Here is a 55,388-nt window from a genome sequence, read left to right as displayed (position 1 = left end):
TGCCGACGAGGCCCGCAAGATAGTCGTTCTCCCGGACCGGGCGGTGCTGCATGCTCGCATCAATGGCCGTTTCGAAAAGATGCTGCAACAGGGTGCGGAAGACGAGGTGAAGGCGCTGCTTGCGCTCGACCTACCGGCCGAGGCGCCCGTCATGAAGGCCATCGGTGTGTCGCAGATCGCGGCGATGCTGAAGGGCGAGATGACCCGCGATGAGGTGCTGGAGAAGGGGGCTGCGGCGACACGGCAATATGCCAAGCGGCAAATGACCTGGTTCCGCAATCAGATGGACGAAAGCTGGGAGCGATTGACGCTTTAGCATGAGGCGATATCGTCTGGCTCGTTGCCAATCAACTGTCTTTCAGGATCGCATCATGCCTGCCATTTCTACGTTCCATGGCCTCTCGGCCTTTCCGCCGACGCCTGCCGATCCCGATGGCCGGGTGGACGTTGAGGGGCTCTGCCGCTTGCTGGCCCCCCTGTGCGAGTCAGGTGTGGCCTCCATCGGCCTTCTCGGCAGCACCGGGATATACGCCTATCTCACGCGCGAGGAGCGGCTGCGGGCCGTCAAGGCGGCGGTCGAATGCGTCAACGGCCGTGTTCCACTCCTCGTCGGCGCCGGCGCCCTGAGGACGGATCATGCCGTGGATCTCGCCAGGGACGCCGAAGCTGCCGGCGCGGATGCGCTTCTGCTTGCGCCTGTTTCCTACACGCCGCTGACCCAGGAAGAGGCCTACCAGCACTTCCTCGCTGTGGCCAAGGCAACCAGACTGCCGCTCTGCATCTACAACAATCCCGGCACGACGCACTTCATCTTCAGCCGCGAGCTTCTGCAGCGCCTCTCCGATGTCGAGACGATCAAGGCGGTGAAAATGCCGCTGCCGGCAGACGGCGATTTGCTTGGCGAGCTTGCGACTTTGCGGGAAAAGACCGATCTCGCGATCGGCTACAGCGGCGATTGGGGTGCGGCGGAGGCACTGCTTGCAGGCGCAGACGCTTGGTACAGCGTTATCGGCGGGCTTCTTCCCCGCGTAGCGCTCGCTCTGACCAAGGCCGCGATCGCCGGCAATGACGGCGAGGCGCGCCGGCTCGATGGTCTTCTGCAGCCGCTCTGGCACGTGTTCAAGGCGTATGGAAGCATTCGCGTGGTCTATATGCTGGCCGAGCATCTCCTTGGCGTTCGGGCGGAGCTTCCCCGACCGCTCCTGCCGCTCGGGCGGGCGGATCGCCAGCGTGTGCTCGATGCTGCCCGGCCGTTGATCGCGCTGGAGCATCAATCCTTGTTGTAAAGGCTGCTCAGCGGCTTTTTCAGGATGCTTTCACGCAGAGACGGGCCGGGTTCCCGGCGGGTGATCTGGGGCTGGTCGGTCGGCGGCGCCGGCCGAGGAAAGACCGGCTCCTCGCGACGCAGTTCGCGGCGCAGCGCGTCCAGCCGCGGATCGATCGGGGCCGGTTCGGCCGGGTCCAGCCGCGGCGCCTGCGGCAGCAATTCGCGCCGGTAGGATTGGAGTGGCGCCGAAGCCGGTGCCGACGGGGTAACGGGTTTGGCATCGGAAGCATCGTCGGTTTCCTGAGCCTCGTCGAAATCTGGCATGGATGCCGCAACGCTCTGCTGAAAATTCGAAATGTCAGGCCCGACGGTCACCGCCCGCATGCGGGTGACGATCTTGCGCAAATCGACCGTATCGGGATCTTCCTCGCTATGCTTGCTGTTGGCGCTGGCGGCCTTCGGCAGGAGGTTCTCTTCAACACGGGAGAAGCGCATCCGCATCGGCACGCTGATCGCCTCGCCGAAGGCGATCGCCTCACCGTTGCCGATCGAGGAGATGAAGCTCGTCGTCGAGATCGATGAATTCGGGATGGCTGAACGAATGATTTCCTGGTCACGGTCATTGGCAAGGCGCATGGCAAAGAGCGTCGAGCACTGTGACAGGATCGTCTGGTCGAGCTCGCCTGGCCGCTGAGTGATGATGCCCAGCGAGACACCGTATTTACGGCCCTCCTTGGCGATGCGGGCGATCGCCTGGCGCGTAGGGATGAAGCCGAGGTTCGGATCGGACGGGATGTAGCGGTGGGCTTCCTCGCAGACGACGAGCATGTGGATGGCGCCGTCACTCCACAACGCCACTTCGAAAGCCATGCGGCAAAGCACGGAGGCGACCGAATTAACGACTTCGGAGGGAATGCCGGCAAGCTGGAAAGTGCAGATTGGTCTGTTATCTCCGGGGATGCGGAAGATCTGCGCGATGGTATCGGTGATCGTGTCGCTGATCGTGTTGTTGGAGAACATGAAGTGATAGCGCGGATCGTTGATCGCGGCGATGAGGCGCATCTTCAGCGACCGCAGGGAGGGCTTTTCCGCCCGGCCTTCGAGGCGGCCGATGCGCTCGTCGATCAGCGCCAGCAGATCGGCCATGCGGTAGGGAACCGGCGTATCGGCGGTGATCGAGCTCTTTTCCGTCGTGCGGCGCACCAGCGAGTTGTCGCTGCCGCGGAAGGCGCGTTTGGCCTCCGGCATGATGTCGCGCAGCATGTCGAGCTCTTCGGGCACGGGCGGGCGGCCGCGAAACACGACTTCGGCAAATTCCTCCAGCCGCATCAGCCAGAAGGGCAGGTCGAGCGTATCCGTATCGATGGTGACGGCGTGCTTGGGAAAGGCGGCGGCGAATTCATTGTGCGGATCGAGGATCAGCACGCGCAGCTTCGGATCGGCCGCGATCGCCTTGTGCAAAAGTAGCGATACGGCGGTCGACTTGCCGACGCCGGTCGAGCCGACGACGGCGAAATGCTTGGAGAGCATTGACGGGATGTGGATCGCCGCATCGATGCTTTCATCCTGCGTTAGCTTGCCGATGATGGCGGTCGTACCCGTTCCGGCATCGTAGATGCGCATAAGGTCGGCGGCGCGGATGCGATGGGCGATGGCGCCGAGATAGGGATAACGTGAGATGCCGGTCGAAAATTCCTCGCGCCCGTCCTCATCGACGCGGACTTCGCCGAGAAGCTCGGTCTCGATTCTGAACTTATTGTCCTCGCCTTCGCCCCAGGCATGGCTGCCGGTGTTCATTTGATAGACCAGGGCGACGACACGGTTGCGGCCGACGCTGATCGAAATCAGCCGGCCGACGGACCAGAGTTCTGTAAGATCGGTGCCGCCCTCAACGGCGACAGCGGCAATCGTGGCCCTGGAGCCGCTGCATGCAACGACGCGGCCGAGAAAGCGATTTCCCGGCGTATGGCCGTCGCGTCGATCGTGCTCGCTTGCCTTGCCAGACATGCGCAAGTCGTTGTTGAGCAAAGGCTACTCCCTGCGGTAGCGTTAAAGGATAAAGTCGATCCTTTAACAAATCCTTCATCCTATCGATTTTGGGAGGCGGGGGCCCAGGGCAGTTTTTGTTGCGGCATGCGTTGACGCTGCGAAATTTTCTGTCTATCACTGCCGGCCATGAAAATCGCAACGGCTCTTATCGTGGTGGGAAGGCGCATGGGCAGGATGGTGTAACCATCCGGCGACAGCCACCCATGCGCTAGATGACAGGCTCCTCCGGGGCCTTTTTTTGTGCCCGAAATCGGGCTCCCGGCCACAAACGCAAATCCAGCATCAAACGGAACAGACACAGATGAGCACGGACAATCAGGCGGCAGGCAATCGGATGACGGGAGCGGAGATCGTTCTCAAGGCGCTGAAGGATAACGGCGTCGAACATATCTTCGGCTATCCCGGCGGCGCGGTTCTGCCGATCTATGACGAGATCTTCCAGCAGGACGAGATCAAGCACATTCTCGTTCGCCACGAGCAGGGGGCCGGCCATGCGGCCGAAGGCTACGCCCGCTCCACAGGCAAGGTCGGCGTCATGCTGGTGACCTCTGGTCCTGGCGCCACCAATGCGGTCACGCCGCTGCAGGATGCGCTGATGGATTCAATCCCGCTCGTCTGCCTGACCGGCCAGGTTCCGACCCCATTGATCGGCTCCGACGCCTTCCAGGAATGCGACACGGTCGGCATCACCCGGCCCTGCACCAAGCACAACTGGCTGGTCAAGGACGTCAACCAGCTCGCCGCCATCATTCATGAGGCCTTCCGCATCGCCCAGTCCGGCCGTCCAGGCCCCGTCGTCGTCGATATTCCGAAGGACGTGCAGTTTGCGACCGGCACATACACGCCGCCCGCCGATTACGCGATCCAGAAGAGCTACCAGCCGAAGATCCAGGGCGACCTCAACCAGATCCATGCGGCGATTGAGATGATGGCGAATGCGCGCCGTCCGATCATCTATTCCGGCGGTGGCGTCGTCAATTCCGGCCCCGAGGCCTCCAAGCTGCTGCGCGAGCTGGTCGAGCTCACCGATTTCCCTATCACTTCGACGCTGATGGGCCTCGGCGCCTATCCGGCTTCGGGCAAGAACTGGCTGAAGATGCTCGGCATGCACGGCTCCTACGAAGCAAACATGGCGATGCATGATTGCGACGTCATGGTCTGCATCGGCGCCCGCTTCGACGACCGCATCACCGGCCGTCTTAACGCCTTCTCGCCGAATTCGAAGAAGATCCATATCGATATCGATCCGTCCTCGATCAACAAGAACGTCCGCGTTGACATCGGCATCCGCGGAGATGTCGGCCATGTCCTCGAAGACATGGTCCGCCTGTGGCGGGCGCTGCCGAAGAGGCCGGAGAAGGGCCGCCTCGAGGATTGGTGGAGCGATATCGCCCGCTGGCGGGCGCGCAATTCCTTTGCTTTTACCAAGAGCAACGATGTGATCATGCCGCAATATGCGCTGGAGCGGCTCTATGCGCATACCAAGGACCGCGACACCTACATCACGACCGAAGTCGGCCAGCACCAGATGTGGGCGGCGCAGTTCTTCGGCTTCGAACAGCCGAACCGCTGGATGACCTCAGGAGGCCTCGGCACGATGGGCTACGGCCTGCCGGCGGCCCTCGGCGTGCAGATCGCCCATCCCGAAAGCCTCGTCATCGATATCGCCGGCGATGCCTCGATCCAGATGTGCATTCAGGAAATGTCGACGGCGATCCAGTACGACGCGCCGATCAAGATCTTCATCATGAACAACCAGTATATGGGCATGGTGCGACAGTGGCAGCAACTGCTGCACGGCAACCGCCTGTCGCACTCCTATACGGAAGCGATGCCCGATTTCGTCAAGCTTGCGGAAGCCTATGGCGCGGTCGGACTGCGCTGCGAAAAGCCGGACGAGCTCGACGACGCCATTATCGAGATGATCGAGGTCAAGAAGCCGGTCATCTTCGATTGCCGCGTCGCCAATCTCGCCAACTGCTTCCCGATGATCCCCTCGGGCAAGGCGCATAACGAGATGCTGCTGCCCGACGAAGCCACCGACGAAGCCGTCGCCAACGCGATCGACGCCAAGGGCCGTCAGCTCGTATAACGATAAGGTAGGAACCCAGGACCATGAACGCACATCTTCAGCCCACGGGCTCTGCCTATTTCATCTCTCCGGAAACGACCGCAGTCGAGAGCCATACACTTTCGGTTCTCGTCGACAACGAGCCCGGCGTCCTTGCCCGCGTCATCGGCCTGTTCTCCGGCCGTGGCTACAATATCGAGAGCTTGACGGTCTCCGAGACCGAGCACCAGGCGCATCTGTCCCGCATCACCATCGTGACGCGCGGCACGCCTCATGTGCTGGAGCAGATCAAGGCGCAGCTCGAACGCATCGTCCCTGTTCACCGCGTTGTCGATCTGACGGTGCGGGCCCGCGAACTCGGCCAGGACCGGCCGATCGAGCGAGAAGTTGCGTTGGTCAAGGTGATCGGCGAGGGCGAAACACGCGCCGAGACGCTACGGCTTGCCGATGCCTTCCACGCCAAGGTGGTGGACGCGACGATCGATCACTTCATTCTGGAGATAACGGGCAAATCCTCCAAGATCGACCAGTTCATCGCGATCATGAAGCCGCTCGGCCTGATTGAAGTCTGCCGTACGGGCATTGCGGCGATGAACCGTGGTGCGCAGGGGATGTGACCCTGCTAGCTCTGTTAGGTTTGTGCTGATAGCTGCCCCTCACCCTAACCCTCTCCCCGTAAACGCGGCGAGGGGACGCTCCAAACGAGAGCATGATGGGGACCGGAGAGGTTGCGACGTGTCCTTTCTCCCAGCTGACGGGGAGAAAGGTGGCGGCAGTCGGACGACGGGCTTTTCGGTCGGACAGCTACCGGAAATCACAGCATCTCCAGCGGCTTTTTCCCGGCCGGCGGCGGGAAGGCAGCGTCGAGCGCTTCCCAATCGTCGTCGGTGATATCAAGCGAGACACAGTCGCGGTTTTCGCGAACACGTTCGGCATTCGAGGTCTTGGGGATGGCGATGACGCCGTCGCGTTTCAGCAGGAAGGCGAGCGCCAGTTGGGCGGGTGTCGCCTGGTAGGCCTTGGCGATGTGGATCAGTTCCGGATGATGGAGGATATGGCCCTGCTCGATCGGCGAATAGGCCATGACGGGAATGCCGCGGCTTCGGCACCAGGGCAGGAGGTCGAATTCAATGCCGCGGCGAGAGAGATTGTAGAGCACCTGGTTGGCGGCGACATTGACGCCATCCGGCACGCCAAGTAGTTCCTCCATGTCATCAGTGTCGAAGTTGGAGACGCCCCAGGCGCCGATCTTGCCTGACGCCTTTAACATTTCGAAGGCGGCGACAGTCTCGGCGAGCGGATAGTTGCCGCGCCAATGCAGGAGATAGAGATCGATGCGGTCCGTGCCGAGGCGTTCGAGGCTGTGTTCGCAAGCCTCGATCGTGCCTTTCAGGCTGGCATTCCAAGGATAGACCTTGCTGACGATGAAGACCTCGTCGCGCCGTCCCCTGACCGCCTGGCCGACGATTTCCTCGGCGCCACCGTCGCCATACATTTCGGCGGTATCGATCAGCGTCATGCCGAGATCGATACCGACTCTGAGGCTTTCGATCTCGGCCTTGGCATGGCCGGCATCCTCGCCCATGGCCCAGGTTCCCTGGCCGAGCACCGGCACTTCCGCGCCGTTCGGGATTGTGATCGATGAGATAGGGTCGTCCTGCATGGTCTTGATCCTGGTCAGGAGATTGGGCTGCGCCGCTATCTTTCAAGTAATCCTGTCACCATGACAATGATGTATTGGTGTCGGCGATTTAGGACAGTTATGCTGACCTAAATAAAAGCTGGCTGCTGGAAAAGCCGGCTTCGGGAGGTTTCATGCCGCTGGATACGTTTCTCGCTCTCGTTCTCTTCGCCTTTACGACGTCGATCACGCCGGGGCCGAACAATATGATGCTTTTCGCTTCGGGCGTGAATTTCGGCTTCCGCAGGACTGTCCCGCATATGTTCGGCATCGGCGCCGGCTTCTTCTCGCTACTCATTGCCGTTGGTCTCGGGCTCGGTGCGCTGCTGCACACGATACCGATGCTCTATACCGTGCTGAAATTCGCCGGCGGCGCCTATCTCCTCTGGATCGCCTGGAAAATCGCTTCGTCGCGTTCGCTCAGCGAAGGCAAGAGCGGTGCGGCGCCAATGTCCTTTGTCTCGGCGGCGGCTTTCCAGTGGATCAATCCGAAAGCCTGGGTGATGGCGGTCACCGCAATGGCGACCTATACGAATCCGGAGCTTTATCTCGTCAGCGTGTTGATCGTCGGCCTGGCTTTCGCGGTGGTGAACGTGCCGAGCGTCTCAAGCTGGGCAGGCTTCGGCTCGGCGCTCAGGGAATGGCTTTCCGATCCGGTGCGGCTGAAGTGGTTCAATATCAGCATGGCCGTGCTTCTGGTGGCGAGCCTCTGGCCGATGCCAAAATAGAGCGATCGACGGTTTGGTCAGCATCAGCCAGAAAATGCCGAGGACGGCGGAGAAGGCCGGAAAGCCGAAGGCGAACCAGATGCGGTAGAGGCTGTTATAGCTGGGCGGCAGAGCGCCTCCCGAGCGTGCCGCGGCGCGGGCGAGGTCGCGCAGTTGGAGCTGGATCCAGACGACCGGCAGCCAGAACAGGCCGGTGACGACATAGAGCAGCAGTGACAGCGCAATCCAGCCCTCCGAAAGATTCCAGCCGATCGACCGCGCCAGCAGATAGCCGGTGACCGGCTGGAGAATGGCGGCGGTCGCCGTGAAGACGGTGTCGGCGATGACGACTGTTGCGGCGACATGGGCGATCAGGATGGGATCACGCGTGCGGTGCGCCATCACCATGAAAAAGGCGATGCCGGCGCCGGTGCCGAAGAGAACGGTCGCGCCGATGACATGGGCAAGCAGGAGCCATTCTTGGAGCATCAGCGTTCATCCAGGGTGGCAAGGGCCGTGAGCGTCAGCAGGATCGACGGCAGTACCTTGACAAGCGGGCCGAGCGGATCGAGCCAGAGCGCCGGTTCGAGAAGTGTGCCGCCGGTGAGATAGGCCAACGAGACGGCCAGCATGCCGAGGAGGGCGCGTTTGGCGAGCGGGCGGATTAGGACGGCGGCGCCGAGCGCGATATCGATGAGACAGGTGACAAGCGTCAGCATCGCCGCTGCCGCCTCGGGCATGAAGGGCAGGAAATGCGCGGATGCCTTCTCCAGCACCAGCGGCGGGATCAGGCCGGAGAGCAGCCAAAAGGCCGACAGGCCCGAAATGACGAGCGGCTTCAGCAGATAGAGCCGGGCGAACCAGAGATCCTGCACGCCGGAAGGATTGGCTGAAAGCGTTGCCGCGGCTGATGTCGCGGCAAGGCCGCTCTCCGCCTTCGCGCTTTTAATGCCTTCCGACATGACGGTCATTGCCGTCGAGCGCAGCGGCGACCGCCAGCCGAGCAGGCCCGCGACATCGGCGAGCCATGTCACGGGCTGCGCCAGCCGCGGAGCAAGCGAAAAGACGCGGGCGGGCGGCAGGCCCAGCCATTGCCGGTGAAGGCGCACGAGATCGGCGAGCGTCAGCACCTCGTCGGCGGCAAGAACGATATCCCCGCGCAGATCGCCTGAAACCGCCCGCGACACGGCTTCCGCCACGTCGTCCACCGACAGGGTTTCGACCCCGCTTTCGGCGTGGATGAGCGGCAGCGCCAAGGGGAAGGCGGCAAGCGCCCGGATGAGCGACGAGCCGCCATGGGCATTGCGGCCGAGAACGAGGGCAGGGCGTAGGATGAGGTGGGGCAGGCCGCTTGCCGCCAGCGCCTCATCGGCCCGCCGCTTGGTGGCGAGGAAAGGCAGATCGCCGGCCGCGCCCGCCGTCCTTGCCGATATCTGCACCATCAAAGGCTGAGAGCGTTTCGCAGCGGAATAGAGCGCCAGCATCGCATCTCCCTGTGTGGCTGCCAAATCATCCGACAAGGCCGTCCTGCAGCGCGCCGGCGCAATTGACGACGGCATGCTGGTCCTTCAGGAGATCCTCCCAGTCCTCGGCCTTCGTCATGCGGGACAGATCGGCCCGCCGCCAGTTTATCGCAGGCTGCTTCAAACGCGCACGCTCAGGATTGCGGCCGAGCCCGGTCACGGCATGCCCATCGGCCGCGAGCCGGGCCGCGACGACGGAGCCTATGAAGCCGGTTGCGCCGAGAATCAGGATGTTCATGGCTGGAGATTAGCGGAAAAGTTTAAGGGGGATAGGAGGGGTTGGCGGGTGCGTGGGGTGTGATAGAAAAGGGGATGTTTGCGCTGCTTTCCACGGGCGATACTTTGAGAAGGGCGGGGCCTTGCAATGATTCCCCTTCTCCCCAGCGGGGAGAAGATCCTATCTGTCGTTTGGGAGAACATCGCATTGCACGACCATGATCACGACGACCATCACAACTACGACCATCACCACGACAACCGCTACTCCGACATGCAGGCGCGCGTCAAAGCGCTGGAGACGCTGCTGACGGAGAAGGGGTTGATCGATCCGGGGGCAATCGATGCGATCGTCGAGACTTATGAGAGGAAGGTGGGGCCGCGCAACGGTGCGCGTGTCGTCGCGAAAGCATGGAGCAACCCCGAATTCGCGGACTGGCTGAAACGCGATGCGACGGCGGCGATTGCGAGCCTTGGGTTTACCGGCCGGCAGGGCGAGCATATGCGCGCCGTCTTCAATACGCCCGACACCCATAACCTGATCGTCTGCACGCTCTGCTCCTGTTATCCCTGGTCGGTGCTCGGCCTGCCGCCGGTCTGGTACAAGGCTCCGGCCTATCGCTCGCGCGCCGTCATCGATCCGCGCGGCGTACTGGCCGAATTTGGGCTGGTGCTGCCTGCGGAGAAAAAGGTCCGCGTCTGGGATTCGACGGCGGAGTTGCGTTATCTCGTAATCCCCGAGCGGCCGGCGGGCACGGAAGGGTTGGATGAGACCTCATTGGCCGATCTCGTCAGCCGCGATGCGATGATCGGGACGGCGATCGCGGGCAGCTCGAAAATTTCAGCTGCCGGCAGTCCGGAGGCTCTGCCATGAACGGACCCCACGATCTCGGCGGGCAGATGGGTTTCGGGCCTATCGCCCCTGAAAAGGATGAGCCCTCTTTCCATGCCGACTGGGAGAAGCGGGCTCTCGGCATCACGCTTTCCTGCGGCGCTTTCGGCGCCTGGACGATCGATGAGAGCCGGCATGCCCGCGAAAACATTCCGCCGGCCGATTATCTTGCCGCCAGCTATTACGAGATTTGGATCCGCGGCGTCGAAACGCTGCTCGAACGGCACGGTTTTGCGACGCGCGAGGAGTTGCTGTCTGGGCGCAAGCTGCAGGAGGGCGCGACGCCGAAACGGGTGCTGAAGGCCGAGATGGTACAGGCGGTTCTCGCGAAAGGCGGGCCATGCGATCGTCCTTTCGAGGCCGCGCCGATATTTGCGATCGGCGAGACGGTGCGGACGAGGAATTTCAATCCGGCCACCCATACGCGCTTGCCGCGTTATGCCAGGGCCAAGACCGGCATCGTCGAAGCGGTGCAGGGTTCCTTCGTCTTTCCCGATGACAATGCGCATGGCAAGGGCGAGAACCCGCAATGGCTCTATACCGTCATCTTTGATGGCACGGAGCTCTGGGGTGAGGGTGCTGACCCGTCGCTGACGGTCTCGATCGATGCATGGGAGAGCTATCTTGAGCGTGTGTGAAATACCCTCTAAGCTCTCGCAACCGCCGGGTTTACCGAAGTCGCCGGAGGGTGATCCTGTTTTCCCTGAACCTTGGGCGGCTGAAGCCTTCGCCATAACCGTGCATCTGCTTGAGAAGGGGCTGTTTTCCTGGGCCGAGTGGGCCGAAACCCTCTCGCGGGAATTGCATCAGCCAGGCCGAGCCGAGGACGGCAGCGATTATTTCGACAGCTGGGTGGCGGCGCTCTCGGACCTGCTGGTCAGTCGCGGCGTCGCGGATGCATCCCTACTCCTCGACCTGCAGAAGAGCTGGCAGCGGGCGGCCGAAGCGACGCCGCATGGCAAGCCGATAGAGCTTGCCAACGATCCGCTGCGCTAAACGTCATGACGGGAACTGCCGATAGCACTCCTCGGCCACCGCGCGCAGCGCTTCGCGCGAGATTTCGCCGGTGACGGCATAACCGAGTTCGCCGTCGATCCAGTAGAAGGTTTCGAGATTGCCCGATGAGGCGAAGCGGAAGCTCGTCGTGCGGTTTTCCCTGTTGCGGCCGACCATGACGGTCAGGCGCTCGCCGGCCTGGTTCTCGTACATGAACATCGCGCCCGGCCGGCCGTCGACCGGCAGCAGGCGGCCGCCGACCAGCTTGAAGCCGAGGGGCTGCAGGTTCGGGATCTTGAGGTTCTCGATCGCCAGGCGCTTGCCGAGCCAGGTGGCGAGATGGGCTTCCTCGTCGGCGAAGACCTCGACGGGATGACGGACCTCGGCGGCATAGACGGTAAAGGCGGTCTCGGCCTGTTTCGGGAAGGTTTCTGAGCCGGTAAGCTGCAGCTCCGGCTTTTCTAGAAGAGCCGGGTCATAATACCCGCTGACGGCGCCGAGCGCAAAAACGAGGAGGGCCGCGGCGGCGAGTGCCCAGCGCTTCCGCGTGGGTGCGACCGCGCGTGAGGGCGCAACGAGCAGAGGATCAGTGTCCCTGGCCTTCTCGTACCCGGCAAAGAGGGAACGGATGCCTGCGTTCTGCGCCTGCCATTCGGCGATCATCGCCGCTTCGTCCGGGTTGTCCGCGAGGTAGGTCTCGATGCGGGCCCGCGAGCTTTGCGGCAACTGGCCGTCGGCATAGGCGTGGAGATCGGCTTCGGTGACGATCGGGTTGGTCTCGTTCATTTCGGTCTCCGAAGCGTAATGACGTTATCGGCCTTCAGATGCTCGGCGACGCGCCGGCGGGCGCGCGACAGGCGCGACATGACGGTGCCGATCGGGATATCGAGAGCGGCGGCGACCTCGCTGTAGCTATAGCCCTCGATGACGACGAGCATCAGCACGGCGCGGTGCTCCTCCGAAAGGCTGTTCAGCGCATCGTTGAGCCGGGCGCGCTCCAGCGGATCGGCCGGCGGTTCGGGCGCTGCCATATCCTCCGCAGCATTGAGCTCGACCAGGCCGTCGCGCGCCTTGCCGCGCCGGCCGTTGCGATAGAGATTGGTCATGATGGTCAGGACCCAGCCGCGCAGGTTGAGGCCGCGCCATTGGCCGCGGCGCGCCAGGACCTTCTCGACACAGTCCTGGAGCAGGTCCTCGCCATCGGCATCCGAGCGCGTCAGGCTGCGCGAATAGCGCCTGAGCGAGGGCAGGAGGGCCAGGATCTGGCCCTCGAACGTTTCCGGTGCGGGTATCTTCACGCCGGTTCCCTTGGCGTCAAGGTTTTGCGAGGTCCCAGTTGCCGCCGACACCGTCGCCGGTGATGTCGCCGGCCTTCTTGTCCTTGACCCAGTAATAAAGCGGCATGCCGTCCTTGGCCCATTGCTTCTTACCATCCTTGCGTTCAATGATCGAATATGCACCATCGGCCTTGGCATCGGAAGCGGCCATCAGCGGCGGCCAGTTCTTGGCGCAATCGCCGTTGCAGTTGGAAACGCCCTTGGCGTCTTTCTTGAAGGTGTAGAGGGTCATGCCATTTTCGCCGGCAAGCACCTTGCCCTTGGCGGTTTCGACTTCCTTGACGGGAGGGGCTGCGAAAGCAGCTGTCGCGGCAAGCGCGGCTGCCGCCGCGACGGACAGGAATTTCACGGATGTCATGATGTCTCTCCTCAGGTTGGGCACGCAATGCTGCGATACCTGATATGAGACACGGGGCGAGGCGGTTTTATTCCCGGCTGAGCGAAAGTTTTTCGCGCGCTCAGGATGAGGCTGGAGAGAGGCCGCGGAGAGCACAATACAAGCGAGGGATGCGATCTGCTCGGCGAAGGTGGACATCTTCGTTGTCTGCCGGTCATTTACATCATGCAGCTTTGCGGATATCCTGTGTCCTTAATTTGGTTCGCAGAACCAGCCATTATGAGTTGCTGAATGATCCTGAAAAGCCAGGTCGAGTGGGCGCTGCATTGCTGCGCCATTCTCGCGGGCCTGCCCGAGGGCAGGTATCTCTCCACCAAGGCGCTCGCCGAGCTTCACGGTCTGCCGAAGGAATATCTCTCCAAGGCGCTGCAGAGCCTTTCGCAGGCCTCCCTGGTCGATACCACGCTCGGCCCGAGCGGGGGCTACAGGCTTGCGAGATCCCCATCCGAGATCAACTTCCTTGATATTGTCGAGGCTGTGGAGGGAAAGGCGCGTAGCTTCACCTGCACGAATATCCGCGAGAACAATCCGTGCCGGCCGGCAGGCTATTGCGACAGTAAGCCTTGCCCGGTTGCGCGCGTCATGTGGGAAGCCGACGAGGCTTGGCGAAATACGTTGAGAGCCGTCCGGCTCTCCGATCTTGTCGGCACCTTATCCGAGGAGGTGCCGGCGGACATCTGGCAAGACACGTTCCAATGGGTGCTCCAGCGCGCCGGCTGATCATGCCCTGAAGATGGTTCTGATGGTGTTCAGGATGGCATGCGCGTTGCGGACCTGTTCCGCAGGCAGGCCAGCGCTGTCGCGGAAGCGTTCGGCGCGGCCGGCGAGGGCTTCGGCGATTTCTTCGGCCAAACCGGGTCGTCGGGTGAACAGCGGCGCGAAGGCTTCCTGGTCGATTTCATAGACCGTCGCCGGGGTCAAGGCCTCCAAGGTGCAGACTTCCTGCATGCCGGCGAGCAATCCTGTCTCGCCGAAAAAATCGCCCGGTGCGAAGCGCCCGCGCTCTTCGCCTTCGCGCCGCGCCACGATGATGCCGGCGCGCACCATAATCAGCGAGGGCAGCATTTCGCGCTCCCGCACGATCACATCGCCCTTGCGGAACTGCCGGACAGTCGTGGTTTCGGCGAGTTTCTGCTTTTCATCTGACGTCAGTGTCGCAAAGACCGGAATGGCTTCGATCAGCGCAAGCGGCGTGACGCTCGGCGGCCTGGCGTTTTCTTCGGTCGGCAGATCGGCGGTCAGCACTTGGGCCGCGGGCGGAACCGCGAGAAGCAGGCCGGCGGATTTGCAATGACGATAGACGAGATCGAGCACCTCGTTTCGCGCCGTCACACGCAGGCTGGGGCTCGTCACCCGAAACAGCAGCTCGACCTCGAGTGCGGTGGCATCCAGCCCTTTCAGCGCGACGACCGGCGCAGGCTCCCGCACAATCGAATTGCAGCTCGTGAGCGCGGCGATCATGATCTGGCGGATCGATGCCGGCATCCGGGTCGGGGCGATGCGGATGGTGAGGATCAGCAGATGGGTCTCGTCCGGACGGCTAATATTGGTCAGGCCGAGTTTCGCCAGGAAGCTGTTGGGCAGAACGACGATATTGTTGGCGCCGGTCAGAATGTGCGTCGCGCGCCAGTTGCTTTCGACGACGCGTCCTTCCGTGCCGTCGCTCAAGAGAATCCAGTCGCCGATGACATAGGGCCGGCCGAGCGTCAGCGCGATGCCGGAAAAGACGTCGGCAAGCGTGTTCTGAAGCGCCAGACCGAGAATGATGGCGACCACGCCCGATGTCGCGACGAGGGTGCCGATCGGCACGCCGAAGACGTAGGCGAGGATCGAAAGCGCGATGCCGATATAGACGATGCCGACGACGAGATCCTGGAGCAGGCGGGCCTCACGCGGGCTGCCCTCCAGCACCAGATAGAGCCTGATGAAGCCGATGACTGCCCATGCCAGATGGACCCACCAGAGCGATTTCGCCAGGATGACGAGTAGGGCTCGCGGGTCCTCGGATTGATACCCCCTGAAACGATGCGGTTCGATGCCGCTGCCGACGAGGATCAGCGTCATCACCGCAAAGAAGAGGATCTGCACCACCAGCCGCGTCGTCGGCCGCTGACTGGAGAGGAAATACCAGACAATGATGCCGGCAAAGCCGACCACGATCAGGGACATCAGCGGCCTACCGAAGAGCGCGTCGTAGATCATCTCTGTCTGTCTCCGGAAGGGGCGGCGGCACATGATTCAGCGTGTCGGCCACCCGCGAAAGCGGCCGGCTCTCCGCGGGTGGCCGTCAGCGAATACTCACTTTTTCAGCGGGAAAGTCAGTTCTTTCTGATCGGTGTCGACGACGAAGACGGCGAGCAGGCGGGCGGGCTCGGTCTCGCTGCCATTGGCGCTGACGCCATGGCGGTCGCCCGGCATTTCGGAAAAGCTCTCTCCGGCCTGATAGACCTTGACCGGGCCGTCATTGACCTGGCTGCGGATCGATCCTTCGAGCACGGTGGCGTAGATGAAGGCCGAGTCCGGATGGGTATGGCCTCCGGAGAAGCCGCCCGGGCCGTATTCGACCAGCACGCCCTTGATGCTCTTGCCCGGCACGTTCGGCAGTTCGTGCTCATAGACGAGCGTCACCTTCGCGGATTTGCTGCTGTCGTGGGCGGCGCCACCGGTCGCTGTGAGAAAGGCGAGTGCGGCGGCGAGCATTGATGTCCTGATCATGGGAATCTCCTGTGTTGCTGGGATGGAGAGGACGCGCCCAAGCGACCGCGTCCTGAGGCAAGTCAATCACTTCGACTGGCTGATTTTGCGAACCACTCTTCGAAGGTGATCGTACCGAGCCGCGGATTGTCGTCGGAGACGAGCGACTGATCGTTCAGCCTGGCGCCGAAATATCTTGCCTCTGCATCGGCTTCGACAGTCCTCGGGTCCTTCATCGCCTTTAGATAGCTGGCGACGAGATCGCTGAGGCGAGCGCGTTCGGGACCCGATATCTCGATTGTCTTGTTGGCGGGGGCGGAGAGCGCCACGTCGGCCATGGCGTCGGCAACGTCATCGGAGGCGATCGGCTGCACATAGGCCGGCGACAGGCGGACCGTCTGGCCGACGGTGCCGGACTGGGCGATGCCGTTCAGGAATTCCATGAACTGCGTCGAATGCACGATGGTATAGGGAATACCCGAGGCCCTGATCAGCTTTTCCTGAGCGAGCTTGCCGCGGAAATAGCCGCTTTCCTGCAGGCGCTCAGTGCCGACGACCGACAGCGCGACATGATGCTTGACGCCAGCGGCCTTTTCGGCGCCGAGAAGATTGCGTCCCGAGGTCTCGAAGAATTCGAGCACGGCCTTGTCCTCGAAGGAGGGTGAATTGGCAAGATCGAGCACGACCTCTGCGCCCGCAAGCGCTTCCGCCAGTCCTTCTCCGGTGATCGTGTTGACGCCTGAGTTCGGCGAGGCGGCAATCACCTCATGGCCGCGCTTGCGCAGGCGCTCGACGGTTTTCGAACCGATGAGACCGGTTCCGCCAATGACAACGATTTTCATAACGGATCTCCTTTCGCTGCCGGGGTGCGGCAGCGTCAAAATGAATCTTCTCAATGAATTGCGAGGGTTAGTTCAGGCCAGCCTTATCGAGGCCGTAGGCCTTGTCGGCCGTGCCGGGCACAGTCTTGAAGCCGACATTGACGCGGTTCCAGGCATTGATTGCCATGACCACGAAGGTCAGGTCGGAGATTTCCTTTTCGGAAAGCTGGCCGCGAACCCGCTCATAGATCTCGTCGGGAACGCCGCCCTCCGGCAGTTTCGTCAGGGCTTCGGTCCAAGCCAGCGCGGCGCGCTCGCGGGGAATGAACAGGTTCGATTCCCGCCAAATAGCGACGTGATAGATCCTGAGCTCACTCTCGCCGAGGATTTTGGCCTGCTTCACATGCATGTCGAGGCAGAAGCCGCATCCGTTGATCTGCGAAGCGCGGATCTCGACCAGGGCCTGCAGCTTCTCGTCGATCACGCTGCTGCGGAGCGCCATGCTGAATTCCATGAACTTCTTGAAGAGCTCGGGTGACTGCTGGGCGTAGTTCAATCGCTGGGTCATGTCTTTCTCCTCTAATTAAGGACATTTAATATCCTTATGGATAGAAGATATCCTTAATTGCTGGACTGTAAAGTCATTCTCGCTTAGTCTGGCGGCATAAAGCCTATGCGCAAAAGTATGAGGAGGAGGGGATGGATATCGTTTCGGCATTACGGACCTTTCAGCGCGTCGTGGAGACGGGCTCGTTTTCAGCCGCGGCGCATGATCTCAATGTGACCCAGCCCGCAGTCTCCCGGCAGGTTGCGGCACTCGAGGGCCATTTCAACACGCGCCTGCTGCATCGCACGACGAGCGGCCTGTCGCTGACGGCGGAGGGGGAGAGGATGCTGCCGATGGCGCTCCGGATTCTCGAGGCGGTGGAAGAGCTCGGCGATGCCGCCGGATCGGATGGAGCGATCGCTTCTGGCAAGGTCAGGCTCAGCGTTCCGGCACCGCTCGGCCTCTATCTCAGCGAGCGGCTGGGCGATCTTCTCGCCGCTCATCCCAAACTCTCGGTCGAACTGCTTTTCAGGGAGCAGAGCTCCGATATGATCGAGGAGCGCCTCGATCTCGAAGTGCGCCTTGGCCCGGTCGCCGACAGCAGCCTCGTCTGCCGGCGGATCGGCTGGACGACGGCCTTCCTCGTCGCGTCTCCCGCCTATCTCTCGCGCAGGGCGGCTCCACGCGCCCCGAAGGACATCAAGGATCATGAATGCCTGTGCTACGCGAGGGCAGGCGAGGCCAACACATGGTCCTTTTCGAACGGCTCGGAAGATATATCGGTCAGGATCTCGCCGCGCCTGACCGCATGCAACGCCGTCGCCATTCACAGAGCCGCCCTTGCCGGCGCGGGACTGGCGGTGCTCTCCCACATCATCGCCATGTCCGATATCGCCGCCGGCCGGTTGATCCAGGTGATGAAGGATTTCCAGCCGAGCCGGCTGCCGGTCACCGTCGTCTATCCCTCGCGACGTAACATGCCGCTGCGCGTCAAGACCGTTCTGGATTTTGTGATGGATGCGATGGGGCAGGACCCGTCCATGTGTGCAGGCGCCGCGGACCGGGCCTGGAACGGATGAGCGCCGGGATCTGCCGTCGTCGGCCATGCCGCGTCAGTTTCCGCCTTGCCTAAGTCAGGCGAATCCTGCCAAGTCGTCTGATCATGCAATTTGCGCCGCAACAAGACGAAGCCCTGAAGGCTGTTTCGAAATGGCTGAACGAAGGGCGCTCGCCGCTCTTTCGCCTGTTCGGCTACGCCGGAACGGGCAAGACGACGCTTGCCCGGCATTTTGCCGAGAATGTCGACGGCGACGTCCTGTTTGCCGCTTTTACCGGCAAAGCCGCGCAGGTGCTGCGTTCGCGCGGCGCCTCCAACGCCAAGACCATCCATTCGCTGATCTATCGCCCGCGCGGCGAGGAGGCGGTCGAAGACGAGGAAACCGGCAAGACCTCGATTGCGCCAATGTTTGCGATCAACCGGCAAAGCCCGGTGGCGAAAGCGGCGCTGATCATCGTCGACGAATGCTCGATGGTGGACGAGGCGCTCGGCAAGGACCTGATGAGCTTCGGCACGCCGATTCTGGTGCTCGGCGATCCCGGCCAGCTGCCGCCGGTTTCGGGCGGCGGCTATTTCACCAACCAGGAGCCGGATTATCTCCTCACGGATATCCACCGGCAGGCGCGCGACAATCCGATCATCAAGCTCGCCATGCAGGTGCGCGAAGGCAACGAGATCATGTATGGCGACTACGGCACGGCCAAGGTGATTTCGAAGAACGAGGTGACGCAGCAACTCGTGCTCGACGCCGACCAGGTGCTTGTCGGAACCAACAGGACGCGGCGGCGCTACAATCAGCGCCTGCGTGAATTGAAGGGTTTTTCCGCCGATTATCCGCAGACCGGCGACAAGCTGGTCTGTCTTCGGAACGATCCTGCCAAGGGCCTGCTCAACGGGTCGCTGTGGCAGGTGATGACCTCGTCCAAGGAAACGACGAAGCCCGGCATCAACCTGCTCGTCCGTCCCGAAGACGACGACATGGACCGCGGGGCGGCTAAGATCAAGCTGCTCAAGCAGGCCTTCGAGGATGTCGAAGGCGAGATCCCCTGGAACACCCGCAAGCGTTACGACGAGTTCGACTATGGTTATGCCCTGACCGTCCACAAGGCGCAGGGCTCGCAATGGAACGAAGTCGTGCTCTTCGACGAGAGCTGGGCCTTTCGCGACACGCGGGAACGCTGGCTGTATACGGCGATCACACGTGCGGCGGAGACGCTGACGATCGTTCGCTGATCCCGATCGGGGCCGGCCCCTCATCTGCGTTCATCGCTGCGAACCGGACAGTTATGGTTGAAAGTGGAAGGAGACAGTGGCGCTCGTCAGGGGAATTAAGCCTGCACGATGCCCAGCAGCACGGCCTTGGCGATCGCCTGGAAGCGGTTGTTGGCGCGGAATTTCAGGATGATTCCGGCCTCGAGATCCCTGGTCTCATCATGCTTCAGATCGAGTGCCCGGGCGATGCGCTGCGTGGAATATCCCTCTGCCATCAGTTCCAGGCAACGCAGTTCCTGCGCGGTCAGGCTGGAACTGTCCTGATTGTCGTTGAGCGGCTGCGTCTCCATGCCGTCGTCGAAATCCAGGAGATCGCCGACCTGCTGGAGCTGGCGGTGCAGCGTCGACATTTCGGCCGTCAACTCGCGCTTGCGCACCTGCAAGACCTCGCGGAACATCGCCTCGGCCGATTCCTGCGAATCGGCGTTGCGAAGCTCGTCCATCAGTTCCTGGATAACTGCAATCGGCATGCCTGTCTCGCGGCAGACGGTGATGACGGCCATGCGCATCACGTCGTCCTGGCCATAAACGCGCATCAGGCCGATGCGATTGGCCGAGATCAATCCCTTTTCTTCGTAGAAATGCAGTGTCCTGTGCGTAACGCCGAATGCGTTGGCCATATCGGCGATAGGCACCGGACCTTCCGGCAGATCCGGCGGCAGCGCGGCCAAAGGCAGGAACCGGTATTTCGACCGGGCCTCCGAAGCGACACCGGCGGCAGCAAACAGGCGTTTGGAACCGTCTGGCATGAACCCTCCTAGGGCAGCTTGTTGCACCTCATGCGGTTTTGCCAGTTGCTTCCCGGTCGCGGCGAGTGGGGTTTCCTCTGAGCGTCTTCTATGGGAAAGAAGCAGTACGCGGCCTACGTTTACGCGACACAATGTCCACGTTATGCGTGAACGATCTTTTTTATAAGTGCTAAAAATAATCTCTTTTAAATGGGATAGCAACGCGACGGCGCGCTCTACAGGTTTTGCGCGAAGGTTCCAGCAAAACACGCGCTGCGCCCGCCGCATCTTCGCAGCCGGCGGGAACCGCTATTCCTGGTACGCCCCTCACTGTTGTGATGCCGATCCATCAATATCGGCGTCGCATTCATCTGCGATTCTCGTTGGCCATCGCCGGGCACTTGGCTTAAAAAGCGTGGCCTCCCGTTTCCGAGACCGATGGATAATCCGCCATGCCAGCCAAGCTCTCCGTGAACCTCAACGCCATCGCCATGCTGCGCAACCGGCGCGATCTGCCCTGGCCGAGCGTCGAAGCCCTCGGGCGCATAGCCCTTGCATCAGGCGCCAGCGGTCTGACGGTCCATCCGCGCCCCGACCAGCGCCATATAAGATTTTCCGACTTACCCGTCATCCGCAACCTGATCGACGACGAATTCCCGAAGGCCGAGTTCAACATCGAGGGTTATCCCACAGAGGAATTCCTCGAACTCTGCGCTGGCGCTGCACCCGAGCAGGTGACGCTGGTGCCCGACGACCCGTCGCAGGCGACCTCCGATCACGGCTGGGACTTCCGCAAACAACAGGCGTTCCTCACCGATGTCGTGGCGCGGCTGAAGAAGATGGGATGCCGGGTCTCGCTCTTTGCCGACGGCGATGGCGATGCGGAAGCGGTCAAGATCGCCAAGGCGGTCGGCGCCGACCGGATCGAACTTTACACCGGCCCCTATGGCGGCTGCTACGACGCGCCGGAGCGGGCAGCCCCGATCCTCGAAGCGCTTGGCCAGACCGCGGATGCAGCCCTGTCGATCGGCCTTGCCGTCAATGCCGGGCATGATCTGACGGTCGCAAACCTGCCTGATCTGGTGAAGCGCATTCCTGATCTTGCCGAAGTTTCCATCGGCCATGGGCTGACCGCCGATGCGCTGGAATATGGCATGGCGGAAACGGTGCGGCGGTTTTGCAGGGCTTGTGGGCAGAAGTTTTGACGATGGCGTCCAGCGATGGTACGGCGGAATCAACTGGTTTTGTCGTCGCATCGGTAGCGCCTGGGGTTACCCCCTCAGTCCTGCCGGACATCTCCCCCACAGGCGGGGAGATCGGCTGGGCGAGATGGCTTCTCCAAACAACTACCCTATAGCTGCCGCGCTACGGTAGCGAGGGAGCGATGGTCTAACCTCCTGCAACTCTCCCCTGTGGGGGAGATGCCGAAGGGCAGAGGGGGTGTCACACGGCACTCCCTCCTCCTCCGTCATTCGTGTCCTCAGGGCTTTACCGCGCGATGTTACAGGCATTTACGCACGGCGCGTCCACGCCGTGCGTAATTTATTCGACGTGGAGCTTTCTCGCTCGCGCTGCATCCCCGAGACGTTGCGCAGGGATGCATATCGGCTCAATGCCCCTCGGCGCTGCCAGCCGCCGTCAGTGCAGCCTTATGCGCCACGAAGAAATCCTTCAGCGGCAGCGGCTGTCTACCCGTTAGTTTGGTGAAGTCTCCGGTCACGATCTCGAATTTGCCGGCGCGGATGTTGGCGTCGGCAGAGACCAGCATGTCGGCGATGAAGCCGGGGAGGCCGGCGCCGCGGATGCCCTGGCCGAGCTGTTCGTCCGTGACGTCGACCACATCGAGCGGCTTGCCGGCGGCTTCGGAGACGGTGGCGGCGACCTGCCGATTGGTCAGAAGTTCAGTGCCGGTCAGCGTGTAGGTGGCGCTTTCGGCGGTGCCGGAGGCAAGGGCTGCGGCGATCGCCAGGGCGCAGTCGTCGCGCGATATCGTCGAGATTTTGCCATCGCCCGTGGCGCTGAACCATTTGCCGCCCTGTAGATTGTGGGGCATGCCATGCAGATAGTTGTCGTGATACCAGGCGTCGCGGATGATCGTGTAGGCGAGGCCGCTCGCCTTGATAGCATTTTCGGTGCCGAGATGGTCGGGTGCGAAAGTGACGAGCGAATCGTCGGGCGCCGGCATCGAGGTGTAGGCGATGTGCTTGACTCCTGCCTTGGCGGCGGCAGCGACGGCGGCCTTGTGCTGGGCCAGACGCTTGCCTGGGGTGTCGAGCGCGTCGGTGCTGATGATCAGCAGCCGGTCGACGCCGGCGAAAGCCTTTTCCAACCCTGCCGCGTCATCGAAATCGGCCTTGCGGGTGACGACGCCCTTGTTTGCGAGCTCTGCGAGCTTCTCGGGGCTGCGCGTTGCCGCGACGATGTTGCCGGGGGCAACCCTGTAGGTTTCGATGAGGTGGTGGATGACACGCTGGCCGAGCTGTCCGGCGGCGCCGGTGACCAGGATGGTTTCGCTCATGGGGTCGTTTCCTTTTGCGTTGGGCGGGGTGGTCTCAAAAAGAGACTAACTCTAGAGTAGGAATTGACTTCGCGGTGTAAAGGAGGCAGTTTTTCGGCTCTACGTTACCAAAAGGGAACCAGCAGATGAGCGGCGCGGTCCTCAGTCTGAAGAACAAAATGGCGGGGGCGCGGCGCGAGATCGACCTTGCCGACCTCGATTTTTCCAATTGCCCGGTTCGGGACATGATGCAGCAGATCGGCGGCAAATGGTCGACGCTGCTGCTCGAGGTGCTGGCGGCCGAGCCCCGTCGGTTCGGCGAACTCAGGCGGATGCTGCCCGACATCTCGCAGCGTATGCTGACGCAGACGCTGCGCGATCTGCAGAGGGATGGTTACATCGCCCGCGAGGTCTTCCCGACCAAGCCGCCGAGCGTCGAATATTCTATGACCGATCTCGGCCGCTCGCTCTATCAGCCGCTGTCGCAGCTTCTGAACTGGGCGGAAGCGAATCACGATGCCGTTCGCGCCGCCCGTTCGCGTTTCGATTCCGCAGAGAGCTAAGCTTTGCCGCGGCGGCCTTCCGTCAGGAACAGCAGGAAGGCCAGTGCCGGGAAGGCGAAACCGATCCAGGCCGTCATCGTCCAACCGCCGGTCGCATAGGCCCAGCCGCCGAGCGCCGAGCCGAGCGCGCCGCCGGCAAAGAAGGTGGCCATGAAGAGGCCGTTCAGCCGGCTGCGATGTTCCGGGTTCAGTCCGTAGATGGCGCGCTGGCCGCAGACGAGATTGGTCGTTACTCCGAAATCGAGCATGATCGCCGCCACCGTCAGAAGGATCAGGGCGGTGAGCGAGCCGTCGTCTGCGAAATGACTGATCACGAAGGAAACCATGCCGAGCAGCATGGCGATCGTCGTGGCGATCCTGGTCATGCCGCGGTCGGCAAGCCGGCCGGCGATCGGCGAGGCGACGGCGCCGGCCGCACCTGCCAGCGCGAAGAGGGCAATGCCGTTCTGCGTCAGGCCGAAGGCCGGGCTTGCGAGCAGCAGAGGCGTCGTCGTCCAAAACAAGCTGAAGGCGCCGAACATGCCGGCCTGATAGAGGGCGCGGCGCTGCAGCACGCGCGAGGTCATCGCCAGATGGGCCATGGAGGCGAGCAGTTCGCCATAACGCAGCTTCGTCTTCGGCAGTCGCACTGGCAGGTTGGCGCGCAGGACGATGGCGAGCGCGATCATCAGCCCGGCGGTGAGGTAATAGACGACGTGCCAGGAGGAAGCTTGGGCGACGAAACTTGCGAAGGGCCGCGCCAGCATGATGCCGGCGAGCAGGCCGCTCATGACATTGCCGACGACCTGGCCGCGTGTGGCATCCGGCGCCATGTTTGCGGCAAAGGGTACGAGTACCTGGACGGCGACCGAGGCGAGGCCAATGGAGAGCGAAGCGGTGAGGAACATCGCAGGCGTCGTCGACAGTGCGGCGCCAATCAGTGCCGCGGCAGAGACGGCGATCAGCAGCAGCACCAGGCGGCGGTTTTCCGTGAGATCGCCAAGCGGCACGATCAGCAGCAGGCCGAGTCCGTAGCCGATCTGCGTCAGCGTGACGATCAGGCCGGTGGCGGCGGGCGTGAAACCGAGATCGGCGCTGATCGGGCCGGCAAGCGGCTGGCCGTAATAAAGATTGGCGGCCACCAGCCCGCAGGCGGCGGCGAAAAGGAAGGTGAGCCAGGGGGACAGCGTTCGTGGAATGGCCTTCTCAGGCGTCGTGGCTGAAATGCTCATCGGAAACTCCGGTATCCAAGGATTTGCGAGGATTGAATGCAAAAATGCTGGCTGCGGCCACCCGATCCTTGATCGGATGCCGTTATTTTCGATCGTCTCGCGCCCGACCTCAGGTCACGAGCTTCATCGACGCTTCGGCCGCGGCGAGCATCTCCTGCCTGCCTCGTCCTGTTTTGCCGATGACGCGCAAGCCCTTGGTGAAGCAAAGAAAGGCGAGGGCGGCGGCATCGGGGTCCACGGTCTGCGGAATGGTGCCGTCGGCCTGGCCGAGGCGGATGAGATCGGCCATCAGCTTCTCGTCGGCGGCAAAGGCGGTCGCGACGTTGGCGGCGGCTTCCTCGTCGAGCAGGGAGAAATCGTTGGCACCGCCGACGACCAGGCAGCCTTTGCGGCCGACATCGCCATAGGAGAGCTCGGTATAATACATCACCATCTGGAAGACTTTTTCGCGGCCCGTCTGCACGGACGCGATCATCGCTTCCAGACGCCGGCGGCCGAGCTGGCGGTAGCGCGCAAAGGCGGCAAGAAAGACGCCGCGCTTATCCTTGAACGCCTTGTAGATGCTGCCCGAAGCGAGATCCATCGCCTCGGTCAGATCGCTGATCGAGGTGGCGTGGTAGCCGCGTTCGGAAAAGACCCGCAGGGCCGCATCCAGAGCGGCGTCCATATCGAACTCGCGCGGACGGCCACGACTGCGAGCTTTTCCATCTGAGGTGAGGTTGTCAACGGTCATGATCCCTAATTAGGAAATGTCCGTTTCCAAATCAAGCGAAATTTTTGCGACGCAACAATCGGGGGCGACATCAGAGGGTAAGAACCCAGTTCTGGCCGTTCGCCTCGGGGCCGAACATGCGATGTCTCTCCTCGGAGACAAGTCGGAAGCCTGCTTTGACGTAGATGGCGCGGGCGGCTTCCAGCATGTCGTTGGTCCAGAGGGAAAGCTCGCGGTAGCCCTTCTGCCTGCAAAAGCGGATGCATTCGTCGACCAGCAGCTTGCCGAGCCCGAGACCGCGGGCCGATTTGTCGACATAGAGCAGGCGTAGCTTGGCGACGCCGTCGCCGCCATTGGTGACGAGGACCGAGCCGAGATTGATGCCTCCGCGCTCGGCAATCCAGCAATATTCGAGCGCCGGATCGAAATTGGCGAGGAATTTTCCGGCGACCTCGGCGACCAGCGCCTCGAAGCGCAGGTCCCAGCCATATTCCTCGGCGTAGAAGCGGCCCTGGCTCTGGACGATCCAGCCGATATCGCCGGCGCGATGGGGGCGGAGGATGGCCGGCGCCGGTTTGACGGCCGGATCGAGCAGAGCGCGGATGGTGCCCATAGCCGAGACGACAGCCTCCGGTTCGCCGTCGGCCAGCGTGTCGAAACGGGCTGCAATCTGTGCATTGGCGCGCCGGCCGAGTTCCTCGAACTGCTCTCGTCCCTGATCGGTGACAGTGATGACCTGGCTGCGTAGATCGGCCGGGTCGGGGCTGGTCTCGATCAGTCCCTCGGCGCGGAAACGCTTGAGGATGCGGCTGAGATAGGCCGGGTCGAGATGCAGGTCGCGCACGAGGCCGGCCGCGCTGACGCCGTCATGCGAGCCGATCTCAAACAGGATGCGGGCATCGGTCAGCGTAAACGGCGAGTCGAGATAGGCCTTGTTCAAGAGGCCGAGGAAGTTCGTGTAGAAGCGATTGAAATCGCGCGCGGTTTCGATGAGCGGGATATCGGACATGGCGAAAGGTCTCCAAGTGGAGACACCGAGGTTGCCGACAAAACCCGCGACTTCTCTTTCGTCATGCTCCGGCACCCCCCGAGCATCTGCCGTCAGTCGATAGGCAGCAGATCCTCGGCACAAGGCCGAGGATGACACCGGGTGAGATGAGGCGCGTCAACAACTGACAAAAGTCTCCGTATGAAGACTTTTGTCACGCATTTAATGGACTGAGTCAACTAAATTATCGCTGCGATTCAGGCGGCTTCTTCTTCCGTTTTTTTCTCAGCCCCAAAAGCGAACTCGACTGCCGCGCGCGCATGGATCGTCGTCGTGTCGAAGCCCGGCAGCGGCAGGCGGTCAGGATCGAGGATCAGGCAGATCTCGGTGCAGCCGAGGATGATGCTGTCGGCACCTCTTTCCATGGCGCGGTCGATGATCGCGATCAGCTTTTCGCGTGAACTATTGCGCACCCTGCCGGCGCAGAGCTCGTTGAAGATGATGTCGTGCACGGTGGTGCGGTCGGCAGCATCCGGCACCATAATGTCGAGACCGAGGCTCTTCATGCGGTCGGCGTAAAAACCGTGCTCCATCGTGTAGCGGGTGGCGAGCAGCAGCGGGCGTTTGCGGCCGGCGGCATGCAGCGATTTCGCCGTCTCGTCGATAATATGGATCAGCGGCACGGAGATCTTCTTCGCAACCTCGTCAGCGATCAAATGCATGGTGTTGGTGCAGATGAGGACGCAGCCGGCGCCGCCTACCTGCAGGCGCAGAGCCACATCGGCGAGGCGGCGGGCGGCCATGTCCCAGTCGCCGGCCTTCTGAAGCGCGACGATTTCCTCGAAATTGACCGAATGCAGGATGAGCTCCGCCGAAGCGAGGCCGCCTTTGCGGGCGCGCACCATCTCGTTGACGAGACGATAATAGACCGCCGAACTTTCGAAACTCATGCCGCCGATCAGGCCGATCGTTTCCATCACTTTACGCTCCCATGCTTCAACTTCCAAAATCATGCCGCAATCTCGGCGCGGCGTGTTTGCGTTATTTGTCCTTCACGCTTAATGTGTGCTATAAAATTGCGCGATTTTGAAAAATCGCGCAAAATGAAGGCGCAAGGTTGACTTCACACACATGCTGGACGATCGCGACAGACGTATTCTCGACATGCTGCAGACGGATTCAGGCATATCCGTCACCGACCTCGCGGAGCGCGTGGCGCTTTCCGTCTCAGCTTGTTCGCGGCGCATTCAGCGGCTGGAGGAGACCGGCTATATCGCCAGGCGCATCGTCGTGCTCGACCGCGAAAGGATGGGCGTGCCGACCACGGTCTTCGCGCTGGTCAAGACGGCCCATCATTCGGACGAATGGACGGAGAGTTTTCGCAGAATCATCAGAGATATTCCCGAGATCGTCGAGGCGCACCGGTTGACCGGCAATCACGATTACATCCTCAAGATCGTGCTGCCGCGCGTCGAGCATTACGATGTCATCTATAAGCAGATCGTCCGTAAGCTGGAACTTTTCGATGTGTCGGCTTCGATTTCGATGGAAAAGTTGAAGCATGGGATGGCGATACCCGTGGGTTACGCTCGGTGAACAGCGGTATGCTGAAAAGCAGAGTTGGGTCGCCCGAGGAGCCGTTACCCTGACTTCCATCGATAGGAATTGATTTTTCTCGATACGGAACATTTTTCGATGTATTATGTTCACCTTTGGTTCAGGAGGAGGGGAGGATATTTCCTCCTCTTGAAGGAGGAGGAGAACAATCATGAGAAAGCTGACTGTCGTTACGTTATGCTTGATCATGGGTGCCCCCGGCATCACGCCGGCACAGGCGTTTCCGGCTATCAATCCACCCAGGATCGAAGCGCAGCAGCAAATCGAGCATGTGCGATGGCGCGGCCACGGCGGCCACTGGGGTGGCGGCTATTACGGAGGCGGCTATCACGGCCATCATCACCATGGATCGGATTGGGGCTGGGCCTTAGGCGGTCTGGCCGTCGGCACCATCATCGGCGGCGCCTTGGCGCAGCCCTATTACGGCTCGTACTACGGTTCACCCTACGGCTATTACGGCTCGCCCTACGGCTATTACGGCTCGCCTTACCGCTATTATGGCTCGCCGTACCGCTATGGCGGCTATTATGGCCGGCCCTATCGGGCCTATGCATATGGAGGGGGCAGCAGTCACGTGAGCTGGTGCTACTCCCGGTATCGTTCGTACCGGGCGTATGACAATACCTACCAGCCCTATTATGGCCCCCGTCGTCAGTGCGTCGGTCCCTATTGATTGGCACTGACGCCGTCTGCATTATGAGCTGTTTTCAGGCCGCCCAACTTCTTCCGATCCGTTGGGCGGCCTTCTTCGACTGCGATCGGCGCAGGGGAGACATGCCGAAACGGCGGTTGCAACCTTCGCGGCGAAGGCCACATTGGCTCTAAGCGAAATGACGCAGAAGGGCAGGTCATGGGCGATCATCATGTGGTTGTTGTCGGCGGCGGTTTCGGCGGACTGCAGCTCGTCAACGGGTTGAAGGGCGCAGGGGTGAGGATCACGCTCGTCGACCGGCGCAACCATCATCTCTTCCAGCCGCTGCTCTATCAGGTGGCGACGACCATTCTCTCCACCTCGGAAATCGCCTGGCCGATCCGCCGCCTCTATGCCGACCGGCCCGACGTGACCGTGCTGCTCGGCGAAGTCGCCGATGTCGACAGCGGCGCGAAGACGGTTTCGTTACGCAACGGCATGACTCTCGGATACGACACGCTGGTGCTGGCGACCGGCGCGACACATGCCTATTTCGGTCATGACGAATGGGAGCCGGTAGCGCCCGGTCTGAAGACCCTGGAGGACGCGACGACGATCCGCCGGCGGGTGCTTCTTGCGTTCGAGAAGGCGGAGTTGGAGGCCGATCCGCTCGTGCGCGACGCGCTGCTCACCTTCGCCATTGTCGGCGCTGGGCCGACCGGCGTCGAGCTTGCCGGCATCATAGCCGAACTCGCGCATTTCACGCTGCCAAACGAATTCCGCAACATCGATACGCGCAAGACCCGTGTCGTGCTGGTCGAGGCCGGCCCGCGGGTGCTGCCGACCTTCGCCCAGGAGCTTTCGGCCTATGCCCAGAAGGCGCTGGAGAAACTGGGGGTCGAGATCCTCCTCGGCAAGCCGGTGACGGACTGCGGCGCCGACGGCGTGCAGATCGGCGAGACCTTCATCCCGAGCCGGACGATCGTCTGGGCCGCCGGCGTCACAGCTTCGCCGGCAGCTCGCTGGCTCGGCGTGCCGGCCGACCGGGCAGGGCGTGTGGTCGTCGAAGAGGATCTGAGCGCGCCCGGCCTGCCCGATGTCTTCGTCATCGGCGACACCGCCTCGGTGATGCGCGAGGACGGAAAGCCGGTGCCGGGTATCGCACCCGCAGCAAAGCAGCAGGGCGCTTATGTCGCCAAGGTCATCCGCGCGCGTCTTTCGGGCAAGCCGGCGCCGGCGCCCTTCCGTTACCGGCACCAGGGGAGTCTCGCGACGATCGGCCAGAGTGCGGCGATCATCGATTTCGGCCGGATCAAGCTGAAAGGCTGGATTGCTTGGTGGATTTGGGGCCTCGCCCATATCTACTTCCTGATCGGCACCCGCTCGCGCTTCGCTGTCGCCTGGAGCTGGCTGTGGATCTATCTCAGCGGTCAGCACAGCGCCCGGCTGATCACGCAGCGGGAGACGATGCGAGAGGAGGCGTAGGTTTTCTTCTTTTCGTCAGCTGAAGGACGGCGGGAGAGGGCGCGCCGTGTGGCACCCCCCTCTGCCCTGCCGGGCATCTCCCCCACAGGTGGGGAGATCGGCTGGGCGCGATTGTCCCCCAAACAACTACCGCATCGTTATTCGATACAGCAGAGAGGGACCGACGATCCAACCGCTTGTCGATCTCCACCCTTGTGGGGGAGATGGCCGGCAGGGCAGAGGGGGGTGCCACACGGCGCGCCCGCAGCGTAAATCCAATACACCCAAGCTTGACATATCTCTGCACCCAGCCTTAGCATCCCGCCCGCGTCTTTCCACCACCTGGGTGTCGCATCCAGCCGTAACAACGGACAGAGGTTCCAATGCGCCAAGCCACTTCTCACGAAAATCACATTCGGATTTCTGAGAAATTGGTGGTTCATGCGCACTTTGAATCTGGGCATCCTCGCCCATGTGGATGCAGGCAAGACTAGCCTTACCGAAAGACTGCTTTTCCACGCCGGCGTCATCGACAAGCTCGGTAGCGTCGATAGCGGCGATACGCAGACGGACAATCTCGAACTCGAGCGGCAACGCGGCATCACGATCAGGGCCGCGGTGGTGTCGTTTAAGATCGGCGACAGGACCGTCAATCTGATCGATACGCCAGGCCATCCCGATTTCATCGCCGAAGTCGAGCGCGTGCTGGGATTGCTGGATGCCGCGGTCGTCGTCGTCTCGGCGGTCGAAGGCGTGCAGGCGCAGACGCGCGTGCTCGTGCGGGCGCTGCGGCGGCTCGGCGTTCCCTTCATCTTCTTCGTCAACAAGGTAGATCGCCTTGGCGCCCGCCATCAAGAGGTGCTGGAGGCGCTTGCCGCGCAGCTCTCGGTCCGGCCGGTCGCCATGTCTTCGGCCGTTAATGCCGGCACCAAGCTCGCCTGGGTCGAGGCGTTGGCAATAGGTCGTGAGCCGCTTTTTTCCGCGCTTTGCGAGGCGCTCGGGGAAAACGACGAGGCATTGCTCGATGACTATGTGCTCGCTCCCGATCGGCTGACGGAGGAAAGGCTCGGGACGTCCCTGGCAGATCAGGTGGCGCGGGGCCTGATACATCCCGTCTTCGCAGGCGCTGCGATGACCGGCGCCGGCATCTCAGCCCTGGCATCGGCCATTGGGACGATCCTGCCCGAGCGGCGCCCCGATCCGGATGGTCCGGTTGCCGGCAAGATTTTCAAGATCGAGCGCGGCTGGGGCGGGGAAAAGCTGTGCTATCTCTCCCTGACTTCGGGCACGATATGGCTGCGGCAATATCTGGATCTGCCGAAAGGCCCGGGGCGGGTGACGGCGATCCAGCTGTTCGAGGATGGCCGGATCCATGGCGCCGAGAGCCTCCGCGCCGGGCAGATAGCACGAGTCAGCGGCCTGGCGGGAGCGCGGATCGGCGACGCAGTGGGCGGCGATCGGTTTTCCGGCGGGCAGGCTCACTTTGCGCCGCCGACACTCGAAACCCGCGTGCTTGCCCGCCGCCCGTCCGACAAGGCGGCGCTCTGGCTGGCGCTGAACCAGATGGCCGAACAGGACCCGTTGATCAATCTGCGCCGGAACGAAGACACCGACGAGGTCTTCGTATCGCTCTATGGTGAGGTACAGAAAGAGGTTGTCCAGTCGACCCTGCTGGCGGATTACGGCATCGAGGCCAGCTTCGAGGAAAGCACAGTCATTCTGGTCGAGAGGCCTGTGGGAATTGGGACCGGTCTGCAGGTTCTTTTCAAGGAGCCCAATCCGTTTCTCGCCACCGTTGGCCTGGGGGTCGAGCCGCGTCCTCCGGGGGCGGGCAACAGCTTTGCGCTCGAAGTGGATGTCGGCCAGATGCCCGCCGCCTTTTACCGGGCGGTCGAGGAAACCGTGTTCGAAACGCTGAAGCAGGGTATGTCAGGCTGGCAGGTCGTCGATTGCCACGTGGCGATGACGGCGGCCCGGCACAGCTCGCCGGCAAGCACTGCCGCAGATTTCCGGCAGCTGACGCCCTGGGTGCTGGCAACGGCGCTTTCGAACGCGCAGACGGTGCTTTGCGAACCGGTCGACCGCTTTCATCTCGAAACGCCGGCGGAGAGCTTGAGCGGTGTGCTCACCTTGCTTGCGAAATCTGCTGCCATGGCGACGGATTCGGTGATCGCCGATGGCGTCGCTCGGCTGGAAGGCACTATCGCATCTCAGATGGTGCGGAGCGTCCGGCAGCAGTTGCCGGGGTTGACGGGCGGGACGGGGGTGATGGAAACCGCTTTCGATGACTATGCGCCGACCGCTGGCCCGCCGCGCTTGCGCCGGCGCTCGGGGCCCGATCCATTCAACCCTGTCGAATATCTGTTGCGCCTGCGCGGGAATGTCTAGGTCGCGCTCGATTGGGGAACATGGCCCTTCCCCGCCTATTATTATCTCAGAGTCCGGAGGCTTCCATGCCCGATATCAATACGTTTCTCACCTTTTATGTTGCCGTTCTGGCCATTCAGCTGTCGCCGGGGCCGGACATGATGCTTGTCATCGGGCGAGGTGTCGGGCAGGGGCGGCGCACCGCTCTTCTGAACGCGGTCGGCATCACGCTCCTTGCCGGGGCGATCCAGATCTTGTTGCTGATCCTGGGCGTAGCCTCGCTGCTTCAAGCCTCGCCGCTTGCTTTCGACATTCTGCGCTGGGCGGGAGCCGTCTATCTGGTCTGGCTGGGCGTCAAGCTGCTTTGCGGAGCGGGGCGGCATGGCGACGGCGCACGGACTGCGGCGCAGTCCGTCTCGACCGCGGCGGCGCTTCGCGAGGGCACGATCAACAATCTGACCAATCCGAAGGCGCTCGTCTTTCTCTTCGCCTTCCTTCCGCAATTCGTGAACCCTGAGAGTTCCTGGCCGGTGGCGGTGCAGCTTCTTGTTCTCGGGGCGGTGACCAAGCTTTCGAACTTCGTCATCCTCGGCGCCGTCGCATTCGGCGCGGGCGCGTTCGGCGGCTGGCTCTCGCGCCGGCCGATGCTGATCGTTTGGCAGGAGCGGTTCGCCGGTATCGTTATGATCCTCCTCGGTCTTCGCCTTGCCTTTTCAGGGGATGCCCGCCCCGTCCGATAACTGCCATCTTCCATAAAAACAGCCGTCGAAGTCGAGCTTTCCACGACTTCGGCGGCTGCGGCATTTCGCATCAGGGCGGCTGCCTGAGCAGCCGCCTTCCATTACCCTCAGGCCGCCAGCGAGGCGATGTCGATGACGAAGCGGTAGCGGACGTCGCTCTTCAGGACGCGTTCATAGGCTTCGTTGACCTGGTCGATGTTGATCTTCTCGATTTCGGAGACGATGTTGTGCTTGCCGCAGAAATCGAGCATTTCCTGGGTTTCCTTGATCGAGCCGATCATCGAGCCGGAGATGCTCTTGCGGCCGGGAATGATCGAGAAGGCGTGCACCGGGATTGGGTTTTCGGGCGCGCCGACGACCACGAAGGAGCCGTCCACCTTGAGAAGGCCGAGATAGGCGTTCCAGTCGATCTCGGCGCTGACAGTGCAGATGATCAGGTCGAAGGTACCGGCGAGCTTGGTGAAGGTTTCCGGGTCGTTGGTGGCGTAATATTCCTTGGCGCCGAGCTTCAGACCGTCTTCCTTCTTGGAAAGGGTCTGGGAGAGAACGGTGATGTCGGCGCCCATCGCCGAACCCAGCTTGACGCCCATGTGCCCGAGGCCGCCCATGCCGACGATCGCGACCTTCTTGCCGGGACCGGCGTTCCAGTGGCGCAGCGGCGAATAAAGCGTGATGCCGGCGCAGAGCAGCGGTGCGGAGGCGTCGAGCGGAAGGTTGTCCGGGATGGACATGACGTAGCCTTCCTTGACAACGATCGAGTCGGAATAGCCGCCCTGGGTGCGCGTCTTGCCGTCGGCTTCGAAGTCGTTGTAGGTGCCGCAGAGGCCCGGCATATACTGTTCGCGGTCGAGATCGCGCTCGGCGCAGCCGACGCAGGAATCGACGAAGCAGCCGACGCCGACACGGTCGCCGACCTTGAACTTGGTGACGGCGGAGCCGACGGCCGAGACAATGCCGGCGATCTCATGGCCCGGTACGATCGGATAGACGGCGTTCTTCCACTCGTTGCGGACGGTGTGAATATCAGAATGGCAGATGCCGGCGAACTTGATGTCGATGACGACGTCGTCGGGTCTGGGGTCGCGGCGCTCGAAGGTAAAAGGGGTCAGCGGTTTGGAAGCATCGGTCGCGGCATAGCCTCTTGCGATAGGCATGGGAACCATCCTTTTTCGGTTGTGGGGTGGGGTTGAGCGGGATGGCGCACTATTGCCCGGAACGCGGCGAGGGCGTTAGAGTGATCCTCTCAGCTTTTTGCACGATCCTGCAAAAGTGGGGTGCCTGCCTGTTTGAGAAATGTTCCAGACACTCTAAATGACGGCAGTAACGACGGCGTCGAATAGTTGACAGAAAGAGTTGCCGCATGACCTTGCCTTTCAGCCCCTATCAGGAGATCGTCGACCTCGCCATGCGCTTCGCGCCCGGGGACGGCGAGTTCTCGACCGCTGTCGGCAATCTTCATATCAGCCGCAGGTCGAAGCCCAGCGATCCCTTGCACAGCAGCTACCGACCCTGCTTCGCCTTCGTGCTGCAGGGGGCCAAAAGCCTGCAGCTCGGCACGGAAATGATCAGCTACGGCACCGGCGATTATCTCTTGACCTCGCTCGATCTGCCGGTCGCCTGGCGGGTTACGGAGGCAAGTCCCGAGGTGCCGCATCTCTGTCTCGGGATGGCGATTGATTCCGAAAAGCTGCTGGAGCTGCTCAGCCGCATCGATGTTCCGCGCCCGGCCTCCCATACCGACGGGCAGCGCGGAATGGTGGTCAGCGTCGCGCCGCCGGAACTCATGGATGCCGCCGTCCGCCTGCTGCGTTTGCTCGATCGTCCAGGCGACATTCCAGCCATGGCGCCGCTGATCGAGCAGGAAATTCTCTACAGGGTGCTGACCGGGCCGCACGGCGCCCGGCTGATCAACATCGCCACGGCAGACAGTCACAGCAACAGGATTGCCCGCGCCGTCGCATGGCTGAAGGAGAATTTCGCGCGGCCGTTGCGCATCGAAAACCTTGCCGAACGCGTCAATATGAGCGTCTCTTCCTTCCATCACCACTTCAAGTCGGTGACGGCGATGACGCCGGTGCAGTATCAGAAGCAGCTGCGGCTGCACGAGGCCCGACGGCTGATGCTCGTCGAGCGGCTCGATGCGGGCACGGCCGGCCACCGCGTCGGCTATCAGAGCCCGTCGCAATTCAGCCGCGAATACAGCCGCCTCTACGGCGCTTCGCCGGCCCGCGATATCGACGGCGTGCGCGAGATGGTGGCAGCGGAATAGACGCAGGTGGCTCCGGCCAAAGCGCGGTATTAAAGGATGCTTGACGTTTCCCGGCTAGGCTGGCGCCATCAATCAAGCAGGCACCGCCGTTCGCATGACGCAAGCACCGTTTCTTTCCATCGTCGCGCCTTGTCACAACGAGGAAGAGGGCCTGCGTGAATTCTGCCGCCGTGCGGCCGCTGCTGCTCGGAGCGTCGCCGGCGATGCATTCGAGATTATCCTTGTCGATGACGGCTCGTCCGACGGCACCTGGGAGATCATTTCGGAACTGGCGGCAAAAGTTCCGCAGGTGCTCGGCGTTCGCCTCCTGCGCAACCACGGCCACCAGCTGGCGTCGACGGCCGGCCTTTCGGCTTCGCGGGGCGAGCGCGTTCTCCTGATCGACGCCGATCTTCAGGATCCGCCCGAGCTGCTTTTGATGATGATGCCGATCATGGAGCGCGGCGCCGACGTCGTCTACGGCCAGCGCACGCGCCGCGAAGGCGAAACCTGGTTCAAGCTCGCGACTGCTTCGCTGTTCTATCGCGCGCTTTCCAGGCTCGCTTCCGTGACCATTCCGCGCGACACCGGTGATTTCCGGCTGATGCGCCGGCGCGTCGTCGATATCCTGCTGGCGATGCCGGAGCGCGATCGCTTTATCCGCGGCATGGTGAGCTGGATCGGCGGCCGGCAGGTGGCTCTGCCTTATGAGCGGGACGCGCGCCTTGCCGGCTCGACGAAATATCCGCTGCGCAAGATGATCAATTTCGCGCTGGATGCGATCACCAGCTTTTCGACGACGCCGCTACGCATCGCCACATGGCTCGGCATGATCAGCGCCGGCATCGCGATGGCGCTGCTCGTCTATACCTTCGTTCGCTGGCTGCAGGGCGAGACGGTCACCGGCTGGTCGTCCATCATGGCCGCCGTTAGCGCGTTCAGCGCCATCCAGCTGATCTGCATCGGGATCATCGGCGAATATCTCGGCCGTCTCGTCCAGGAGAGCAAGAAGCGGCCGATGTTCATGATCGAAACGATCCTGCGGGGCAGCGAACACGCCGAGCTGCCGACGGTCTTTTCGGAGATGGGAGCCGGCGACAAGCGCGCCGCGCTGGATGCGGCCTTCGGATTCGAAGAGTTGGCATCGTCGCAAAAGAGTAATCGGATCGGATAATGGACCAGATTTCCACACCTGCTGTAGCCGCAGCCGGTTCTGATGAATTGGCAGCCCGGCAGGATTCCACCATTGCGATCGCCGTTTTCGTAGCGTCTGTCGCCATCCTGGTCGTGTTGTTCCGCTTTCCGCCAGTTCTTGATTACGCCAATCACTATGCCCGTATCTGGCTTCTATCCGGAGGCATCGGCGAGCAGCCGTTTCCCGAGATCTATGCGGTCGATTGGAACCGCACCTTCACCAATGTCGGCATCGATCTTCTGGCGATCAGGATAGGGCCCCTTGTCGGCGCGGACAGGCTGGCGCGCGCCTTGCTTTTCCTGGCGATCGTGCTGCCGCCGCTTGGCGCGATCGCGCTGCACCGGACGCTTTTCGGCAGCCGGTCCTACTGGCAGATCGCCATGCTGTCGCTTGGTTGGTGCGCCACCGTGATTGGTGGCTTCATCAATTTCCAGATCGGTCTCGGCATGGCCTTGTTCTTCGCATGCGCCGATCTTCGGCTGCAGCGCCGCAACTTCGCCCTGCTGTTTGCCTGGCGGCTTGCCGCCGCGCTGCTGCTGACGGTGATGCACATCTTCTCGCTCGGCTTCTATATGGCGATCATCTGCGGCCTCGAATTTTCCTGGCGTTTCGACATCTTGCGATCGAAGTCCCGCCTGGTGAGACTCGCCAGTCGGTTAACACCGGCGCTGGGCGCCTGCGTTTTGCCGCCGATTGCACTCTATCTCCGTTCGCCAGCTTTGCCCAACGCCGGTGATAACGGCCTTGCCCTTGCCTGGAATGACAGCGTCGTCCTGATTGTCATGAATGTGCTCTCCGCGATCACCACATACATTCCGGTGGTAGACGTGGTGATGGTTCTGCCATTGATCCTCATCTGCACCCGTGCTTCACGCGCGGGCGATATCCGCGTGCATGCGGGGCTTGCCGTGGCCGCCAGCGGACTGCTGCTGCTCTCTTGTGTTTCGCCTCGCCATATGCTCGGAACCGGATGGATCAGTTGGCGCTTTCCGATCATGACGGCGCTCGTCGCCATGGCGATGGTGTGTCCTTTCGCCAGTCTGGCGCGCCGCCAGGCGCTATTGCTGGCGCTTATCGTCAATCTCGCGGTTTTCGGCCGGACGGGCTGGATCGGTTGGAACTGGTGGCTTGCACAAAAGGACGTCGCTGCCGTAGAGACCGTACTCAAAAAGGTGCCGGTTGGCGCGGCCGTTCTGCCCCTCGGGCATGACCCGAGGATGGTGAGTGGCCTTGCGCACTCCAGCCGGTATTTTTTCTTCAGAGAGGAGACTTTCTGGCATCTGCCGACGCTTGCCACGCCTTTCGCGCATGCGTTCGTGCCGACGCTCTTCACCGCGAACGGCAAGCAGCCGCTATCGGTTCTGACACCATGGTCTGAGATCGCGGTCCCCGAAGGCAATCTGCTGTCGATCGGCGTGCTTTCGTGCCCGGCGATGATGCAGGTCTATGAAAACTTCACACCCTATCTGTCGGACTGGCGCGGGCGTTTCGATTTCATCCTCGTCGCGAACGCCGATATTCCCGACCGCTATGTCGGCACCGCGATGCCGGCTGGTCTGACGCTGATCGAGGATGCCGGTTTCGCCAAGCTCTACGCGATCGACAAGGCGGCGCCGGCAAAACCGCTTTCGATTCCCGCCGGCTGCGCGGCGGCTCTATGACCCGCTGCCTGCCCTGAGATGGAGCGCAAGCTCTCGCGCTTGCCTGGCCGTGTCTTCGTCGCAGACCAGCACGTTGCCGAGGCCGGACAGCAACACGGCGGCGATCGACTGCGCCTTGTTCAGGCCGCCTGACGCGAAGACGACATTGGGAATGGCGCGCAGCGCTTCCAGCTCGGGCGCGATCGCGCATCTGTTGATCGCATGGTCGATCGGCTGCCCCTTCTTATCGACGAACTGGCCGAGCACGTCACCACAGGCACCGGCTGCGAGCAATTCCTCGATGTTGATGTTGCGTGGCAAGCCGTAGCGCATCAGCAGCGAACGCTCGGTCATGTCGCCGATGCTGAGCACGATGACGTCATTGGTCTCGATCTGTCGAAAGGCCGATTCAAAAACATCCTGCCGGATGATTGCCGTCCGCGATTCCGGGCTGCCGGCATAGATCGGTGCAGCAAGATAGGAGCATTCCGCATTGAGCTGGCGGGCAAGGTCGCTTGCAATGTCAAAGGTATTGATTTCGATGCCGTGCGTCAGCCCGCCCATGACCGAATTGACGCAGATATCAGGCCGTCTGAGCGAAGGCATATGCCGCACCATTTCGCGGAGGGTCGCTCCCCACCCGACGCCAACGCCGCGGATATTGCCGGCGTTCAGCAACTGGACGAGATAATCGGCCGCCGCCTGGCCGAGCAGGACGGGAATGAGCTCTTCGTCCTCCGGTGTCGGTACGATGATCGCGCGATTTAGAGAGAATTCCGCCGCCAGCTGCTGCTCCAGGGCGACGCATGAGGTCAGCCGGGAATTGAGGGTAATCGTCACAAGGCCGGATCGGCGAGCCTCGGCGATGATCTTGTTGACGCGAAGCCTGTTGGTCGAAAGCGCTTCTGCGATTTCGCCCTGCGTGCGTCCCTCCATGTAATAGAGCCAGACCACGCGCACCTGCATCTGCTCGTCCGAGAGCGCTACGGGCGCGGAAGAAGCACTTCTGTTCTGTGACATGCGATAATCTGCGCCTCCGCTTCTACGCCATGGATCTCAAATCCCCGGAGCTTGTCAATCGCAGGAGCCCGTCGTCAGCCGCTTCACCTGTCAGTCGGTTCTCCGGCCGGTCGACTTGTTGAAGGGATGCAAGGCTTCCGTGCCTACATGACACGAAATGCGGTCGTTTTCCCGCAGATGTCGATCAGTAGGCACGCTCGCGACGATGCGCTTCCGCTTTCGTCGATGCGCAGATGCACGTTGTTCTCATCGCCGACGGTTTCGATCAATTCGACATGGCCATCGAACCGGAGATCATGCGCCGATCCGGCGCCGAGGCTGATCGAACCGGGTCTGATGCCGACGAGATCCGTGTCTCTCGGAAGCGCGAGGTCGCTGGGGCCGAGTTCATCCAGTTCGATCAGGTTCATCGGCGGAGAACCGATGAAGCCGGCAACGAAGACGGTTTCGGGACGGCGATACACCTCGATCGGTGTCCCGATCTGCTCGATTCGGCCGCCGTTCATGACGACAAGCCTGTCGGCGAGCGTCATCGCCTCGAGCTGGTCGTGCGTCACATAGAGGCTGGTCGTCTTAAGCTGCCGCTGCAACCTCCGAATTTCGACGCGCATTTGCACGCGAAGCTTCGCATCCAGATTGGACAAGGGTTCGTCGAAGAGGAAGGCGGCGGGATCGCGGACGAGAGCGCGGCCCATGGCGACGCGTTGGCGCTGTCCGCCTGAGAGCTGACGGGGGCGTCGCTCGAGAAATTCGCCGATTTCCAGAATGTCGGCGGCGTCAGCGATCCGCCGGTCGATCTCGTGGCGAGGAACGCGGCGGTTCTTAAGTCCGTATTCGAGATTCTGCCGAACGGTCATGTGAGGATAGAGCGCGTAGTTCTGGAAGACCATCGCGATGTTGCGGTCGGCCGGATCGACCTGGCCAACGTCATTGCCTGAAATCCTGATGTGCCCGGAGCTTATGGCTTCCAGGCCCGCAATCATCCGCAGCAAGGTCGATTTTCCGCATCCTGATGGGCCGACCAGCACAATCATTTCGCCGTCCGCGACAGTCAGATTGATGCCTTTCACTGCCGGAACCGGTCCGTAGTTCTTCTTCAGGTCGATCAGTTCGATAGCCGCCATGGTATCCTTCCCCCGAGGTCGTCATACATTTGTAACACGCTATTGACATTTGTAACAAGTGACCCCAACCTTGTTTTATCGCCGCTCTGGGAGGGGTTGACCGGCGCTCCACGCACCGGTCGGCGAACAAAGGCAATGGAGAGGAAAACGAAATGACGGCAATGTCTTTGATAGGATCCCGTTTCGGACGGACAATCCGGTCATTCGCGGCGGGCGCTGCACTGGTGGGGCTCGGGCTGACGAATGCAGGCCACGCCAGCGCCGCCGATCGCGTCAAGATCGAATGGTGGAATGCGGCAGGCGGCCGCTTGGCCGAAATCACCACCCAGCTGATTAAGGACTTCAACGCCTCGCAGGACAAATACGAGGTCGTCGGCATCGGCAAAGGCAATTACGAGGAGACCATGGCGGCGATGGTGGCCGCCTACCGCGTCCATCAGCAGCCGGTGCTGATCCAGGCCGCCGAGCGCGGGTTCCTCACCATGTACAATTCCGGCGCCATCATTCCAGTGCCGCAGCTGATGGAGAAGGAAGGCTACAAGGTCGACTGGAATGATTTCGTCGCGCCGGTCGCGGGCTTCTATCTGGTCGACGGCAAGCCGGCGGCGATGCCCTTCAACAGCTCAACGCCGATCTTCTGGTACAATGCCGATCACTTCAAGGCAGCCGGCTTCGACAAGCCGGGCGAGACCTGGCAGGAGCTCGACAAGCAACTGCGCGCTATCAAGGAGAAAGGTGTCTCGAAGTGCCAGATGGCGCTTGCGAACGACTTCTACTGGAGCCTGATCGAGAACTACGCGGCGATCCAGGACCAGCCTTACGGTACCAAGGCGAATGGCTTCGGCGGCCTCGACACCGAATTCATCTTCAACAAGAGCCCATTGATGGTCGGTCAGGTGACACGCCTCAAGACGTGGATGGACGCCGGCATCCTGCAGATCGCCGGGCAGGGGCTCTCGCCGGACCAGCTGTTCACCTCTGGAACCTGCTCGACTTATGTGGCCTCCACCGCGGCGCACGCCGCCGTCGAGAGCGGCGCGAAATTCAATTGGAGCGCAACGTTCCTGCCGCATGAGGAAGGCATCGAGCCGAAAAACAGCACCATTGGCGGCGGGGCGCTCTGGGTTCTCAAAGGCAAGTCGGAAGAAGAATATGCCGGCGCGGCGGCCTTCCTGAACTTCGTCGCCTCACCGAAGACGCAGGTCTGGTGGAGCAAGCAGACAGGCTATGTCCCGGTGACGAATACAGCCTATGAGCAGGCCAAGTCCGAGGGCTACTTCAAGGACCACCCGACCCGCGAGATCGCCATTCTCCAGCTCACGCGCGGTACCCCGACAGACAATTCGCGCGGCTTCCGCTTCGGCAATCATAACCAGTCGATGGCACTTCTGGTGGAAGAGATCCAGGGCGTCTGGACCGGCCAGAAGACCCCGCAACAGGCGCTGGATGCGGCGGCGACCCGCGGAAACCAGATCCTTCGCCAGTATGAGCAGCTTCATGCAGCAAAGTAGAACCTTGGGAAGGATGGAAGGCGCCGCGCGGCGCCTTCGCATCCCCGATCTTCTGTCGACGGGCCGCTCGGTCGCGCAGCCGTCGGAGCCCGGGTTGAAGTCCGCCCACTTCAACAGACCGTGTCTTGCCTTCGGCCTTGTCGCGCCGCAGCTGCTGATCCTGCTGTTCTTCTTTTTCATTCCCTCTTACAAGGCGCTATCGCTGGCCTTCGTTCAGGTCGATCCCTTCGGCGGCACCGAGATTTTCATCGGACTGACAAATTTCTACAATCTCTTCGCCAGCCCGGAATATCGCGGCAGCGCGCTGTTCACGCTCTGGTTCACCGTTGCACAGAACTGCGCGACGCTTCTGCTTGCCGGGCTGTTTGCCTTCGCGACCGATTTTGTGATCAGGGGCAGGGGGATCTACAAGAGCATCATCCTCCTTCCCTATGCGATCGCGCCTGTCATATCGGGCGTGATCTGGGCCTTCCTGTTCAATCCGGCGGTTGGGCCGATCGCGCAGCTTCTGCACGGGTTCGGCTTCGACTGGGATCCGAACCGGCGGCCTTTCGATGCGCAGCTGCTGGTGACCATCGCTTCTGTCTGGAAGAATGTCTGCTACGACTACATATTTCTCGTCGCCGCATTGCTTGCTGTGCCTGTCTCGCTTCTGGAAGCGGCAAAGCTCGACGGCGCAAGACCCGTCCGGCGCTTCTTCACGATTTCACTTCCGCTGATCTCGCCGACGATCTTCTTCCTCGTGGTGATGAACTTCGTCTACGGCCTGTTTGAAACCTTCGGCATTATCGACGCGGTCACCCGCGGCGGCCCGGCCGGGGCGACGAACAGTCTGGTCTACAAGGTGTATCAGGATGGTTTCGTGCAGCTAGACCTCGGCTCGTCGGCCGCGCAATCCGTGCTTTTGATGCTGATTGCCATCCTCTTCACCATCGTTCAATTCCGCGCTCTCGAGCGCAAGGTCAATTACCAGGTGTAGCCATGCCCGAACGCCATCTCGGTCTTTCGATCTTCTGCCACGCCATATTGCTGATCGGCGCGGCTTTTGTCTGCCTGCCGCTCTACTTCGCCTTCGTCGCCGGCTCGCTGACCTTGCAGGAGGTTCAGCAGGCGCCGTTCCCGGTGGTGCCGGGCTCGCATTTCTTCGAAAACCTGGCCGCCGCCTGGCAACAGGGCGAGTTCTCCCAGCTGTTCCTGAATTCGATCATCGTCACCGCCGGCATCGTCGTCGGCAAGCTGGCGATCTCGCTGATCGCCGCGTTCGGCGTCACCTATTTCCGCTTCCCGTTCCGCATGACGGCGTTCTGGCTGATCTTCGTGTCGCTGATGCTTCCGGTCGAGGTCCGCATTATTCCGACCTATGAAGCGGTCGCAGATGCGGCCGGGCCGATCCGCTGGCTGGCTGGCACGATCGGCCTGTCCGGTATCGTCGAAGACCTGACCGGATACAGCATCGAAGCCTCGTTGAAATGGACCATGGTCAACAGCTATGCTGGCCTGATCCTGCCGCTGATCGCCTCCGCCTCGGCGACCTTCCTGTTCCGGCAGTTTTTCCTGACCGTTCCCGACGAACTTTGCGAGGCGGCCAAGCTCGACGGCGCCGGCCCTCTGAAGTTCTTCAAGGATATCCTGCTGCCGCTGTCGAGCGCCAATATCGCTGCGCTATCGATCATCCTGTTTCTCTATGGCTGGAACCAGTATTTGTGGCCGCTGCTCTTCACCACCAACAAGGAGATGGGAACGGCCGTCCTCGGGCTGAAGCAGCTCGTCCCGGTCTCCGACTCCGCGCCCGCCTGGAACATTGCGATGAGCGCTGCGCTGCTCGTCATGCTGCCGCCGGCGGCTGTCATTCTCTTCATGCAACGCTGGTTCACAAAGGGACTGGTGGACTCCGGAAAGTAACACGCGACATCTCAAGGATATTCAGACGATGGTGCATATCATCGGCCACCGTGGCGGCCGCAATCTCTGGCCCGAGAACAGTCTCTCGGGCTTCCGCAAACTCGCGCAGATGCCTGTCGACGGCGTGGAGTTCGACATCCACCTGACGCGTTCGGGCGAAATGCTCGTCATTCACGACCCGACGCTGGAGCGCACAACGGATGCGCGCGGGCCGGTCGCCGATCTCGGCTCAGGAAAACATCGTGAAATCAGCCTCAAGGACAGTGACGGGGAAGCGATCCCCACCCTGGAAGAGGTCCTCGCCGTCTTCAAGAATACGCCCCTCGAGCTTCATATCGAACTGAAGACCCACGCCGATGGGACGCCTTACGAGGGGCTCGCCGCCGAGGCATTTGCCGCCGTCGAGCGGCTTGGTCTTATGGAGCGCTCGATCCTGACGAGTTTTCATCCCGACGTGCTTGCCGATATTCGCAAGGCCGCCCCTGGAATTCGCACCTTGTCGTCCTTCGACGCCAAGTCTGCCGAGCGTCTCGGCCTTGCGAGCGGCCTCAGCCTGATGATGCAATATTCGGATATCATCGCCGTCGAAAAGTCGCTGCTTCAGGCGAAGTGGGAGGAGATCACCAGGCTCGTGCCGCTCGACCGGCTCGGGGCCTGGGTTCCGAACGAAATGAGCGATCTCGAATATTGGCTTGCCAAACCGATCAGACAGATAACCACGGACCGTCCGGACCTCGCCTTGCAGGCGCGGGGGTGAGGCATGCTCAATAGCCGCATCGATTATCCCGGCATGTCAGGCACCATGGACAGCGTCGATCTCGTGATCTTCGATTGCGACGGCGTGCTGATCGACAGCGAACCGATTGCCAGCCGTACCCTGGCGGAAACGCTCCAAGGCGCAGGCATTGCGATCACCGCAGCGCAGGCTCATGTCAAGTTCACCGGCAATTCGGAAAGCATCATCGCCGAGATGTGCCGGCACGAATACGGGATCATCGATATCGCTACGTTGTTCGAAAAGTGGCATCTTCATCTATTCGAGGAATTCGCGCGCTCGCTGACGCCCATTGCCGGCATTGCCGAGGTCGTCAACAGTCTCGACCGCCCTAAATGCGTCGCATCGAACAGCACGATGCGGCGGCTGCGCAACAGCTTGGGCAAACTCGATCTCTGGAGCGCCTTTGGGGAAGGCGTCTTCAGCGCCGAATTCGTCTCCCGGCCGAAGCCGGCCCCCGATCTGCTGCTGCATTGCGCCGAGCGTTTCCGGGCCCGGCCGGCCAGATGCATCATGATCGACGACAGCGTTCATGGTGTGGCGGCAGCAATCGCCGCAGGCATGACGGCCATCGGATTCGTCGATCCGGCCGATCCGAGGCCGGGCCGCCGCGCCGTGCTTGATGCCGCCGGAGCCGCCGCCGTTGCGACTGGGGCGGGGGAGCTCCCCGCCATTCTGGAAAAAGTCGGAGGGAGGCTGTGATGGCGCCCCGGGCGGAGGGCGCGTTCAGCGCCAGCCTCCTTGCCATGTCGCCGTGACCGCGTAATGTCCCTGGAGGCGGGGATTTTTCCAGACAACAGACATTGAAGATCGACTGCAGCTGCTAATCAACCCGATCCTTGCCGATCCGAAACGAGAGATCATGAGCGACACATCTCACACCGCAGAAGCCGGCGCCAAATATGTCATCGGCGTCGATGTCGGCACCGGCAGCGCCCGGGCCGGCCTGTTCGATATGGCCGGCAGCATGCTTGCCTCCGCCAAGCGGAATATCAGCCTGTTTCATGAAGCCGGTTCCATCGTCGAACAATCGAGCAGCGAAATCTGGAGCGCCGTTTGCGCGGCTGTGCGAGAGGCCGTCGCCGCAGCCGGCGTCGATCCGGCTTCAGTGGTCGGGCTCGGTTTTGACGCCACCTGCTCGCTCGTCGTCCTCGGCGAAGGGGGCAAGCCGCTTCCAGTCGGGCCTTCGGAAGATCCGGACCGGGACATCATCGTCTGGATGGACCACCGCGCCGTCCCGCAGGCGGAGCGCATCAACGCCGTCGGGCATGACGTGCTGCGCTATGTCGGCGGCCGCATCTCGCCCGAGATGGAGACGCCCAAGCTTCTCTGGCTCAGGGAAAACCGCCCCCAGGTATTCGATGCCGCCTGGCAATTCTTCGATCTTGCGGATTTCCTCACCTGGCGAGCGACCGGCGACCTCTCGCGCTCGACCTGCACGGTCACCTGCAAATGGACCTATCTCGCTCATGAGAAGCGGTGGGACAGCGGTTATTTCCATCAGATCGGTCTCGGCGTGCTGGCGGAGGAAGGGTTTGCCCGCATCGGCAAAGTCATTGTCGAGCCCGGTTCGGCGCTCGGCCAGGGGCTGAGCGCGGCTGCGGCGGAGGAACTCGGGCTGACGCCCGGAACTGCCGTGGCAGCCGGGCTGATCGATGCTCATGCGGGCGGTGTCGGAACCGTCGGCGCCGATCCGCGAGCCAACCTTGCCTATGTCTTCGGGACCTCTTCCTGCACGATGACATCGACGACAGAACCGTCTTTCGTGCCCGGTGTCTGGGGGCCCTATTATTCGGCGATGGTGCCGGGCCTCTGGCTGAACGAGGGAGGCCAGAGCGCCGCCGGTGCGGCGATCGACCATCTCCTCTCCTTCCATCCCGCGGCCAGGGAGGCGAGGGAGCTTTCGAAGAGCGCCGGCGTTGCGCTGCCGGTCCTGCTTGCCGACATGGCCACCCGCAAGGCGGGCCGTTCTTCCGACGCCGTCAGGCTGGCGGCCGGGCTGCATGTCGTTCCCGAATTCCTCGGCAACCGTGCACCCTTTGCCGATCCGCACGCCCGCGCGGTCGTTGCCGGTCTCGGCATGGAACGGGACGTCGACAACATGGTCGCGCTCTACATCGCCGGGCTTTGCGGCATCGGCTACGGCCTCAGGCAGATCATCGACACGCAGGCCGAGGCGGGCGTGACCGTCGATAACATCGTCATCAGCGGCGGGGCCGGTCAGCACGATCTCGTCCGCCAGGTGCTCGCCGATGCGAGCGGCAAGCCAGTGGTGGCGACGAAGGCAGAGGAGCCGGTATTGCTGGGAGCGGCCATTCTCGGCGCTGTCGCCGGCCGGCAATTTGCCGATGTTGGCGAGGCAATGAGCGATCTCACCAAGGTGGAAAAGCGTTTTCAGCCGTCAGAAGGCGAGATTTCAGATCTTCACCGCAGGCGTTACGAAGCGTTCAAGGAGCTTCAGACTTTGGCGCGCAAGCTTCGCAGCGATGGCTGACAGCGCTGCGCGGCAAATGCCGCGAACTAGTTATTGATGGCGATGATCGCCCAATGGCTTTCCTCGCAGGCGTTGTCGTCGCAGACTGCACCCATCCAGACAGCGCCATTTGCAAGCATGACTCCTTCGCTGCTGACGAAGAGATCCTCATATTGCTGGCCGCCGACAGCGCGACGGGTCTCCGGCGTCACCAGATCGTCGAAATTCTCGATGAAATCCTCGGCGTTTTCGACATTATAGGTTTCGCCATCTGCCTTTACGCTCAGGGGATATTCGGCAAGGCCTGCGATGGTCTCGGCATCGCCGGTGCGCATCGCCTGGACGAGTTGGCGCAGCGGCCGGTCGATGCCGGCGGCATCACCGTGCAATTCCTCGATGCGGTTATAGACTTCACTATCCGACTGCGCGGCGGCGCGACCGGTGAAGGGCGTCGTTACCAGGAGCATCGCTCCGGCTAGGAGAAGGGCAGCAGGTAGACGCGACATAGAAATCTCCCGGCAAATGACATTATGCAGCATTATGGAATCTCAATCCGGTGTCCGCCTATCCAATTCTGGTGCGCCACCGGCCTTTCCCGTATAAAAATCTGCCGGGCCTGCTTGACGGCCTGATCGGATTGCCGCATAAAGGTCGCGAACCGTACCGTACGGTACGTATATGGGAGCCGTGACCGTGTCCGTCGATATTGCTGAGCCGAGCGAATTTTCGTCGCGCCAGAACGCCGTTCTGGAGCAGGCGCTGCGGCTGCTCGTTGATGGCGGCGAGAAGGCGCTGACGACCTCGGGTGTTGCGCGCGCCGCCAATTGCTCGAAGGAAAGCCTCTACAAGTGGTTCGGCGATCGCGACGGCTTATTGTCGGCGATGATCGCCTATCAGGCGAGCAAGGTGCGCACCTTCGAGCGCAACGGCGAACGGCTTACGGCGACGAGCCTGCACGACCATGTCGTCATCTTCGCCCGCGACCTGCTGGAAGTGCTCGCCGGCGACGTCTCGCTGGCGCTGAACCGGCTGGCGATCGGCCAATCCCACCGCGACGGCTCGAAGCTCGGCAAGCTCCTGCTCGAACGCGGCCGCCGCCAGATTGACCGGCGCGCCATGGCGCTGATCGATGCCGGCAAGAGGGCAGGGCTCCTGCGCTTTGCCGATGCCGACGAAGCCTATCACACGCTTTACGGCCTTGTCGTTTCCGACCTGCATGTGCGCATGCTGCTCGGCGAACCGGGCCTCAAGGATACCGCACGCCAGGCGGAGAGGGCGGTGACCGCCTTCCTCCGGCTTTACGGCACGGAGAAGGTTCTGGCGGAGATGCCGGCTCTCGGCTGATTTCGCCTTAATGACACTCAACAGGACAAGCACAAGGGAAGGAACTTCAAATGCGCGTCTATTACGATCGTGATGCCGATCTCAACCTCATCAAGGCCAAGAGGGTCGCCGTCATCGGCTACGGCTCGCAGGGCCGCGCCCATGCGCTGAACCTGAAGGACAGCGGCGCCCAGAACGTCGCCATCGCGCTCAAAGCCGGTTCGCCCACCGTCAAGAAGGCCGAGGCCGATGGCTTCAAGGTCATGACCGTCGCCGAAGCCGCCGGATGGGCCGACCTGATGATGATGGCGACGCCGGACGAACTCCAGGCCGACATCTACAAGTCAGACATCGCTCCGAACATCCGCGACGGCGCTGCCATCGCTTTCGCCCACGGTCTCAACGTTCACTTCGGCCTGATCGAGCCGAAGGCTTCCGTCGACGTCGTCATGATCGCCCCGAAGGGCCCGGGCCACACGGTTCGCGGCGAATACCAAAAGGGCGGCGGCGTTCCCTGCCTCGTTGCCGTTCATCAGAACGCCTCCGGCAACGCCCTTGAACTCGCTCTCTCCTACGCCTGCGGCGTTGGCGGCGGCCGTTCCGGCATCATCGAAACCAATTTCCGCGAAGAATGCGAAACCGACCTTTTCGGCGAACAGGTCGTTCTCTGCGGCGGTCTCGTCGAGCTCATCCGCGCCGGTTTCGAAACGCTGGTTGAGGCTGGCTATGCGCCTGAAATGGCCTATTTCGAGTGCCTGCACGAAGTGAAGCTGATCGTCGACTTGATCTATGAAGGCGGCATCGCCAATATGAACTACTCGATCTCCAACACGGCCGAGTGGGGCGAATACGTCACCGGCCCGCGCATCATCACCGAAGAAACCAAGGCTGAGATGAAGCGCGTGCTCAAGGACATCCAGACCGGCAAGTTCACCTCCGAATGGATGCAGGAATACCGGTCGGGTGCGGCCCGCTTCAAGGGTATCCGCCGCAACAACGACAGCCATCAGATCGAGGAAGTCGGCGCCAAGCTGCGCGGGATGATGCCCTGGATCGGCAAGAACAAGCTGGTCGACAAATCGGTCAACTAAGCTGTTTCAGCGAAGCAAAACGGAAAGGCCGGAGTAAAAGCTCCAGCCTCCAGACTGCAGATAACCCCCGGCTGAGCTGGGGGTTATCTGATTCATTGCGACATACTGAAGAAAGCTGCTCCCGAACCAAGAGGCGAGCTGCGGTTTGTTGGGAACGGAACTGGAGTTGGTCGGTTAGTGGAATCTATTCGATCTGCTTCAGGGACCAGATGTCTAAGGCCGGAATTCTTACCTTTCATCGCTGCATAAATTATGGCTCCTATTGGCAGGCACGCTGTCTGGCCGAAGGCCTCGCGTCCATGGGAGTAGAAGCCGTTCTTCTCGAACACATGTCTGATCGCGTGAACCGCGCGGAATGGCAATGCGCGCTGAAACCGCTGCTTCCTGCCGCAACGCCGAAGGAAGACTACCCGCTCTACAAAGCAAAGATCCGGAAATTCTTTCAATCGTTTGCCAGCTTGCCTCTTTCATCGCCGTTTCCCTTGGAGAACCCAGCCGCGATGGACGACTATTCGCTCATCGTCGTCGGCAGCGACGAGGTGTGGAACCTTCGCCATCCCTGGTATGGCGGGTATCCGGTGTTTTATGGAGAAGGCCTGCGATGCGGGCGTGTTGTCTCCTATGCCGCGACGTTTGGAAGTCTGACATCGTCGGAGCGACTGGAGGGGTGGGCGGAAAAGCTGCGAAAGTTCTCTCATATTTCTGTCCGGGACCTCCATTCGGAGCGGATCATCCGCGAGACATTGGGAATAGAGCCCGAACTCGTTCTCGACCCCTGCCTGCAATTTCCGCAGACGATGAAGGCGAGCCGGGATGACGGGGAGGCGGCAGCCTATATAGCCGTCTACGGCCACAGTTTTCCCACATGGTTTCAGGATACCGTGCGCCGGTGGGCAGGAGACCGGGACTATCCGCTCGTCAGCATCGGCTATCGGAACGATTGGGCCGATGAGCAATGGATTGACGCCGGCCCGGAGGACTTCGCCAGCTTTATTTCCGAAGCAAAGGCTGTCGTGACGAACTTCTTTCATGGATGCGTGTTCTCGCTGGTCAACGATAAGCCGTTTGCATGCGTCCTCTCAGATTACCGTTCCAACAAGATTCGCGATCTAACGCGGCTCGTCCGAGCTGAAGATCATGTTCTGACCGAAGATACGACTTCCACGCATCTGGATGGCATCCTCGGTAATCCCCTTCCTATGGGCATTTCCGAGCGGATATCTTCGCTGCGCGACACATCCAACGCCTATCTCAGCCATGCCTTGCAATAGCTCCGGTCAAAAGAATCGGCTCGCGCCAGGCATCGCTCCCAAGGATATTGCAGGCTCCGGCTGCTGCATCGGCTGCGGCTCCTGTGTCGCAAGGTCAGCGCGACCTGATGTGCACATGGAACTCGACCGGTACGGGCAGATGAAGCCGGCAGGCCCGAAGACGTGGTTGCAGGCCCGTGATGAAGATTTTGCGCGAATTTGCCCGTTTTCACCGGTGGCCCGGGACGAGGATGAATTGGCGGCCGAATGTTTTGCCGGTGCGAAAAACCGAGACCCTCTGCTGGGTCGTTACGAGGCTGCCTTTGTCGGCTATGTCGAGGAAGGGGAGTACCGTTCGAACGGCAGCTCCGGCGGAATGGTCACCTGGGTGGCAGCGGAATTGCTGCGCCTGGGGCTTGTCGACGGTGTTGCTCACGTCAAGGAGAGCGATGATCCGCAATCGGAACGGCGCCTGTTTCATTATTCGCTGTCACGTGATCTGCAGGAACTTCAGGCGGGCGCTAAATCTCGATATTATCCAGTCGAGCTTTCCGGAGTGCTTCAGTCCATTCGCGAGGCGCCGGGCCGGTATGCCGTGGTTGGGATTCCTTGTTTCATCAAGGCGGTGCGACTGGCCTGTGCCGATGACCCAGTATTGAAGGAGCGAATTGCCTTCACGCTTGGGCTGTTTTGCGGCCACATGAAAAGCGCGCGAATGGCCGAGAGCTTCGCATGGCAGATGGGGCAGGACATCGGGAAGGTTAAACGGCTCGACTACAGGAAGAAAACCCAGGATCGGCCTGCGAATTGGTATCGGGCTCAGCTGACACTCGAAAACGGCGAGACGTGCGCCCAGGACTGGTGGCATCTGGTCGATGGGGACTGGGGTGCGGGTTTTTTTCAGAATTCTGCCTGCAATTTCTGCGACGACGTCGTGGCAGAAACCGCAGATATCGCTTTCGGGGATGCCTGGAAGGAGCCCTACTCCTCTGATGGAAGAGGAACGAACGTGGTGATCGTCCGCTCAACAGCACTTCTAGATGTGATCCATGCGGGGATTGCTGAGAACAGGATCGCACTGTCTTACGTCGATTCCGACTTGGTCGTAGCCACCCAGGCCGCCGGATTCCGCCAGCGTCGCGAGGGCCTCGCATTCCGGCTGACCTGGCCTCGTATGGGCATGCGCCCGCGAAAACGCGTCCGTCCCGGCAGACATGGCTTGTCCCGACAGCGCATGGCGGTTTACATCATGCGCTATTGGATCAGCTTCTGGAGTCATCGCGTCTTTTCGATCGCCGTTTTCTTGCAAAGCCCCAGACTTTACATTCTGTGGGCTCGTGCTGCCTTGGCATGCTATCAGGGGGTCGCCTATTCCCGAGGACCGATCGGCAGGATAGCCCAGAGCCTGGGTTTAGCCGGCTCCGAGGGACGCACGTGATTCAAGCCCCAGCAATCGGGCTGCTGACTTGGCAACGCGCGACACATATCCGCTATCCCTGCGTGGTGCGTAACGTTCGACCATTTCTTCGCAGAAGCCGGCGAATTCTTCGGGCACCAGGGGCGCACTGGTATGGTGCGGCGCGATACCTCTATGCTCCGGCGTGAAGCAGAACGTCACCGTTACGTCGAAATCTTCGAGGGCCTGCATCTGCCGGTCGAACCAATCGAGGGCGTTGGGCCGGAATCGGTCCGCCCAGGAAAGTCCGGTGCGCACAGATTTCACGCCTAACCGCCTCATCCAGGCAGCAGCCTCATCCAGCCGCGGGTCTTCGAAGTGGAACCATTGCACCAGCCCTAAATCAGGCGTGTGTTTGGCAAACTCCTCAAGCGCCGGTTTGGGCGTTCCGTCTTCGCGCAGAATGCCCATATAGTAGTGCCGATAGTAGGAGGAGCCTTCGGCTTCGCGATGACGCGTTGTTGCCTCCCATGATCGAGGCAGGTCGTAGAGGCTGTACCATTGGCAGCGCTCGACTTTGCCCTTGAGCAACTCGGCAGTTCGTTGAAGGCCCCACAATTGCACTTCCTCCGCACCGAAGGTCGAGACGCCCACTTCGCTGACCCAGATCGGCAGATCGGTGACAGCGCGTATTTCGTTGATTTTCTCCGGCCACTCATGAATTTGCCAGAGATTCCAGTCGAGGGGGAAACCATGCAGCGCGACGGCATCGAGGTGATCGAGCACGCCGTAATTCTTCATGCGGCTGATGAAGAAGGGGTCGATTGGAGATATTCCGCCGAGCACCTTCGTCAGTTCCGGATTCTTGGCTGCGATGGCATCGGCCGCCAGGATTGCCATTTGCGCAAACAGGCTCCATTCAGGATCGATCTCCGGATCCCAGTGCGATTTGTTGTTCGGCTCGTTCCAGATCATCGTGGCTTCGATCATTTGACTTCCCCGGGCAGGATTTAACGAACGGGTTATAAGGTCACTTCGTTGAGCGTCATCACTTTTGCACCCCAGTCGCCGACCACAACGGTGGTGACGGAGGCCGGTGCAATATCAAATCTGGACCAAGCGTCGATTGGCAGTCCCAGAACATGGCTGACAGCCGCCTTGATGACATCGGCATGAGACACTAGCGCTAAGCGCCTATCGTTGCCGCGACGGGCCAATGTCTCTATGAGCCCGAAAATCCGAGTTTGGACGTCCAGCATCGTCTCGCCTCCTGGCGTGCGGACGAGGCTGCGTGTGGTATTCCATCGGCGCCAAAGGGGATCATCATTGAGAACTTCGAAGGTTTTTCCGGACCAGTTGCCGAAATTCACTTCGTCCAAAGCATCGTCCGTTTGCGGCAGAGACAGGCCACAGGCTGATGCGATACCTACTGCAGTCTCCCGTGTTCGTTCGCGCGGGCTGGTGTAGATCTCATTGATGTCCTCTCGGCGCAGCCTCTCCCCGAGACGCTGAACTTGCGAGCGTCCGGATTCGCCAAGCGAAATACCGGCTGTACGGCCCGCCAGGAAATTCCCGACATTGTCGTGCGCTGCGTGACGTACCAGGAAGAAGGTTGCCGTCATTCCGCGGCTCCGAGCAGAACATCCTCCTCATCGTCGATGAAATTCTGCGTCCGGCGGCGGGCCTCGTAATCGGTGAACTGCTGCGGCGGCGATTTCATGAAGTAGCTCGACGGCCCTGTCAGAGCTCCGCCCAGCCCTCTGTCGAGGGCCAGTTTCGCGCAGCGTATTGCATCGATGACAACGCCGGCGGAATTGGGCGAGTCCCACACCTCAAGCTTGAGCTCCGCATTGAGCGGCACGCCGCCGAAAGTGGTGCCCTCGAGCCTGATATAAGCCCATTTGCGATCAGTGAGCCAGGGGACGTGGTCACTTGGTCCTACATGTACATCGTCGGCAGGAAGCGGAATATCCAATTGGCTGGTGACCGACTGGGTCTTGGAGATCTTCTTTGATTCCAGCCGCTCGCGCTCCAACATATTGAGGAAATCAGTGTTTCCGCCGAAATTGAGCTGATAGGTGCGATCCACACGGACGCCCCGTTCGCGGAAGAGATTGACGAGCATTCGGTGGACGATCGTTGCCCCCACCTGGCTCTTGATATCGTCGCCGATGATCGGCAGCTTCCGGGCGGCGAACTTCTGCTGCCATTCCGGTTTGGAGGCTATGAATACCGGAATGCAATTGATAAAAGCGCAACCTGCCGCCAGCGCCTGTTCGGCATACCACTTGGTTGCTTCTTCGGAGCCAACGGGAAGATAGGAAACTAGCACGTCCGTCCCGGTTTGCCTGAGGATTTCCGCTACGTCCGCCGGCGGCTCCGCCGATTCCTCGATCCGATCCTGGAGATACTTCCCTATCCCATCCATCGTCCTGCCGCGTTTCACCTCGACGCCAAGCGGAGCGACATCTGCGAAACGCTGCGTGTTGTTTGGTTCGGCGTATATCGCCTCCGCGACATCGCGCCCTACTTTTGAAGCGGCGACGTCGAAGGCCGCGGATATCTCAATATCGTGCACATGATATCCGCCGAGATCAACGTGCATGAGACCTGGAACCGGCTCGTTTTCCCGGGCGTTATCATAGTAGGTAAGTCCTTGAACCAATGACGAGGCGCAATTGCCAACTCCCACCAATCCAACACGAATGGATTTCGAACGCATGGTTCCCTCCAAGGGCTGCTTGCTGAGGCATCTACAAAGCTAACAAGCGGGAACTGCGCCGGTTCCCGATACCTTCCCGTTTTTTTCGATCGCGTCTGACGATGATCCAACCAGCTCGGGCAGGCATTGCTGCAAGGAAGGAGGACCGGATGCTGGTCTATGGCGATGTCGAGCACATCGAGAACGCAGCAGCAGTACGCGCATCGATTTCAAGATTGATGATGGCGTGCATCGAAATGCAGCCGAGCCGGCAGCGCCACGAAACCCTGGTTCGAGCATTCATCCTGACTGGAGAACTGGTTCAGGGACTGGCCGATCAGGAATTCGGGGGAAAAGGCGCGGACGATATCTCCGAGCTTCAGGATGCAGGCGCGAAATTTCTGCGCATGCAGGCACGGGAGATCATGCAATCTTGGCGAAACGGGTTTTCCGGCAGTTTGTCCTTTCCAGAGGATTGGACAACCAAACTCGAATCTCTCGCCAGCGCCGATCCGGTGCGAATGAAGCGCGCAGAGGGCTACGCCTTTTATGCTTTGTATCCCGAGAGCTATATCGAGGCGGCTTCGATCTCAAACTTGACGTCTAAAACAGTCGTCATCGGGATCCGAAGCATCGGGACCGGACTCGCGGCTCTGGTTTCTGCAGCCTTGGATGCCGAGCCGGCCTATTCGCT

Annotated in this window: 54 protein-coding genes and 2 pseudogenes (2 of these 56 cut by a window edge); 32 read left to right on the top strand and 24 right to left on the bottom strand. The window is 61.6% G+C overall.

Annotated features, from left to right (window positions below):
• Positions 1-316, top strand: partial view of a tRNA (adenosine(37)-N6)-dimethylallyltransferase MiaA gene (miaA, locus tag AC13QO_RS13125; protein WP_085778736.1) — the final stretch only. It extends 581 nt beyond the left edge of the window; the window shows 316 of its 897 coding nt (coding positions 582-897); its start codon lies beyond the left edge, outside the window; the stop codon is at positions 314-316.
• A 55-nt stretch (positions 317-371) separates the two neighbouring features.
• The gene (locus tag AC13QO_RS13120) at positions 372-1,286 is read left to right on the top strand and encodes a dihydrodipicolinate synthase family protein (RefSeq protein WP_085778735.1); all 915 of its coding nucleotides are present in this window, start codon (positions 372-374) and stop codon (positions 1,284-1,286) included.
• Here the strand turns inward: AC13QO_RS13120 and AC13QO_RS13115 are convergent.
• On the bottom strand, positions 1,271-3,295 hold the full coding sequence (locus AC13QO_RS13115; RefSeq protein ID WP_085778734.1) for an ATP-binding protein: 2,025 nt from the start codon (positions 3,293-3,295) through the stop codon (positions 1,271-1,273). The genes AC13QO_RS13120 and AC13QO_RS13115 overlap by 16 nt on opposite strands.
• Positions 3,296-3,617: 322 nt before the next feature.
• On the opposite strand from AC13QO_RS13115, the gene AC13QO_RS13110 reads away from it, so the two are divergent.
• Together AC13QO_RS13110 and ilvN are read left to right on the top strand one after the other, a co-directional pair.
• The gene (locus AC13QO_RS13110; protein WP_085778733.1) at positions 3,618-5,408 is read left to right on the top strand and encodes an acetolactate synthase 3 large subunit; all 1,791 of its coding nucleotides are present in this window, start codon (positions 3,618-3,620) and stop codon (positions 5,406-5,408) included.
• Between the two features lie 23 nt (positions 5,409-5,431).
• The gene (gene ilvN / locus AC13QO_RS13105) at positions 5,432-6,004 is read left to right on the top strand and encodes an acetolactate synthase small subunit (RefSeq protein ID WP_011426035.1); all 573 of its coding nucleotides are present in this window, start codon (positions 5,432-5,434) and stop codon (positions 6,002-6,004) included.
• A 197-nt stretch (positions 6,005-6,201) separates the two neighbouring features.
• Here ilvN and AC13QO_RS13100 read toward each other — a convergent pair whose 3' ends face one another.
• A complete protein-coding gene (locus tag AC13QO_RS13100) occupies positions 6,202-7,050 on the bottom strand; it encodes an aldo/keto reductase (protein WP_085778732.1) in 849 nt (282 codons plus the stop codon).
• Positions 7,051-7,202: 152 nt separating this feature from the next.
• Between AC13QO_RS13100 and AC13QO_RS13095 the strand changes: the two genes are divergently transcribed.
• On the top strand, positions 7,203-7,796 hold the full coding sequence (locus tag AC13QO_RS13095; RefSeq protein ID WP_488540824.1) for a LysE family translocator: 594 nt from the start codon (positions 7,203-7,205) through the stop codon (positions 7,794-7,796).
• Here the strand turns inward: AC13QO_RS13095 and AC13QO_RS13090 are convergent.
• Positions 7,791-8,264, bottom strand: a pseudogene (locus AC13QO_RS13090) (DUF2269 family protein); the annotation flags it as partial. The gene AC13QO_RS13095 and the pseudogene AC13QO_RS13090 sit on opposite strands and share 6 nt — an antisense overlap.
• Positions 8,264-9,536, bottom strand: a pseudogene (locus AC13QO_RS13085) (SDR family oxidoreductase). The pseudogenes AC13QO_RS13090 and AC13QO_RS13085, both read right to left, overlap by 1 nt.
• 186 nt (positions 9,537-9,722) lie before the next feature.
• On the opposite strand from AC13QO_RS13085, the gene nthA reads away from it, so the two are divergent.
• From nthA to AC13QO_RS13070, 3 genes are read left to right on the top strand one after another with little or no spacing between them, the layout of a single operon-like run.
• Positions 9,723-10,388, top strand: a complete 666-nt coding sequence (nthA, locus tag AC13QO_RS13080) for a nitrile hydratase subunit alpha (RefSeq protein ID WP_085778728.1) — start codon at positions 9,723-9,725, stop codon at positions 10,386-10,388.
• Positions 10,385-11,044, top strand: coding sequence for a nitrile hydratase subunit beta (nthB, locus tag AC13QO_RS13075; RefSeq protein ID WP_085778727.1), 660 nt, complete (start codon positions 10,385-10,387; stop codon positions 11,042-11,044). Before nthA ends, nthB begins: the two co-directional genes overlap by 4 nt.
• Complete coding sequence (locus AC13QO_RS13070) at positions 11,031-11,402, top strand: nitrile hydratase accessory protein (protein WP_085778726.1); 372 nt, start codon at positions 11,031-11,033, stop codon at positions 11,400-11,402. Before nthB ends, AC13QO_RS13070 begins: the two co-directional genes overlap by 14 nt.
• 3 nt (positions 11,403-11,405) lie before the next feature.
• Here AC13QO_RS13070 and AC13QO_RS13065 read toward each other — a convergent pair whose 3' ends face one another.
• The 3 genes from AC13QO_RS13065 to AC13QO_RS13055 are packed head-to-tail and all read right to left on the bottom strand — an operon-like array spanning position 11,406 to position 13,097.
• Positions 11,406-12,188, bottom strand: a complete 783-nt coding sequence (locus tag AC13QO_RS13065) for an anti-sigma factor family protein (protein WP_085778725.1) — start codon at positions 12,186-12,188, stop codon at positions 11,406-11,408.
• Complete coding sequence (locus tag AC13QO_RS13060) at positions 12,185-12,700, bottom strand: RNA polymerase sigma factor (RefSeq protein ID WP_085778724.1); 516 nt, start codon at positions 12,698-12,700, stop codon at positions 12,185-12,187. Before AC13QO_RS13060 ends, AC13QO_RS13065 begins: the two co-directional genes overlap by 4 nt.
• A 16-nt stretch (positions 12,701-12,716) precedes the next feature.
• Positions 12,717-13,097: a COG4315 family predicted lipoprotein gene (locus AC13QO_RS13055; protein ID WP_085778723.1), complete on the bottom strand. Its 381-nt coding sequence runs from the start codon at positions 13,095-13,097 to the stop codon at positions 12,717-12,719.
• A gap of 270 nt (positions 13,098-13,367) precedes the next feature.
• On the opposite strand from AC13QO_RS13055, the gene AC13QO_RS13050 reads away from it, so the two are divergent.
• Positions 13,368-13,856: an RrF2 family transcriptional regulator gene (locus tag AC13QO_RS13050; protein WP_085778722.1), complete on the top strand. Its 489-nt coding sequence runs from the start codon at positions 13,368-13,370 to the stop codon at positions 13,854-13,856.
• Here the strand turns inward: AC13QO_RS13050 and AC13QO_RS13045 are convergent, their stop codons facing one another.
• The 4 genes from AC13QO_RS13045 to AC13QO_RS13030 form a co-directional block, all read right to left on the bottom strand.
• Complete coding sequence (locus AC13QO_RS13045) at positions 13,857-15,338, bottom strand: cyclic nucleotide-binding domain-containing protein (protein ID WP_085778721.1); 1,482 nt, start codon at positions 15,336-15,338, stop codon at positions 13,857-13,859.
• Between the two features lie 96 nt (positions 15,339-15,434).
• Positions 15,435-15,851, bottom strand: coding sequence for a cupin domain-containing protein (locus AC13QO_RS13040; protein ID WP_085778720.1), 417 nt, complete (start codon positions 15,849-15,851; stop codon positions 15,435-15,437).
• A gap of 62 nt (positions 15,852-15,913) precedes the next feature.
• Positions 15,914-16,672, bottom strand: coding sequence for an SDR family oxidoreductase (locus tag AC13QO_RS13035; protein ID WP_085778719.1), 759 nt, complete (start codon positions 16,670-16,672; stop codon positions 15,914-15,916).
• A gap of 67 nt (positions 16,673-16,739) precedes the next feature.
• Positions 16,740-17,219 (bottom strand): carboxymuconolactone decarboxylase family protein, encoded by a 480-nt coding sequence (locus AC13QO_RS13030; RefSeq protein WP_085778718.1) that lies wholly within the window; start codon positions 17,217-17,219, stop codon positions 16,740-16,742.
• 131 nt (positions 17,220-17,350) lie between these two features.
• Here AC13QO_RS13030 and AC13QO_RS13025 point away from each other — a divergent pair, with 131 nt between their 5' ends.
• Together AC13QO_RS13025 and AC13QO_RS13020 are read left to right on the top strand one after the other, a co-directional pair.
• Positions 17,351-18,277, top strand: a complete 927-nt coding sequence (locus AC13QO_RS13025; RefSeq protein ID WP_085778717.1) for a LysR family transcriptional regulator — start codon at positions 17,351-17,353, stop codon at positions 18,275-18,277.
• Positions 18,278-18,360: 83 nt separating this feature from the next.
• Positions 18,361-19,488, top strand: a complete 1,128-nt coding sequence (locus tag AC13QO_RS13020) for an ATP-dependent DNA helicase (RefSeq protein WP_085778716.1) — start codon at positions 18,361-18,363, stop codon at positions 19,486-19,488.
• 95 nt (positions 19,489-19,583) lie between these two features.
• On the opposite strand, the gene AC13QO_RS13015 is transcribed toward AC13QO_RS13020, so the two are convergent.
• Positions 19,584-20,276, bottom strand: a complete 693-nt coding sequence (locus AC13QO_RS13015; RefSeq protein WP_085778715.1) for a MerR family transcriptional regulator — start codon at positions 20,274-20,276, stop codon at positions 19,584-19,586.
• A gap of 431 nt (positions 20,277-20,707) precedes the next feature.
• Here AC13QO_RS13015 and AC13QO_RS13010 point away from each other — a divergent pair, with 431 nt between their 5' ends.
• Positions 20,708-21,460 carry a pyridoxine 5'-phosphate synthase gene (locus AC13QO_RS13010; RefSeq protein ID WP_085778714.1) on the top strand — a complete coding sequence of 251 codons (753 nt, stop codon included), beginning with the start codon at positions 20,708-20,710 and terminating at the stop codon, positions 21,458-21,460.
• A gap of 404 nt (positions 21,461-21,864) precedes the next feature.
• Here the strand turns inward: AC13QO_RS13010 and AC13QO_RS13005 are convergent, their stop codons facing one another.
• Positions 21,865-22,773: an SDR family oxidoreductase gene (locus AC13QO_RS13005; protein WP_085778713.1), complete on the bottom strand. Its 909-nt coding sequence runs from the start codon at positions 22,771-22,773 to the stop codon at positions 21,865-21,867.
• A gap of 125 nt (positions 22,774-22,898) precedes the next feature.
• Here AC13QO_RS13005 and AC13QO_RS13000 point away from each other — a divergent pair, with 125 nt between their 5' ends.
• Entirely contained in the window at positions 22,899-23,315 is a 417-nt protein-coding gene (locus AC13QO_RS13000) for a winged helix-turn-helix transcriptional regulator (RefSeq protein WP_085778712.1), read from the top strand.
• Here the strand turns inward: AC13QO_RS13000 and AC13QO_RS12995 are convergent.
• The 4 genes from AC13QO_RS12995 to AC13QO_RS12980 form a co-directional block, all read right to left on the bottom strand.
• Positions 23,312-24,526, bottom strand: coding sequence for an MFS transporter (locus AC13QO_RS12995; protein WP_085778711.1), 1,215 nt, complete (start codon positions 24,524-24,526; stop codon positions 23,312-23,314). The two genes, AC13QO_RS13000 and AC13QO_RS12995, sit on opposite strands and share 4 nt — an antisense overlap.
• 109 nt (positions 24,527-24,635) lie before the next feature.
• On the bottom strand, positions 24,636-25,259 hold the full coding sequence (locus AC13QO_RS12990; RefSeq protein ID WP_085778710.1) for a TetR/AcrR family transcriptional regulator: 624 nt from the start codon (positions 25,257-25,259) through the stop codon (positions 24,636-24,638).
• A 70-nt stretch (positions 25,260-25,329) separates the two neighbouring features.
• Positions 25,330-26,247, bottom strand: coding sequence for a bifunctional helix-turn-helix transcriptional regulator/GNAT family N-acetyltransferase (locus AC13QO_RS12985; RefSeq protein ID WP_488540823.1), 918 nt, complete (start codon positions 26,245-26,247; stop codon positions 25,330-25,332).
• A 236-nt stretch (positions 26,248-26,483) separates the two neighbouring features.
• Entirely contained in the window at positions 26,484-27,203 is a 720-nt protein-coding gene (locus tag AC13QO_RS12980; RefSeq protein ID WP_085778708.1) for an aspartate/glutamate racemase family protein, read from the bottom strand.
• Positions 27,204-27,357: 154 nt separating this feature from the next.
• Between AC13QO_RS12980 and AC13QO_RS12975 the strand changes: the two genes are divergently transcribed.
• The 5 genes from AC13QO_RS12975 (at position 27,358) to AC13QO_RS12955 (ending at position 33,045) form a co-directional block, all read left to right on the top strand.
• Positions 27,358-27,822 carry an Lrp/AsnC family transcriptional regulator gene (locus tag AC13QO_RS12975; RefSeq protein ID WP_085778707.1) on the top strand — a complete coding sequence of 155 codons (465 nt, stop codon included), beginning with the start codon at positions 27,358-27,360 and terminating at the stop codon, positions 27,820-27,822.
• A 172-nt stretch (positions 27,823-27,994) separates the two neighbouring features.
• The gene (locus AC13QO_RS12970) at positions 27,995-28,516 is read left to right on the top strand and encodes a BA14K family protein (RefSeq protein ID WP_085778706.1); all 522 of its coding nucleotides are present in this window, start codon (positions 27,995-27,997) and stop codon (positions 28,514-28,516) included.
• Between the two features lie 177 nt (positions 28,517-28,693).
• Positions 28,694-29,959, top strand: a complete 1,266-nt coding sequence (locus AC13QO_RS12965; RefSeq protein WP_085778705.1) for an NAD(P)/FAD-dependent oxidoreductase — start codon at positions 28,694-28,696, stop codon at positions 29,957-29,959.
• A gap of 420 nt (positions 29,960-30,379) precedes the next feature.
• A complete protein-coding gene (locus AC13QO_RS12960; RefSeq protein ID WP_488540822.1) occupies positions 30,380-32,326 on the top strand; it encodes a GTP-binding protein in 1,947 nt (648 codons plus the stop codon).
• Positions 32,327-32,391: 65 nt separating this feature from the next.
• Positions 32,392-33,045 carry a LysE family translocator gene (locus AC13QO_RS12955; protein WP_085778703.1) on the top strand — a complete coding sequence of 218 codons (654 nt, stop codon included), beginning with the start codon at positions 32,392-32,394 and terminating at the stop codon, positions 33,043-33,045.
• 107 nt (positions 33,046-33,152) lie between these two features.
• On the opposite strand, the gene AC13QO_RS12950 is transcribed toward AC13QO_RS12955, so the two are convergent.
• Positions 33,153-34,199, bottom strand: a complete 1,047-nt coding sequence (locus AC13QO_RS12950) for an NAD(P)-dependent alcohol dehydrogenase (protein WP_085780122.1) — start codon at positions 34,197-34,199, stop codon at positions 33,153-33,155.
• A gap of 206 nt (positions 34,200-34,405) precedes the next feature.
• Here AC13QO_RS12950 and AC13QO_RS12945 point away from each other — a divergent pair, with 206 nt between their 5' ends.
• The 3 genes from AC13QO_RS12945 (at position 34,406) to AC13QO_RS12935 (ending at position 38,149) form a co-directional block, all read left to right on the top strand.
• On the top strand, positions 34,406-35,314 hold the full coding sequence (locus AC13QO_RS12945; RefSeq protein WP_488540821.1) for an AraC family transcriptional regulator: 909 nt from the start codon (positions 34,406-34,408) through the stop codon (positions 35,312-35,314).
• A 94-nt stretch (positions 35,315-35,408) separates the two neighbouring features.
• A complete protein-coding gene (locus AC13QO_RS12940; protein ID WP_085778701.1) occupies positions 35,409-36,467 on the top strand; it encodes a glycosyltransferase family 2 protein in 1,059 nt (352 codons plus the stop codon).
• Positions 36,467-38,149, top strand: a complete 1,683-nt coding sequence (locus AC13QO_RS12935) for a hypothetical protein (protein ID WP_085778700.1) — start codon at positions 36,467-36,469, stop codon at positions 38,147-38,149. Before AC13QO_RS12940 ends, AC13QO_RS12935 begins: the two co-directional genes overlap by 1 nt.
• Here AC13QO_RS12935 and AC13QO_RS12930 read toward each other — a convergent pair.
• Both AC13QO_RS12930 and ugpC read right to left on the bottom strand, forming a co-directional pair.
• Positions 38,144-39,148 (bottom strand): sugar-binding transcriptional regulator, encoded by a 1,005-nt coding sequence (locus AC13QO_RS12930; protein ID WP_085778699.1) that lies wholly within the window; start codon positions 39,146-39,148, stop codon positions 38,144-38,146. The genes AC13QO_RS12935 and AC13QO_RS12930 overlap by 6 nt on opposite strands.
• Before the next feature lie 143 nt (positions 39,149-39,291).
• Entirely contained in the window at positions 39,292-40,272 is a 981-nt protein-coding gene (ugpC, locus tag AC13QO_RS12925) for a sn-glycerol-3-phosphate ABC transporter ATP-binding protein UgpC (RefSeq protein ID WP_488540820.1), read from the bottom strand.
• 152 nt (positions 40,273-40,424) lie between these two features.
• Between ugpC and AC13QO_RS12920 the strand changes: the two genes are divergently transcribed.
• The 6 genes from AC13QO_RS12920 (at position 40,425) to AC13QO_RS12895 (ending at position 46,954) form a co-directional block, all read left to right on the top strand.
• Positions 40,425-41,783, top strand: a complete 1,359-nt coding sequence (locus AC13QO_RS12920) for an extracellular solute-binding protein (RefSeq protein ID WP_488540819.1) — start codon at positions 40,425-40,427, stop codon at positions 41,781-41,783.
• Between the two features lie 13 nt (positions 41,784-41,796).
• Positions 41,797-42,762, top strand: a complete 966-nt coding sequence (locus AC13QO_RS12915) for an ABC transporter permease subunit (protein WP_488540844.1) — start codon at positions 41,797-41,799, stop codon at positions 42,760-42,762.
• A gap of 2 nt (positions 42,763-42,764) precedes the next feature.
• Positions 42,765-43,685 (top strand): ABC transporter permease subunit, encoded by a 921-nt coding sequence (locus AC13QO_RS12910; RefSeq protein ID WP_085778696.1) that lies wholly within the window; start codon positions 42,765-42,767, stop codon positions 43,683-43,685.
• A 28-nt stretch (positions 43,686-43,713) separates the two neighbouring features.
• Positions 43,714-44,442, top strand: coding sequence for a glycerophosphodiester phosphodiesterase family protein (locus AC13QO_RS12905; protein ID WP_085778695.1), 729 nt, complete (start codon positions 43,714-43,716; stop codon positions 44,440-44,442).
• Positions 44,443-44,445: 3 nt separating this feature from the next.
• Positions 44,446-45,162 (top strand): HAD-IA family hydrolase, encoded by a 717-nt coding sequence (locus AC13QO_RS12900; protein WP_085778694.1) that lies wholly within the window; start codon positions 44,446-44,448, stop codon positions 45,160-45,162.
• A gap of 160 nt (positions 45,163-45,322) precedes the next feature.
• Complete coding sequence (locus AC13QO_RS12895) at positions 45,323-46,954, top strand: FGGY-family carbohydrate kinase (RefSeq protein ID WP_085778693.1); 1,632 nt, start codon at positions 45,323-45,325, stop codon at positions 46,952-46,954.
• Between the two features lie 26 nt (positions 46,955-46,980).
• Here AC13QO_RS12895 and AC13QO_RS12890 read toward each other — a convergent pair whose 3' ends face one another.
• A complete protein-coding gene (locus tag AC13QO_RS12890) occupies positions 46,981-47,439 on the bottom strand; it encodes a hypothetical protein (RefSeq protein WP_085778692.1) in 459 nt (152 codons plus the stop codon).
• Between the two features lie 172 nt (positions 47,440-47,611).
• On the opposite strand from AC13QO_RS12890, the gene AC13QO_RS12885 reads away from it, so the two are divergent.
• From AC13QO_RS12885 to AC13QO_RS12870, 4 genes are all read left to right on the top strand, one after another.
• Positions 47,612-48,277: a TetR/AcrR family transcriptional regulator gene (locus AC13QO_RS12885; protein WP_176536237.1), complete on the top strand. Its 666-nt coding sequence runs from the start codon at positions 47,612-47,614 to the stop codon at positions 48,275-48,277.
• 50 nt (positions 48,278-48,327) lie between these two features.
• Positions 48,328-49,347, top strand: coding sequence for a ketol-acid reductoisomerase (gene ilvC, locus AC13QO_RS12880; RefSeq protein WP_085778691.1), 1,020 nt, complete (start codon positions 48,328-48,330; stop codon positions 49,345-49,347).
• Between the two features lie 209 nt (positions 49,348-49,556).
• On the top strand, positions 49,557-50,618 hold the full coding sequence (locus AC13QO_RS12875) for a polysaccharide pyruvyl transferase family protein (protein ID WP_085778690.1): 1,062 nt from the start codon (positions 49,557-49,559) through the stop codon (positions 50,616-50,618).
• 115 nt (positions 50,619-50,733) lie between these two features.
• Complete coding sequence (locus AC13QO_RS12870) at positions 50,734-52,035, top strand: Coenzyme F420 hydrogenase/dehydrogenase, beta subunit C-terminal domain (RefSeq protein WP_085778689.1); 1,302 nt, start codon at positions 50,734-50,736, stop codon at positions 52,033-52,035.
• On the opposite strand, the gene AC13QO_RS12865 is transcribed toward AC13QO_RS12870, so the two are convergent.
• The 3 genes from AC13QO_RS12865 to AC13QO_RS12855 are packed head-to-tail and all read right to left on the bottom strand — an operon-like array spanning position 52,009 to position 54,715.
• Entirely contained in the window at positions 52,009-52,983 is a 975-nt protein-coding gene (locus AC13QO_RS12865) for a beta-xylosidase (RefSeq protein WP_085778688.1), read from the bottom strand. The genes AC13QO_RS12870 and AC13QO_RS12865 overlap by 27 nt on opposite strands.
• 32 nt (positions 52,984-53,015) lie before the next feature.
• Positions 53,016-53,615, bottom strand: a complete 600-nt coding sequence (locus AC13QO_RS12860; protein WP_085778687.1) for a histidine phosphatase family protein — start codon at positions 53,613-53,615, stop codon at positions 53,016-53,018.
• Positions 53,612-54,715 carry an inositol-3-phosphate synthase gene (locus AC13QO_RS12855; RefSeq protein ID WP_085778686.1) on the bottom strand — a complete coding sequence of 368 codons (1,104 nt, stop codon included), beginning with the start codon at positions 54,713-54,715 and terminating at the stop codon, positions 53,612-53,614. Before AC13QO_RS12855 ends, AC13QO_RS12860 begins: the two co-directional genes overlap by 4 nt.
• 149 nt (positions 54,716-54,864) lie before the next feature.
• Here AC13QO_RS12855 and AC13QO_RS12850 point away from each other — a divergent pair, with 149 nt between their 5' ends.
• Positions 54,865-55,388 carry the 5' end (the start) of a hypothetical protein gene (locus AC13QO_RS12850; RefSeq protein WP_488540818.1) on the top strand. 1,225 nt of this gene lie beyond the right edge of the window, so 524 of the gene's 1,749 nt are visible here — the first part of the coding sequence; the start codon lies at positions 54,865-54,867; the stop codon falls past the right edge of the window.

It is taken from the genome of Rhizobium sp. CNPSo 3670 (genome assembly GCF_057784555.1).
Note: the sequence above shows the minus strand (reverse complement) of the source record. Positions and strands in the feature narration are given on the sequence as shown.

Coding starts and splice junctions, on each gene's coding strand:
- AC13QO_RS13120 (WP_085778735.1), top strand. CDS start 372: ATGCCTGCCATTTCTACGTTCCATGGCCTCTCGGCCTTTCCGCCGACG.
- AC13QO_RS13110 (WP_085778733.1), top strand. CDS start 3,618: ATGAGCACGGACAATCAGGCGGCAGGCAATCGGATGACGGGAGCGGAG.
- ilvN (WP_011426035.1), top strand. CDS start 5,432: ATGAACGCACATCTTCAGCCCACGGGCTCTGCCTATTTCATCTCTCCG.
- AC13QO_RS13100 (WP_085778732.1), bottom strand. CDS start 7,050: ATGCAGGACGACCCTATCTCATCGATCACAATCCCGAACGGCGCGGAA.
- AC13QO_RS13095 (WP_488540824.1), top strand. CDS start 7,203: ATGCCGCTGGATACGTTTCTCGCTCTCGTTCTCTTCGCCTTTACGACG.
- nthB (WP_085778727.1), top strand. CDS start 10,385: ATGAACGGACCCCACGATCTCGGCGGGCAGATGGGTTTCGGGCCTATC.
- AC13QO_RS13065 (WP_085778725.1), bottom strand. CDS start 12,188: ATGAACGAGACCAACCCGATCGTCACCGAAGCCGATCTCCACGCCTAT.
- AC13QO_RS13055 (WP_085778723.1), bottom strand. CDS start 13,097: ATGACATCCGTGAAATTCCTGTCCGTCGCGGCGGCAGCCGCGCTTGCC.
- AC13QO_RS13050 (WP_085778722.1), top strand. CDS start 13,368: ATGATCCTGAAAAGCCAGGTCGAGTGGGCGCTGCATTGCTGCGCCATT.
- AC13QO_RS13045 (WP_085778721.1), bottom strand. CDS start 15,338: ATGATCTACGACGCGCTCTTCGGTAGGCCGCTGATGTCCCTGATCGTG.
- AC13QO_RS13040 (WP_085778720.1), bottom strand. CDS start 15,851: ATGATCAGGACATCAATGCTCGCCGCCGCACTCGCCTTTCTCACAGCG.
- AC13QO_RS13035 (WP_085778719.1), bottom strand. CDS start 16,672: ATGAAAATCGTTGTCATTGGCGGAACCGGTCTCATCGGTTCGAAAACC.
- AC13QO_RS13030 (WP_085778718.1), bottom strand. CDS start 17,219: ATGACCCAGCGATTGAACTACGCCCAGCAGTCACCCGAGCTCTTCAAG.
- AC13QO_RS13025 (WP_085778717.1), top strand. CDS start 17,351: ATGGATATCGTTTCGGCATTACGGACCTTTCAGCGCGTCGTGGAGACG.
- AC13QO_RS13020 (WP_085778716.1), top strand. CDS start 18,361: ATGCAATTTGCGCCGCAACAAGACGAAGCCCTGAAGGCTGTTTCGAAA.
- AC13QO_RS13015 (WP_085778715.1), bottom strand. CDS start 20,276: ATGCCAGACGGTTCCAAACGCCTGTTTGCTGCCGCCGGTGTCGCTTCG.
- AC13QO_RS13010 (WP_085778714.1), top strand. CDS start 20,708: ATGCCAGCCAAGCTCTCCGTGAACCTCAACGCCATCGCCATGCTGCGC.
- AC13QO_RS13005 (WP_085778713.1), bottom strand. CDS start 22,773: ATGAGCGAAACCATCCTGGTCACCGGCGCCGCCGGACAGCTCGGCCAG.
- AC13QO_RS13000 (WP_085778712.1), top strand. CDS start 22,899: ATGAGCGGCGCGGTCCTCAGTCTGAAGAACAAAATGGCGGGGGCGCGG.
- AC13QO_RS12995 (WP_085778711.1), bottom strand. CDS start 24,526: ATGAGCATTTCAGCCACGACGCCTGAGAAGGCCATTCCACGAACGCTG.
- AC13QO_RS12990 (WP_085778710.1), bottom strand. CDS start 25,259: ATGACCGTTGACAACCTCACCTCAGATGGAAAAGCTCGCAGTCGTGGC.
- AC13QO_RS12985 (WP_488540823.1), bottom strand. CDS start 26,247: ATGTCCGATATCCCGCTCATCGAAACCGCGCGCGATTTCAATCGCTTC.
- AC13QO_RS12980 (WP_085778708.1), bottom strand. CDS start 27,203: ATGGAAACGATCGGCCTGATCGGCGGCATGAGTTTCGAAAGTTCGGCG.
- AC13QO_RS12975 (WP_085778707.1), top strand. CDS start 27,358: ATGCTGGACGATCGCGACAGACGTATTCTCGACATGCTGCAGACGGAT.
- AC13QO_RS12970 (WP_085778706.1), top strand. CDS start 27,995: ATGAGAAAGCTGACTGTCGTTACGTTATGCTTGATCATGGGTGCCCCC.
- AC13QO_RS12965 (WP_085778705.1), top strand. CDS start 28,694: ATGGGCGATCATCATGTGGTTGTTGTCGGCGGCGGTTTCGGCGGACTG.
- AC13QO_RS12960 (WP_488540822.1), top strand. CDS start 30,380: ATGCGCACTTTGAATCTGGGCATCCTCGCCCATGTGGATGCAGGCAAG.
- AC13QO_RS12955 (WP_085778703.1), top strand. CDS start 32,392: ATGCCCGATATCAATACGTTTCTCACCTTTTATGTTGCCGTTCTGGCC.
- AC13QO_RS12950 (WP_085780122.1), bottom strand. CDS start 34,199: ATGCCTATCGCAAGAGGCTATGCCGCGACCGATGCTTCCAAACCGCTG.
- AC13QO_RS12945 (WP_488540821.1), top strand. CDS start 34,406: ATGACCTTGCCTTTCAGCCCCTATCAGGAGATCGTCGACCTCGCCATG.
- AC13QO_RS12940 (WP_085778701.1), top strand. CDS start 35,409: ATGACGCAAGCACCGTTTCTTTCCATCGTCGCGCCTTGTCACAACGAG.
- AC13QO_RS12935 (WP_085778700.1), top strand. CDS start 36,467: ATGGACCAGATTTCCACACCTGCTGTAGCCGCAGCCGGTTCTGATGAA.
- AC13QO_RS12930 (WP_085778699.1), bottom strand. CDS start 39,148: ATGTCACAGAACAGAAGTGCTTCTTCCGCGCCCGTAGCGCTCTCGGAC.
- ugpC (WP_488540820.1), bottom strand. CDS start 40,272: ATGGCGGCTATCGAACTGATCGACCTGAAGAAGAACTACGGACCGGTT.
- AC13QO_RS12920 (WP_488540819.1), top strand. CDS start 40,425: ATGACGGCAATGTCTTTGATAGGATCCCGTTTCGGACGGACAATCCGG.
- AC13QO_RS12915 (WP_488540844.1), top strand. CDS start 41,797: ATGGAAGGCGCCGCGCGGCGCCTTCGCATCCCCGATCTTCTGTCGACG.
- AC13QO_RS12910 (WP_085778696.1), top strand. CDS start 42,765: ATGCCCGAACGCCATCTCGGTCTTTCGATCTTCTGCCACGCCATATTG.
- AC13QO_RS12905 (WP_085778695.1), top strand. CDS start 43,714: ATGGTGCATATCATCGGCCACCGTGGCGGCCGCAATCTCTGGCCCGAG.
- AC13QO_RS12900 (WP_085778694.1), top strand. CDS start 44,446: ATGCTCAATAGCCGCATCGATTATCCCGGCATGTCAGGCACCATGGAC.
- AC13QO_RS12895 (WP_085778693.1), top strand. CDS start 45,323: ATGAGCGACACATCTCACACCGCAGAAGCCGGCGCCAAATATGTCATC.
- AC13QO_RS12890 (WP_085778692.1), bottom strand. CDS start 47,439: ATGTCGCGTCTACCTGCTGCCCTTCTCCTAGCCGGAGCGATGCTCCTG.
- AC13QO_RS12885 (WP_176536237.1), top strand. CDS start 47,612: ATGGGAGCCGTGACCGTGTCCGTCGATATTGCTGAGCCGAGCGAATTT.
- ilvC (WP_085778691.1), top strand. CDS start 48,328: ATGCGCGTCTATTACGATCGTGATGCCGATCTCAACCTCATCAAGGCC.
- AC13QO_RS12875 (WP_085778690.1), top strand. CDS start 49,557: ATGTCTAAGGCCGGAATTCTTACCTTTCATCGCTGCATAAATTATGGC.
- AC13QO_RS12870 (WP_085778689.1), top strand. CDS start 50,734: ATGGAACTCGACCGGTACGGGCAGATGAAGCCGGCAGGCCCGAAGACG.
- AC13QO_RS12865 (WP_085778688.1), bottom strand. CDS start 52,983: ATGATCGAAGCCACGATGATCTGGAACGAGCCGAACAACAAATCGCAC.
- AC13QO_RS12860 (WP_085778687.1), bottom strand. CDS start 53,615: ATGACGGCAACCTTCTTCCTGGTACGTCACGCAGCGCACGACAATGTC.
- AC13QO_RS12855 (WP_085778686.1), bottom strand. CDS start 54,715: ATGCGTTCGAAATCCATTCGTGTTGGATTGGTGGGAGTTGGCAATTGC.